63 protein-coding genes (1 of these 63 running past the window's edge) are annotated in these 54581 nt (G+C 67.9%); 25 read left to right on the top strand and 38 right to left on the bottom strand.

Features of this window, described 5'->3' with window-relative positions:
- The 4 genes in view from AC1DY7_RS10240 to AC1DY7_RS10225 are tightly spaced (at most 28 nt apart) and all read left to right on the top strand, a layout consistent with a single transcriptional unit that may run on beyond the window.
- Positions 1 to 258, top strand: partial view of an amino acid ABC transporter ATP-binding protein gene (locus AC1DY7_RS10240; protein ID WP_477493803.1) — the 3' portion only. The gene continues 471 nt to the left of window position 1, outside the view; the window shows 258 of its 729 coding nt (coding positions 472–729); its start codon lies off the left edge, out of view; its stop codon occupies positions 256 to 258.
- 17 nt (positions 259 to 275) lie between these two features.
- On the top strand, positions 276 to 1082 hold the full coding sequence (locus AC1DY7_RS10235) for a glutamate ABC transporter substrate-binding protein (RefSeq protein WP_477493569.1): 807 nt from the start codon (positions 276 to 278) through the stop codon (positions 1080 to 1082).
- An 11-nt stretch (positions 1083 to 1093) separates the two neighbouring features.
- Positions 1094 to 1774 carry an amino acid ABC transporter permease gene (locus AC1DY7_RS10230; protein ID WP_477493568.1) on the top strand — a complete coding sequence of 227 codons (681 nt, stop codon included), beginning with the start codon at positions 1094 to 1096 and terminating at the stop codon, positions 1772 to 1774.
- A 28-nt stretch (positions 1775 to 1802) separates the two neighbouring features.
- Positions 1803 to 2672 (top strand): amino acid ABC transporter permease, encoded by an 870-nt coding sequence (locus tag AC1DY7_RS10225; RefSeq protein WP_477493567.1) that lies wholly within the window; start codon positions 1803 to 1805, stop codon positions 2670 to 2672.
- On the opposite strand, the gene AC1DY7_RS10220 is transcribed toward AC1DY7_RS10225, so the two are convergent.
- The gene (locus AC1DY7_RS10220; protein WP_477493566.1) at positions 2669 to 3250 is read right to left on the bottom strand and encodes a TetR/AcrR family transcriptional regulator; all 582 of its coding nucleotides are present in this window, start codon (positions 3248 to 3250) and stop codon (positions 2669 to 2671) included. The genes AC1DY7_RS10225 and AC1DY7_RS10220 overlap by 4 nt on opposite strands.
- Positions 3251 to 3369: 119 nt before the next feature.
- Here AC1DY7_RS10220 and AC1DY7_RS10215 point away from each other — a divergent pair, with 119 nt between their 5' ends.
- The gene (locus tag AC1DY7_RS10215) at positions 3370 to 4125 is read left to right on the top strand and encodes a 3-oxoacyl-ACP reductase family protein (RefSeq protein WP_477493565.1); all 756 of its coding nucleotides are present in this window, start codon (positions 3370 to 3372) and stop codon (positions 4123 to 4125) included.
- A 15-nt stretch (positions 4126 to 4140) separates the two neighbouring features.
- Here the strand turns inward: AC1DY7_RS10215 and recX are convergent, their stop codons facing one another.
- The 4 genes from recX to AC1DY7_RS10195 all read right to left on the bottom strand — a co-directional run bounded on the left by recX (position 4141) and on the right by AC1DY7_RS10195 (position 7244).
- Positions 4141 to 4674, bottom strand: coding sequence for a recombination regulator RecX (recX, locus tag AC1DY7_RS10210; protein ID WP_477493564.1), 534 nt, complete (start codon positions 4672 to 4674; stop codon positions 4141 to 4143).
- Entirely contained in the window at positions 4643 to 5689 is a 1047-nt protein-coding gene (gene recA / locus AC1DY7_RS10205; protein ID WP_477493563.1) for a recombinase RecA, read from the bottom strand. The genes recX and recA overlap by 32 nt, the downstream gene beginning before the upstream one ends.
- 178 nt (positions 5690 to 5867) lie before the next feature.
- Positions 5868 to 6062 (bottom strand): DUF3046 domain-containing protein, encoded by a 195-nt coding sequence (locus AC1DY7_RS10200; protein WP_477493562.1) that lies wholly within the window; start codon positions 6060 to 6062, stop codon positions 5868 to 5870.
- Positions 6063 to 6071: 9 nt separating this feature from the next.
- The gene (locus AC1DY7_RS10195; RefSeq protein WP_477493561.1) at positions 6072 to 7244 is read right to left on the bottom strand and encodes a glycosyltransferase; all 1173 of its coding nucleotides are present in this window, start codon (positions 7242 to 7244) and stop codon (positions 6072 to 6074) included.
- 41 nt (positions 7245 to 7285) lie between these two features.
- Between AC1DY7_RS10195 and AC1DY7_RS10190 the strand changes: the two genes are divergently transcribed.
- Positions 7286 to 7729 carry a limonene-1,2-epoxide hydrolase family protein gene (locus tag AC1DY7_RS10190; protein ID WP_477493560.1) on the top strand — a complete coding sequence of 148 codons (444 nt, stop codon included), beginning with the start codon at positions 7286 to 7288 and terminating at the stop codon, positions 7727 to 7729.
- A complete protein-coding gene (locus tag AC1DY7_RS10185) occupies positions 7726 to 8139 on the top strand; it encodes a DUF5313 domain-containing protein (protein WP_477493559.1) in 414 nt (137 codons plus the stop codon). Before AC1DY7_RS10190 ends, AC1DY7_RS10185 begins: the two co-directional genes overlap by 4 nt.
- Position 8140: 1 nt before the next feature.
- Here AC1DY7_RS10185 and pspM read toward each other — a convergent pair whose 3' ends face one another.
- The 4 genes from pspM to pgsA form a co-directional block, all read right to left on the bottom strand.
- Positions 8141 to 8941 (bottom strand): phage shock envelope stress response protein PspM, encoded by an 801-nt coding sequence (pspM, locus tag AC1DY7_RS10180; RefSeq protein WP_477493558.1) that lies wholly within the window; start codon positions 8939 to 8941, stop codon positions 8141 to 8143.
- An 8-nt stretch (positions 8942 to 8949) separates the two neighbouring features.
- Complete coding sequence (gene pspA / locus AC1DY7_RS10175) at positions 8950 to 9762, bottom strand: phage shock protein PspA (protein ID WP_477493557.1); 813 nt, start codon at positions 9760 to 9762, stop codon at positions 8950 to 8952.
- Between the two features lie 73 nt (positions 9763 to 9835).
- On the bottom strand, positions 9836 to 10171 hold the full coding sequence (gene clgR, locus AC1DY7_RS10170; protein WP_477493556.1) for a transcriptional regulator ClgR: 336 nt from the start codon (positions 10169 to 10171) through the stop codon (positions 9836 to 9838).
- Between the two features lie 40 nt (positions 10172 to 10211).
- Positions 10212 to 10805, bottom strand: a complete 594-nt coding sequence (gene pgsA, locus AC1DY7_RS10165; protein ID WP_477493555.1) for a CDP-diacylglycerol--glycerol-3-phosphate 3-phosphatidyltransferase — start codon at positions 10803 to 10805, stop codon at positions 10212 to 10214.
- A gap of 58 nt (positions 10806 to 10863) precedes the next feature.
- Between pgsA and AC1DY7_RS10160 the strand changes: the two genes are divergently transcribed.
- Positions 10864 to 11364, top strand: coding sequence for an amino-acid N-acetyltransferase (locus tag AC1DY7_RS10160; protein ID WP_477493802.1), 501 nt, complete (start codon positions 10864 to 10866; stop codon positions 11362 to 11364).
- Here the strand turns inward: AC1DY7_RS10160 and AC1DY7_RS10155 are convergent.
- Entirely contained in the window at positions 11361 to 13991 is a 2631-nt protein-coding gene (locus AC1DY7_RS10155) for an FtsK/SpoIIIE family DNA translocase (protein ID WP_477493554.1), read from the bottom strand. The two genes, AC1DY7_RS10160 and AC1DY7_RS10155, sit on opposite strands and share 4 nt — an antisense overlap.
- A gap of 97 nt (positions 13992 to 14088) precedes the next feature.
- Here AC1DY7_RS10155 and AC1DY7_RS10150 point away from each other — a divergent pair, with 97 nt between their 5' ends.
- The 4 genes from AC1DY7_RS10150 (at position 14089) to AC1DY7_RS10135 (ending at position 16598) form a co-directional block, all read left to right on the top strand.
- Positions 14089 to 14508, top strand: a complete 420-nt coding sequence (locus AC1DY7_RS10150) for a DUF2834 domain-containing protein (RefSeq protein WP_477493553.1) — start codon at positions 14089 to 14091, stop codon at positions 14506 to 14508.
- A gap of 61 nt (positions 14509 to 14569) precedes the next feature.
- Positions 14570 to 14881, top strand: a complete 312-nt coding sequence (locus AC1DY7_RS10145) for a putative quinol monooxygenase (protein WP_477493552.1) — start codon at positions 14570 to 14572, stop codon at positions 14879 to 14881.
- Positions 14882 to 14885: 4 nt separating this feature from the next.
- Positions 14886 to 15704: a mycofactocin-coupled SDR family oxidoreductase gene (locus AC1DY7_RS10140; protein WP_477493551.1), complete on the top strand. Its 819-nt coding sequence runs from the start codon at positions 14886 to 14888 to the stop codon at positions 15702 to 15704.
- A gap of 21 nt (positions 15705 to 15725) precedes the next feature.
- Positions 15726 to 16598 (top strand): SAM-dependent methyltransferase, encoded by an 873-nt coding sequence (locus tag AC1DY7_RS10135; RefSeq protein WP_477493550.1) that lies wholly within the window; start codon positions 15726 to 15728, stop codon positions 16596 to 16598.
- Here the strand turns inward: AC1DY7_RS10135 and AC1DY7_RS10130 are convergent, their stop codons facing one another.
- Together AC1DY7_RS10130 and dapA are read right to left on the bottom strand one after the other, a co-directional pair.
- Positions 16599 to 18275, bottom strand: a complete 1677-nt coding sequence (locus AC1DY7_RS10130) for a ribonuclease J (RefSeq protein ID WP_477493549.1) — start codon at positions 18273 to 18275, stop codon at positions 16599 to 16601. It lies immediately after the preceding gene.
- The gene (gene dapA / locus AC1DY7_RS10125; RefSeq protein WP_477493548.1) at positions 18272 to 19174 is read right to left on the bottom strand and encodes a 4-hydroxy-tetrahydrodipicolinate synthase; all 903 of its coding nucleotides are present in this window, start codon (positions 19172 to 19174) and stop codon (positions 18272 to 18274) included. Before dapA ends, AC1DY7_RS10130 begins: the two co-directional genes overlap by 4 nt.
- 104 nt (positions 19175 to 19278) lie before the next feature.
- Here dapA and AC1DY7_RS10120 point away from each other — a divergent pair, with 104 nt between their 5' ends.
- Positions 19279 to 19857 (top strand): tRNA-specific adenosine deaminase, encoded by a 579-nt coding sequence (locus AC1DY7_RS10120; RefSeq protein ID WP_477493547.1) that lies wholly within the window; start codon positions 19279 to 19281, stop codon positions 19855 to 19857.
- Positions 19858 to 20008: 151 nt separating this feature from the next.
- On the opposite strand, the gene AC1DY7_RS10115 is transcribed toward AC1DY7_RS10120, so the two are convergent.
- Genes AC1DY7_RS10115 through AC1DY7_RS10100 form a run of 4 tightly spaced genes read right to left on the bottom strand, consistent with a single transcriptional unit; the run spans position 20009 to position 23143 of the window.
- The gene (locus tag AC1DY7_RS10115) at positions 20009 to 21205 is read right to left on the bottom strand and encodes a winged helix-turn-helix domain-containing protein (RefSeq protein WP_477493546.1); all 1197 of its coding nucleotides are present in this window, start codon (positions 21203 to 21205) and stop codon (positions 20009 to 20011) included.
- Positions 21206 to 21219: 14 nt separating this feature from the next.
- Positions 21220 to 21891, bottom strand: a complete 672-nt coding sequence (locus tag AC1DY7_RS10110) for a dienelactone hydrolase family protein (protein WP_477493545.1) — start codon at positions 21889 to 21891, stop codon at positions 21220 to 21222.
- A complete protein-coding gene (locus AC1DY7_RS10105; protein WP_477493544.1) occupies positions 21888 to 22346 on the bottom strand; it encodes a dihydrofolate reductase in 459 nt (152 codons plus the stop codon). Before AC1DY7_RS10105 ends, AC1DY7_RS10110 begins: the two co-directional genes overlap by 4 nt.
- Positions 22343 to 23143 carry a thymidylate synthase gene (locus AC1DY7_RS10100; protein ID WP_477493543.1) on the bottom strand — a complete coding sequence of 267 codons (801 nt, stop codon included), beginning with the start codon at positions 23141 to 23143 and terminating at the stop codon, positions 22343 to 22345. The genes AC1DY7_RS10105 and AC1DY7_RS10100 overlap by 4 nt, the downstream gene beginning before the upstream one ends.
- A 42-nt stretch (positions 23144 to 23185) precedes the next feature.
- On the opposite strand from AC1DY7_RS10100, the gene AC1DY7_RS10095 reads away from it, so the two are divergent.
- The gene (locus AC1DY7_RS10095) at positions 23186 to 23935 is read left to right on the top strand and encodes a dienelactone hydrolase family protein (protein WP_477493542.1); all 750 of its coding nucleotides are present in this window, start codon (positions 23186 to 23188) and stop codon (positions 23933 to 23935) included.
- Between the two features lie 22 nt (positions 23936 to 23957).
- Positions 23958 to 24875: an HpcH/HpaI aldolase/citrate lyase family protein gene (locus tag AC1DY7_RS10090; RefSeq protein ID WP_477493541.1), complete on the top strand. Its 918-nt coding sequence runs from the start codon at positions 23958 to 23960 to the stop codon at positions 24873 to 24875.
- Here AC1DY7_RS10090 and AC1DY7_RS10085 read toward each other — a convergent pair.
- Together AC1DY7_RS10085 and AC1DY7_RS10080 are read right to left on the bottom strand one after the other, a co-directional pair.
- The gene (locus AC1DY7_RS10085; protein WP_477493540.1) at positions 24869 to 25327 is read right to left on the bottom strand and encodes a hypothetical protein; all 459 of its coding nucleotides are present in this window, start codon (positions 25325 to 25327) and stop codon (positions 24869 to 24871) included. The two genes, AC1DY7_RS10090 and AC1DY7_RS10085, sit on opposite strands and share 7 nt — an antisense overlap.
- Before the next feature lie 22 nt (positions 25328 to 25349).
- Entirely contained in the window at positions 25350 to 25910 is a 561-nt protein-coding gene (locus tag AC1DY7_RS10080; RefSeq protein WP_477493801.1) for a TetR/AcrR family transcriptional regulator, read from the bottom strand.
- Between the two features lie 108 nt (positions 25911 to 26018).
- Between AC1DY7_RS10080 and AC1DY7_RS10075 the strand changes: the two genes are divergently transcribed.
- Genes AC1DY7_RS10075 through AC1DY7_RS10065 form a run of 3 tightly spaced genes read left to right on the top strand, consistent with a single transcriptional unit; the run spans position 26019 to position 29510 of the window.
- Positions 26019 to 27437 carry an ABC1 kinase family protein gene (locus AC1DY7_RS10075; protein ID WP_477493539.1) on the top strand — a complete coding sequence of 473 codons (1419 nt, stop codon included), beginning with the start codon at positions 26019 to 26021 and terminating at the stop codon, positions 27435 to 27437.
- Positions 27424 to 28605, top strand: coding sequence for a cytochrome P450 (locus AC1DY7_RS10070; protein WP_477493538.1), 1182 nt, complete (start codon positions 27424 to 27426; stop codon positions 28603 to 28605). Before AC1DY7_RS10075 ends, AC1DY7_RS10070 begins: the two co-directional genes overlap by 14 nt.
- Positions 28605 to 29510: an NAD-dependent epimerase/dehydratase family protein gene (locus tag AC1DY7_RS10065; RefSeq protein WP_477493537.1), complete on the top strand. Its 906-nt coding sequence runs from the start codon at positions 28605 to 28607 to the stop codon at positions 29508 to 29510. Before AC1DY7_RS10070 ends, AC1DY7_RS10065 begins: the two co-directional genes overlap by 1 nt.
- Here the strand turns inward: AC1DY7_RS10065 and AC1DY7_RS10060 are convergent.
- The 3 genes from AC1DY7_RS10060 to dapB are packed head-to-tail and all read right to left on the bottom strand — an operon-like array spanning position 29495 to position 31139.
- The gene (locus AC1DY7_RS10060; RefSeq protein ID WP_477493800.1) at positions 29495 to 29896 is read right to left on the bottom strand and encodes a flavodoxin family protein; all 402 of its coding nucleotides are present in this window, start codon (positions 29894 to 29896) and stop codon (positions 29495 to 29497) included. The two genes, AC1DY7_RS10065 and AC1DY7_RS10060, sit on opposite strands and share 16 nt — an antisense overlap.
- Positions 29897 to 29940: 44 nt before the next feature.
- Positions 29941 to 30405, bottom strand: a complete 465-nt coding sequence (locus AC1DY7_RS10055) for a hypothetical protein (protein WP_477493536.1) — start codon at positions 30403 to 30405, stop codon at positions 29941 to 29943.
- Positions 30405 to 31139, bottom strand: a complete 735-nt coding sequence (gene dapB / locus AC1DY7_RS10050; RefSeq protein WP_477493535.1) for a 4-hydroxy-tetrahydrodipicolinate reductase — start codon at positions 31137 to 31139, stop codon at positions 30405 to 30407. Before dapB ends, AC1DY7_RS10055 begins: the two co-directional genes overlap by 1 nt.
- Before the next feature lie 37 nt (positions 31140 to 31176).
- On the opposite strand from dapB, the gene AC1DY7_RS10045 reads away from it, so the two are divergent.
- Together AC1DY7_RS10045 and AC1DY7_RS10040 are read left to right on the top strand one after the other, a co-directional pair.
- On the top strand, positions 31177 to 31935 hold the full coding sequence (locus AC1DY7_RS10045; protein WP_477493534.1) for an META domain-containing protein: 759 nt from the start codon (positions 31177 to 31179) through the stop codon (positions 31933 to 31935).
- A gap of 9 nt (positions 31936 to 31944) precedes the next feature.
- The gene (locus AC1DY7_RS10040) at positions 31945 to 32847 is read left to right on the top strand and encodes an NAD-dependent epimerase/dehydratase family protein (protein ID WP_477493533.1); all 903 of its coding nucleotides are present in this window, start codon (positions 31945 to 31947) and stop codon (positions 32845 to 32847) included.
- Here AC1DY7_RS10040 and aldR read toward each other — a convergent pair.
- Positions 32844 to 33359, bottom strand: coding sequence for an HTH-type transcriptional regulator AldR (gene aldR / locus AC1DY7_RS10035; protein WP_477493532.1), 516 nt, complete (start codon positions 33357 to 33359; stop codon positions 32844 to 32846). The two genes, AC1DY7_RS10040 and aldR, sit on opposite strands and share 4 nt — an antisense overlap.
- 95 nt (positions 33360 to 33454) lie before the next feature.
- Between aldR and ald the strand changes: the two genes are divergently transcribed.
- Positions 33455 to 34570, top strand: a complete 1116-nt coding sequence (ald, locus tag AC1DY7_RS10030; protein WP_477493531.1) for an alanine dehydrogenase — start codon at positions 33455 to 33457, stop codon at positions 34568 to 34570.
- Positions 34571 to 34624: 54 nt separating this feature from the next.
- On the opposite strand, the gene bla is transcribed toward ald, so the two are convergent.
- From bla to AC1DY7_RS10000, 6 genes are all read right to left on the bottom strand, one after another.
- Positions 34625 to 35518 carry a class A beta-lactamase gene (gene bla / locus AC1DY7_RS10025; RefSeq protein ID WP_477493530.1) on the bottom strand — a complete coding sequence of 298 codons (894 nt, stop codon included), beginning with the start codon at positions 35516 to 35518 and terminating at the stop codon, positions 34625 to 34627.
- 22 nt (positions 35519 to 35540) lie between these two features.
- Positions 35541 to 36878, bottom strand: a complete 1338-nt coding sequence (locus tag AC1DY7_RS10020; protein WP_477493529.1) for a M16 family metallopeptidase — start codon at positions 36876 to 36878, stop codon at positions 35541 to 35543.
- Positions 36856 to 39114: a polyribonucleotide nucleotidyltransferase gene (locus tag AC1DY7_RS10015; RefSeq protein WP_477493528.1), complete on the bottom strand. Its 2259-nt coding sequence runs from the start codon at positions 39112 to 39114 to the stop codon at positions 36856 to 36858. The genes AC1DY7_RS10020 and AC1DY7_RS10015 overlap by 23 nt, the downstream gene beginning before the upstream one ends.
- 264 nt (positions 39115 to 39378) lie before the next feature.
- Positions 39379 to 39864, bottom strand: a complete 486-nt coding sequence (gene lppU / locus AC1DY7_RS10010) for an LppU family putative lipoprotein (RefSeq protein ID WP_477493799.1) — start codon at positions 39862 to 39864, stop codon at positions 39379 to 39381.
- A gap of 8 nt (positions 39865 to 39872) precedes the next feature.
- A complete protein-coding gene (gene rpsO / locus AC1DY7_RS10005; protein ID WP_477493527.1) occupies positions 39873 to 40142 on the bottom strand; it encodes a 30S ribosomal protein S15 in 270 nt (89 codons plus the stop codon).
- A gap of 97 nt (positions 40143 to 40239) precedes the next feature.
- Positions 40240 to 41232 carry a bifunctional riboflavin kinase/FAD synthetase gene (locus AC1DY7_RS10000; protein ID WP_477493526.1) on the bottom strand — a complete coding sequence of 331 codons (993 nt, stop codon included), beginning with the start codon at positions 41230 to 41232 and terminating at the stop codon, positions 40240 to 40242.
- A gap of 91 nt (positions 41233 to 41323) precedes the next feature.
- On the opposite strand from AC1DY7_RS10000, the gene mntR reads away from it, so the two are divergent.
- Complete coding sequence (gene mntR, locus AC1DY7_RS09995; protein ID WP_477493525.1) at positions 41324 to 42022, top strand: manganese-binding transcriptional regulator MntR; 699 nt, start codon at positions 41324 to 41326, stop codon at positions 42020 to 42022.
- On the opposite strand, the gene AC1DY7_RS09990 is transcribed toward mntR, so the two are convergent.
- The 4 genes from AC1DY7_RS09990 to AC1DY7_RS09975 form a co-directional block, all read right to left on the bottom strand.
- Positions 42019 to 42558 carry a type II toxin-antitoxin system Rv0910 family toxin gene (locus tag AC1DY7_RS09990; RefSeq protein ID WP_477493524.1) on the bottom strand — a complete coding sequence of 180 codons (540 nt, stop codon included), beginning with the start codon at positions 42556 to 42558 and terminating at the stop codon, positions 42019 to 42021. The genes mntR and AC1DY7_RS09990 overlap by 4 nt on opposite strands.
- Before the next feature lie 175 nt (positions 42559 to 42733).
- Positions 42734 to 43633: a tRNA pseudouridine(55) synthase TruB gene (gene truB / locus AC1DY7_RS09985; protein ID WP_477493523.1), complete on the bottom strand. Its 900-nt coding sequence runs from the start codon at positions 43631 to 43633 to the stop codon at positions 42734 to 42736.
- Complete coding sequence (gene pptT / locus AC1DY7_RS09980; RefSeq protein ID WP_477493798.1) at positions 43630 to 44253, bottom strand: 4'-phosphopantetheinyl transferase PptT; 624 nt, start codon at positions 44251 to 44253, stop codon at positions 43630 to 43632. The genes truB and pptT overlap by 4 nt, the downstream gene beginning before the upstream one ends.
- Positions 44254 to 44291: 38 nt before the next feature.
- Positions 44292 to 45263, bottom strand: coding sequence for a metallophosphoesterase family protein (locus AC1DY7_RS09975; protein ID WP_477493522.1), 972 nt, complete (start codon positions 45261 to 45263; stop codon positions 44292 to 44294).
- A 126-nt stretch (positions 45264 to 45389) separates the two neighbouring features.
- On the opposite strand from AC1DY7_RS09975, the gene AC1DY7_RS09970 reads away from it, so the two are divergent.
- Both AC1DY7_RS09970 and AC1DY7_RS09965 read left to right on the top strand, forming a co-directional pair.
- Entirely contained in the window at positions 45390 to 45962 is a 573-nt protein-coding gene (locus tag AC1DY7_RS09970; RefSeq protein ID WP_477493521.1) for a DUF3558 domain-containing protein, read from the top strand.
- 17 nt (positions 45963 to 45979) lie between these two features.
- Entirely contained in the window at positions 45980 to 47626 is a 1647-nt protein-coding gene (locus tag AC1DY7_RS09965) for a CocE/NonD family hydrolase (RefSeq protein WP_477493520.1), read from the top strand.
- Here the strand turns inward: AC1DY7_RS09965 and AC1DY7_RS09960 are convergent.
- On the bottom strand, positions 47615 to 48181 hold the full coding sequence (locus AC1DY7_RS09960) for a DUF1802 family protein (protein ID WP_477493519.1): 567 nt from the start codon (positions 48179 to 48181) through the stop codon (positions 47615 to 47617). The genes AC1DY7_RS09965 and AC1DY7_RS09960 overlap by 12 nt on opposite strands.
- Positions 48178 to 48444 carry a DUF2277 domain-containing protein gene (locus tag AC1DY7_RS09955; protein WP_477493518.1) on the bottom strand — a complete coding sequence of 89 codons (267 nt, stop codon included), beginning with the start codon at positions 48442 to 48444 and terminating at the stop codon, positions 48178 to 48180. The genes AC1DY7_RS09960 and AC1DY7_RS09955 overlap by 4 nt, the downstream gene beginning before the upstream one ends.
- Before the next feature lie 22 nt (positions 48445 to 48466).
- On the opposite strand from AC1DY7_RS09955, the gene AC1DY7_RS09950 reads away from it, so the two are divergent.
- Positions 48467 to 49225 (top strand): enoyl-CoA hydratase, encoded by a 759-nt coding sequence (locus tag AC1DY7_RS09950; protein WP_477493517.1) that lies wholly within the window; start codon positions 48467 to 48469, stop codon positions 49223 to 49225.
- A gap of 22 nt (positions 49226 to 49247) precedes the next feature.
- Here the strand turns inward: AC1DY7_RS09950 and AC1DY7_RS09945 are convergent, their stop codons facing one another.
- From AC1DY7_RS09945 to infB, 4 genes are all read right to left on the bottom strand, one after another.
- On the bottom strand, positions 49248 to 50567 hold the full coding sequence (locus tag AC1DY7_RS09945; RefSeq protein WP_477493516.1) for an MATE family efflux transporter: 1320 nt from the start codon (positions 50565 to 50567) through the stop codon (positions 49248 to 49250).
- A complete protein-coding gene (locus AC1DY7_RS09940; RefSeq protein WP_477493515.1) occupies positions 50554 to 51552 on the bottom strand; it encodes a DHH family phosphoesterase in 999 nt (332 codons plus the stop codon). Before AC1DY7_RS09940 ends, AC1DY7_RS09945 begins: the two co-directional genes overlap by 14 nt.
- A complete protein-coding gene (rbfA, locus tag AC1DY7_RS09935) occupies positions 51527 to 52021 on the bottom strand; it encodes a 30S ribosome-binding factor RbfA (RefSeq protein ID WP_477493514.1) in 495 nt (164 codons plus the stop codon). Before rbfA ends, AC1DY7_RS09940 begins: the two co-directional genes overlap by 26 nt.
- Positions 52022 to 54581: translation initiation factor IF-2 (gene infB, locus AC1DY7_RS09930; RefSeq protein WP_477493513.1), on the bottom strand; the 2560-nt coding region annotated here is incomplete at its 5' end.

Genomic DNA, 54581 nt, shown 5'->3' with positions numbered 1-54581 from the left:
ATGCTGTTCGACGAGCCCACCAGCGCCCTGGATCCGGAGATGATCAAAGAGGTGCTGGCGGTGATGAGCGACCTCGCCACCGAGGGTATGACGATGCTGGTGGTCACCCATGAGATGGGCTTCGCCAGGCGGGCGTCCCAGCGGGTGATCTTCATGGCCGACGGCGCGGTGGTCGAAGACGCCGAACCCGAGCAGTTCTTCACCAACCCGCAGTCCAACCGCGCCAAAGACTTTCTCGGCAAGATCCTGAACCACTGATGAACAAAGGAGCGCTCATGACGTCGCGATTCCGGATGGCCGCCGCTGTGCTGGTCGCCGCCGCCCTGCCGTTGTCCCTGGCCGCGTGCGGAGGTGGCGACGACAGCAAGAAGGTGACCGTCGGCGTCAAGATCGACCAGCCCGGGCTCGGGGTGAAGAACCCGGACGGCACCTTCAGCGGTTTCGACGTGGATGTCGCCACCTATGTCGCCGGTCAGCTCGGGTACAAGCCGGAGGACATCGAGTTCAAGGAGTCCCCGTCGGGGCAGCGCGAGAACCTGATCCAGAACGGTCAGGTGGACTACATCGTGGCCACCTACTCGATCACCGACGCGCGCAAGGAGAAGGTCGACTTCGCCGGGCCGTACCTGATCACCGGGCAGAGCCTGCTGGTCAAGGCCGACAACTCCGACATCACCGGCCCGGAGTCGCTGCAGAACAACAAGAAGCTGTGCTCGGTCAGCGGCTCCACGCCCGCCCAGCGCATCAAGGACAAGTACCCGGGTGTGCAGCTGCAGCAGTACGACACCTATTCGGCGTGTGTCGAGGCGCTCAAGACCGGCGCGATCGACGCGGTGACCACCGATGAGGTGATCCTGGCCGGTTACGCCGCGCAGAGCCCCGGCGCGTTCAAGATCGTCGGCAAGCCGTTCTCCGAGGAGCGCTACGGCATCGGCCTGAAGAAGGGCGACACCGAACTGCGCACCAAGATCAACGACGCCATCACCAAGATGGAAGCCGACGGCGCCTGGAAGGCTGCGTTCGACAAGAACCTCGGGCCGGCCGGTATCCCCACGCCGACACCGCCGACCGTCGACAAGTAGGCGGGCAGCCGATGCTGCATTTCGGCGGACGCGACTACAACCTGCTCGGCGCGTTCTTGACCACCATCGAGCTGACGGTCTACGCCGCGGTCGGCGCCCTGGTCCTGGGCACCGTGCTCGCCGCCATGCGGCTCTCGCCGGTTCCGGTGATGCGGGCGCTGGGCACCACGTACGTCAACGTGGTGCGCAACACCCCGTTGACGCTGATCCTGGTGTTCTGCTCATTGGGCCTGGCGAACACCCTGCACATCACGCTGACCGATCCGACGTCACCGACGTCCATCATCGACAGCAACTTCCGGCTGGCGGTGCTCGGCCTGACGGTCTACACGGCGGCTTTCGTGTGTGAGGCGATCCGCTCCGGGGTGAACACCGTGCCGGTCGGGCAGGCCGAGGCGGCCCGCTCGTTGGGGCTGACGTTCGGCCAGAACCTGCGGATCATCTTGTTACCGCAGGCTTTTCGTGCGGTGATCATCCCGCTGGGCTCGGTGCTGATCGCGCTGACCAAGAACACCACCATCGCCTCGGCGATCGGGGTGGCCGAGGCCGCCCTGCTGATGAAGGAGATGATCGAGAACTCCTCGGCCCTGCTGGTGGTCGGCGGGATCTTCGCGGCCGGGTTCGTGATCCTGACCCTGCCGATGGGGCTGTTGTTCGGGTGGCTTGGCAAGCGTTGGGCGGTTTTGCGATGAGCGCTTGCGCAAAGAGAAGAGTGCACAGATGACTCAGGCATCCGTTCTCTACGACGCACCGGGGCCGCGCGCGCGGGCCCGCAATCGGATCACCGCTGTCGTGGCGGTGCTGTTGTTCGCCGCGATCATCGGCTGGGTGCTGTGGAAGTTCGCCGCGGCGGGTCAGTTCACCGCGGCGAAGTGGGAGCCGTTTTTCACCGGCAACCTCTGGAAGACCTACCTGGTGGAAGGTATCCAGGGCACCTTGACCGCCGCTGCCATCTCGATCGTGCTGGCGCTGGCACTCGGGTGTGTGCTCGGGATCGGCCGGTTGGCCCCGGCAGCGTGGGCGCGGTGGCTGTGCGCGACGTTCGTGGAGTTCTTCCGCGCGGTACCGGTGCTGATCATGATGCTGTTCTCGTATTCGTTGTACGCGATGTACGACGTCTTCCCCTCCGAGTACCTGGCGCTGGCCGGCGTGGTCACGGGGCTGACGCTGTACAACGGCGCCGTCATCGCCGAGATCGTGCGCACCGGTGTGCACGCCCTGCCGCGGGGTCAGGCCGAAGCCTCCTCGGCGCTCGGTCTGACCTGGTTGCAGACGATGCGGTCCATCCTGCTGCCCCAGGCCATCACGTCGATGCTGCCGGTGCTGGTGTCTCAGATGGTGGTGGTGCTCAAGGACACCGCCATCGGCTACCAGATCACCTTCATCGAAATGGTGCGGCAGGGCCAGACGATCGGATCGTCCTACGGCAACTACATCCCCGCGCTCATGGTGGTCGCTGCGCTGATGATCGGATTGAACTTCGCGCTCTCGTCCTTCGCGACGCGACTGGAAGCCCGGTTGCGCCGATCCAAGAAGGGCCCCGATCCCGTGGCGGCCCGCACCGTCGTCCAGGATGGTCCGGGCATCTAGGGCCACGCTCGCAGCGCACGGTCGGCGATGGCGTGCAAGTCTTCGCACGTGGTACCGCCGGCGGCCTGCACTGCGATGCCCTGACACACCGAGGCGACCCAGCGAGCCAGCGCGACGGGATCTTCACCCTGGATCTCCCCGGACGCCTGCGCCTCGCGGAATCGCGCGGCGAGCACGTCGACTCCGGCCACGCGCATCTCGGCCAGATCGGCCTGCAACGAGGTGGCGTCCGTTCCCGTCGCCAACGCACCCTGGACCAGCAGGCAGCCATGCGGTCGGTCGGGTGCGGCCGTGGCGTCCGCGGCACCGTGCACCATCGCGGCAGCCACCTCTCGCGCGGTCGGTTGCGCCAGCGCGGCGGCCGCGTAGCTTCCGGGGCCGGCGACGTACTTCTGCACCGCCTCGCGGAACAACCGTTCCTTGGACCCGAATTGCGCATAGAGGCTGCGGCGGTTGACGCCGGTGGCGTCGGTCAGATCGGTGATGGACACCCCGTCGTAGCCGTGCTGCCAGAACAACCGCATGGCGGTGTTCAGAACGGTCTGCGGATCGTATTCTCGGGGCCGTCCGATGGCCATGCTCACTCCCGTTGTGACACCCGCCACAGTTCGGAATGATCGCGAATTTCGGCGGTTTTAACTGATCGTAGTTAGTAACCGACCGGTTCGAAAGAACCATCCCGAGCATTGGAGAACCCATGACCGCCACCTCGACAGCACCGCTCGCCGGACGGCGTGCCCTGGTCACGGGCGGCTCGCGCGGTATCGGAGCCGAGATCGTGCGCCGACTGGCCACCGACGGGGCCGCCGTGGCGTTCACGTACAACTCCTCGCCGGCGCCCGCCGAAGCCCTGGCCGCCGAACTCACCGCGGCCGGCGCGAAGGTGGTGGCCATCCAGGCCGACAGCGCCGACGCGGCGGCCACCGTGACCGCCGTCGAGGCGACGGTGTCCGAACTGGGCGGCCTCGACATTCTGGTCAACAACGCAGGCGTCGCGTCCGGCGCGATCATCGAGGAGTTCCCGCTCGACGAGTTCGACCGGTTGATGAACATCAACGTCCGTGGTCTGTTCGCCACCACTCAGGCCGCGGTGCCACACCTCGGCAAGGGCGGGCGCATCATCAACATCGGCAGCGTGAACGCCGAACGTGTTCCGGTGCCCGGATTCACGGTGTACGCCTTGTCGAAGGCCGCCGTGGCCGGCTTCACCCGCGGCCTGGCCCAGGAACTGGGCCCGCGCGGTATCACCGTGAACAACGTGCAGCCGGGACCGATCGCCACGGACATGAATCCCGCCGACGGACCGCTCGCCGAACAGATGACTCCGTTCCTCGCGGTGGGCCACTACGGCCACACGCGTGACATCGCCAGTGCCGTCGCCTATTTGGCCTCACCCGAGGCCGGTTACATCACAGGCACCGCGTTGAACGTCGACGGCGGCTTCCTGATCTGACCTCAGCGGGATGGCCTAGACGATGCGACGCTCGCGCTCCTGAGCGAGTTGCGTGCTGACCACGTCGAAGGCCATCCCCTGGTTGTAGCCGCGCCGCGCGAGCATGCCGACCAGTCGCCGAGTCACCTTGACCTCATCCTCCAGCTTGTCTCGGCGTAGTTTGGCCGCGACCAACTGCTCAGCCTGCACCCGCCACTCCCCCGCATCGACGCTGTCGAGCGTCTCGGCGATCACCTCGGCATCCACACCTTTGGTGCGGAGCTCAGAGGCCAAGGCGCGCTTGCCTTTTCCGGAGTTGGTCCGCCGGGAGCGGACCCACTCCTGCGCGAACGCGGTGTCGTCGATCAGGCCGACCTCCGCGAGCCGGTCCAGCACCGTCGCGCTGACGTCATCGGGGAAGCCGCGTTTGGTCAGCTGCCCTTCGAGTTCGGCGCGGGTGCGGGCTCGCACGGTGAGCAGGCGCAGACACACATCCCGCGCCTGCTCCTCGCGCTTAGGCCCCTCGGCCGGCCCGGTCTCAGAAGTCGACCGGGGCGGGGAGAACGTCATCTTCAGCCGTCACCACGGCACCGATGCCGAGCTTTTCCTTGATCTTCTTCTCGACCTCGTTGCCGACATCGGGGTTCTCCAGCAGGAATTTCCGGGCGTTCTCCTTGCCCTGCCCGAGCTGCTCACCCTCGTAGGTGAACCACGAGCCGGACTTACGGATGAAGCCGTGCTCAACACCCATGTCGATGAGCGAGCCCTCCCGGCTGATGCCGTGACCGTAGAGGATGTCGAATTCGGCCTGCTTGAACGGCGGGGACACCTTGTTCTTGACGACCTTCACGCGGGTGCGGTTACCCACGGCGTCGGTGCCGTCCTTGAGCGTCTCGATCCGGCGGACGTCCAGGCGCACGGAGGCGTAGAACTTCAGCGCCTTACCGCCGGTGGTGGTCTCCGGCGAACCGAACATCACCCCGATCTTCTCGCGCAGCTGGTTGATGAAGATCGCGGTGGTACCCGAATTGCTCAGCGCACCAGTCATCTTCCGCAGTGCCTGGCTCATCAGACGAGCCTGCAGGCCGACGTGGCTGTCGCCCATCTCGCCCTCGATCTCCGCGCGCGGCACCAGTGCGGCCACCGAGTCGATGACGAGGATGTCCAGCGCGCCGGAGCGCACCAGCATGTCGGCGATCTCCAGGGCCTGCTCACCGGTGTCCGGCTGGGACACCAGCAGCGCGTCGGTGTCCACGCCGAGCTTCTGGGCGTATTCGGGGTCCAGCGCATGCTCGGCGTCGATGAAGGCGGCGATACCACCGGCGGCCTGGGCGTTGGCGACCGCGTGCAAGGCCACCGTGGTCTTACCCGAGGATTCCGGACCGTAGATCTCGACGACCCGGCCGCGCGGCAGGCCACCGATGCCCAGCGCCACGTCCAGGGCGATCGATCCGGTCGGAATGACCGAAATCGGCTGGCGCACCTCTTCACCGAGGCGCATCACCGAGCCTTTGCCGTAATTCTTCTCGATCTGGGCCATCGCCAGTTCGAGTGCCTTTTCGCGATCAGGAGCCTGGGGCGCCATGGTGATACCTCTCCGGTAGTCGTGCGGTTGACCGGTGTTCCGGTCGGTTGGGCGTGACACTAAGACAAGCCACCGACAAGTCAGCTGGGGTCGAACTTCACCCAGATTAACGAACAGATGTTCGAGTGCAAGCAGGCGCGCCGTGCCGGGGCGAGCGAAGCGACGGGGGAAGTTCCAATCACCACTCGTCGCGAGGCACGTCGAAATCCGCGCAGAGCGCACGCCACACTTCCCGCGGGTCGACACCGGCCTCGATGGCCTGCGCGGCGGTACGCCCACCCCAACCGTTCAGGGCGTGGTCGACGAGCACCGAGGCACCATAGGCAGCACCGAATCGCCCGGTGACGCGATCGTTGAATTCGGTGAGTCGCACGCCACCAACCTACCCAGCCACCGACAGCGCGGCATGGCACACCCGTACCGGATCGGCCACCGTTCCGGCACTCGCCGCAGCCCGCTGCGCGGCGGCGCGATAGGACGGATCCGCGAGCACGTCGGACACCGCCGTCACCAACGCCTCCGCAGTCAACGGCCTGATGAGCGGGCCACTGCCCTGTCGCACAACACGATTGGCGATCTCCCACTGATCCCCGCCGCCGGGCACCGTCACCAGCGGCACACCGTGCATCATGGTCTTGGACACGATGCCGTGCCCGCCGCCGCACACCATGACATCGGCGTGCGCCAGCAGTTCGTCCTGCCGGCCCAGCCCCACCACTGCCCATGGCGGGATCTCCACGGCGGCACCGGCCAACCGGGACACCGCCACCCGCAACCCGTCCGGCAGGCCGCGCCCGGGTCGGAGCGCCGACAGCGCGAGTTCGGTCAGACCGGTGGTGCCGGTGGTCGCCGTGGACGGTGCGACCACGACCAGTGGCCCGTTCCCCGCCGGAGGTGCCAGCACGTCGGCGGTCGGCTCGAAATGCAGCGGTCCGACGACCACGGCCTCGTCCGGCCAGTCCGGTCTGGGCAGCTCGAGGGCCGGGATGGTCGCGATGAGGCGACGCAGCGGGCCCGGATCCGGGCCCGGCAACCCGATCCCGGCGCGGGCTTGCTCGCGCTGCCGGTCTCCGTCTTTGACCGATCGCGCCGTCATCGCCCGCATCAGCCCGTCGCGGGCCCGACCGCGCAACCCGACCCCGGGGGCCAGGCCACTGCCGAGCGGCGGCAGACCCTTGGACGGCAGATACAGCGGATGCGGATTGAGCTCGACCCACGGCAACCCGAGCAGTTCGGCGGCCATCCCACCGCACACCGTGATGACATCGGAGACCACCAGATCCGGTGCCAGGGAACGTAATCCGGGAATGTTGAGTTGGGCCATCCGAGCCGCCCGGTGATGGATCTTCGCACCGGCGTCGCCGTCGTCGTCGCCGTCCTGCGGATCCAGTCCGGCCAACAGCACCGCATCGACGCCGGCGGCCATGGCGGTGGCCAGCCACTGGGCGCCGGTCAGCAGCGTCGGGACGTCGCCGGCGGCGAGGAAGCGCAGGCACAGCGCGATCGCCGGGAACGCATGTCCGGGATCAGGCCCGGCGACCACCGCGACACGCACGCGCCCACCCTGCCATACGCCGAACCATCTACCCTGAGGGCATGACCGAGCAGCAGGTGACCCCTGTGGGCGCCGCCAACATCGCCACCGTCGAGGCATTCCTGAACTCACTGCGCGCACCCGACCTGGATGCCGCCGCCGAGCTCCTGGACGAGAACCTCGTCTACCAGAACGTCGGTTTCCCGACCATTCACGGCAGTAGGCGGGCGATCAAGCTGTTCCGGGCCATGGAGCGGCCCAGCCTCGGCTTCGACGTCAAGATCCACCGTTCGGCAGCCGACGGCGCGTCGGTGCTCAACGAGCGCACCGACGTCCTGGTATTCGGCCCGGTGCGGCTGCAGTTCTGGGTGTGTGGCGTCTTCGAGGTGCACGACGGCCGTATCACCCTGTGGCGCGACTACTTCGATCAGTTCGATTTCGCCAAGGCCATCGTGCGCGGCGTGCTCGGCGCGGTGATCCCCGCGCTGCGCCCCCAGCTGTCATGAGCGAACGCACCACACCCAATCTGTTTCAGCTGATCGGCTACTGCATGAACCGGCGCTTGCCGGATTCGATGCTGGAGTGGGTCAAGAACGACCTCACCGGACCGGGTGCCACCCGGCGGGTGATGCTGCGGGTGCTGATCCCCGCGGTGCTGATCCTCATCCCGTTCTGGTTCATCCCCACCGACATCGTGACGCGGGCCAGCATGACGATCCCGATCCTGATCCCGTTCATCTACTTCTCGCACGCGCTGAACAAGATCTGGCGCAAGCACATGCTGCGGGCCCACGGCCTGGATCCGCACCTGATCGACAAGATCCAGCGCGAGAAGGATGCCGACAAGCACCAGTCCTACATCGAGCGGTTCGGCCCGCGCCCCGATGGCGTCGAGACGGGCACACACGACATCTGAGCTAGGCGCCGCGCAGCTGGCCCAACTCGTGGTAGGCCTGCGCCCAGCCCTGCAGTCGATCGGTCGCGCCGGTGAGCTCGTCGCGGTGCCGCTGGGCCGTCATCGGAGAATTCACCGACGACACCAATTGCGCTGCCGCGGTGACTATTTCACCGTATTGCCGGGCACCGGAGTGCAACTGGGCAGAGAACGCGTTGATGGTCGGCGCCAGGTGCGCCCGCGATTGCGGTGACGACGCGGCGGCCCGCTCCATGGCCGTCACCTCGACCGCTGTCGCGGCCATGGTGGACGCCGTCTGCGCCGCCACCAGGGAGATCTCCCGCAGTTCCTCGGCGGGCAACAACCGCGACCGTCCCAAGACGCCCAGCAGTGACAACAGTCCGCGTTCCGAGGTCGCCAGCGCCGCCATGGGCGCGCGGGCCGCCGACCCGCGCGGCGGCAACCGGCGGGGCCCGCCGGTTTCGGGCAGCGGCTCGCGCCGCAGCCAGCGGTAGCGCAGGAACAGCAGGGTGGTCGGGAACGCGGCGGCGGCCGCGATGGACCCGGTCACGATGAGTGCCCATACCGGCGTGCTCCACGACGCCAGAACGCCCGTCAGCACCACCCAGAACCCGGTGGTGACGGCGAAGAACCAGCCCAGACGCCGGGCCCACCGCCGTTTACGCAGCAGCTTCGCCCGCGGGTCGGCGGCGGCCGCCAATTTCTGGGCGAGCACGTCGGAGAACTCCGCCGCGGTGTCGACACCGCGTTGAATCAGCCCGGAAACAGCTTCCCGGCGCCCCGACTGTGCACTCCCTGCCATATCGAAACCTACTGGGAGAGACGATCTTCGGGCGCGGCGGCCGGCGGGTTGACGGCCGGCGTGGCCGGCGCGGCGGCACTACCACCGGCGGGCAACTGGTCACCACGCATCGACGCCCTGATCTGCTCCAGCCGGGAGTGACCGGCCATCTGCACGCTGGCCTGCTGGACCTCCATCATGCGGCCCTGCACCGAGTTCTGCGCCAGCTCGGCCGCACCCATGGCGTTCGCGTAGCGGCGCTCGATCTTCTCCCGCACCTCCTCGAGGTTCGGGGTGGTGCCGGGCGCGGCGATCTCGCTCATCGACTGCAGCGACTTGCTGACCTGCTCTTGCATCTTGGCCTGCTCCAGCTGCGAGAGCAGCTTGGTGCGCTCGCCGATCTTCTGTTGCAGCACCATCGCGTTCTGCTCGACGGCCTTCTTGGCCGACCCCGCGGCCTGCAGCGACTGATCGTGCAGGGACTTGAGGTCCTCGACGCTCTGCTCACCGGTCACGAGCTGGGCGGCGAACGCCTCGGCAGCGTTGGTGTACTCGGTGGCCTTGGCGGCATCACCCGAGGCGGCTGCCTGGTCGGCCAGGGTCAGGGCCTGGCGCACGTTGGCCTGCAGCTTCTCGATGTCGGCGAGCTGGCGGTTGAGGCGCATCTCCAGCTGGCGCTGGTTGCCGATCACCTGGGCGGCCTGCTGTGTCAGTGCCTGGTGCTGCCGCTGCGCGTCCTCGATGGCCTGCTGAATCTGCACCTTCGGGTCCGCGTACTCGTCGATCTTCGAGTTGAACAGCGCTGCGATGTACTTCCAAGCCTTGACGAACGGATTGGCCATGGGAACGTTTCCGCCTTCGAGTCTGTCGGGATTGCGCTTTTGCTTGGTGCCAACCTATCGGTTCACGCACATGTCAGGCCACCGCCATCGACGTAATCTGGGCCGGAACCTGAGGTATGACGACCTTCGTGGTCACGTCGATACGAGCCACCCCGGTGGCCGAGCCGGCTTCCTGGCGTGCCATCTGCTCGCCGGCATCGAACAGGACTCGGGACAGCGGCACCTGAAGGGCGTCGCAGATGGAGGAGAGCAGCTCACTCGACGGTTCCTTACGGCCCCGTTCGACCTCGGAGAGATAGCCAAGGCTGACCCGGGCGGCGTCGGACACGTCACGCAGGGTCCTGCCCTGGGTGGTCCGCGCATGCCGCAGCACGTCGCCGATCACTTCGCGCAGCAATGTCGTCGTCATACCTGGATCAACGCGACCTGTGCGCCGTCGGTTCCCGATCTCAGGATCGGGTCCGGGAATCCTTGACGGCGGACACCACGTAGTCGATGCCCGTGAGCACCGTCAGCACCACCGCGCCCCACATGATGACCATCGCGGTGGTCAGCCACAGACCCGACAGCGGCAGGATGTACAGGCCGATCGCGACCGCCTGGACCAGCGTTTTCAGCTTGCCGCCCCGGCTGGCCGGGATGACGCCGTGCCGCAGCACCGCCAGCCGCAGCACCGTCACGCCGACCTCGCGGACCAGAATGACCACCGTGATCCACCACGGCAGATCGCCGAGCATCGACAGACCGATGAGCGCCGCGCCGATCAGCAGCTTGTCGGCGATCGGATCGGCCAGCTTTCCGAACTCGGTGACCATCCCGTAGCTGCGGGCCAGCGCCCCGTCGAAGTGATCGGTGATGACCGCCACCGCGAAGATGACGAATGCAATTGTCCGCCAGACCGTTTCGTGCCCATCACCGACGAACAGGGCGTAGACGAACACCGGCACCAGCACCAACCGCACGCCCGTCAGCAGATTCGCGACGTTGGCGACGGACGCGCGGGGCACCGTGGGATCAGTATCTGGTTGGCCCGGCACGGGCATCACAATATCGGTTGCGCTTGCCGATACTCTCGCTGCTGTGAATGAGGCGCCTGATCAGCTGGTCGATCCCCTGATTGTGCGCAGGGCCCGCACGTCCGATGTGCCGGCCATCAAGGCGCTTGTCGACATCTACGCAGGCAAGATCCTGCTGGAGAAGAACCTGGTCAACCTGTATGAGGCCGTCCAGGAGTTCTGGGTCGGTGAGCTCGGTGGCGAGATCGTCGGATGCGGCGCCCTGCACGTCCTATGGGCGGACCTGGGTGAGGTGCGCACGGTCGCCGTGCACCCGAAGGTGCGTGGCCACGGCGTCGGGCACCGGGTAGTGGCCACCCTGCTGGACGTGGCACGCGAACTGCACCTGCGACGCATCTTCGTACTGACCTTCGAGACCGAGTTCTTCGGCGGCCACGGCTTCGCCGAGATCGAGGGCACACCGGTGACCGCCGAGGTGTACGAGGAGATGTGCCGCTCGTATGACACCGGTGTGGCCGAGTTCCTCGACCTGTCCTATGTGAAGCCGAACATCCTCGGCAACACCAGGATGCTGCTCGCCCTCTAGAAGTCGTCCTCGTCGTCGGCATCGGCACCGTTGGCGTCGGCCCCACCACGGATCAGCGCCAGCGTCCCCGCCAGCTCATCGGGCTTGACCAGCACCTCACGGGCCTTGGACCCTTCGGACGGCCCGACGATCTGGCGGGTCTCCATCAGGTCCATCAGGCGGCCGGCCTTGGCGAAACCGACCCGCAACTTGCGCTGCAGCATCGAGGTCGAGCCGAACTGGCTGGAGACGACGAGTTCCACGGCCTGCAGGAAGACATCCATGTCGTCGCCGATATCGGGGTCGACATCGGTGCGTTCCCCGGCCGGCTTGGCCTTGGTGACACCGTCGACGAATTCCGGTTCGGCCTGCGCCTTGGTGGCCTCGACGACGGCGTGGATCTCTTCGTCGGTGATGAACGCGCCCTGCATACGGGTCGGCTTGTTGGCGCCCATCGGGAGGAACAGACCGTCACCCATACCGATCAGCTTCTCGGCGCCCGGCTGGTCCAGGATGACGCGAGAGTCGGTCAGCGAGGACGTGGCGAACGCCAGCCGCGACGGCACGTTGGTCTTGATCAGACCGGTGACGACGTCCACCGACGGCCGCTGGGTGGCCAGCACAAGGTGGATGCCCGCCGCACGTGCCTTCTGGGTGATACGCACGATCGCTTCCTCGACGTCACGTGGCGCAGTCATCATCAGGTCGGCGAGCTCGTCGACGATCGCCAGGATGTACGGGTAGGGCTTGTAGACGCGCTCACTGCCCAGCGGCGCGCTGATCTCCCCCGACCGCACCTTCTCGTTGAACACGTCGATGTGACGCACCCGGGAGGCCTGCATGTCCTGGTAGCGCTGTTCCATCTCCTCGACCAACCACGCGAGCGCCGCCGCGGCCTTCTTGGGCTGGGTGATGATCGGGGTGATCAGGTGTGGGATGCCCTCATACGGTGTGAGCTCCACCATCTTCGGGTCGATCAGGATCATCCTGACCTCTTCGGGGGTGGCGCGAGCCAGCAGTGACACCAGCATCGAGTTGACAAAGCTGGACTTACCCGAGCCGGTGGATCCCGCGACCAGGAGGTGCGGCATCTTCGCGAGGTTGCACGAGATGAAGTCGCCCTCGATGTCCTTGCCCAGCCCGATCACCAGCGGGTGGTGATCACGGCGGGTACTCGGCGCGGTGAGCACATCGGCCAGGCGCACCATCTCGCGGTCGGTGTTGGGCACCTCGATGCCGACGGCGGACTTGCCGGGGATGGGCGCCAGCATGCGCACGCTCTCGGTAGCCACCGCGTAGGCGATGTTGCGGTGCAGCGCGGTGATCTTCTCGACCTTCACGCCGGGGCCCAGTTCCACCTCGTAGCGGGTGACGGTCGGCCCGCGGGTGCAGCCGGTGACCGCGGCATCGATCTTGAACTGCTCCAGCACCGAGGTGATGGCGTCCTTCATGTGCTCGTTGGCGGCGGTGAGCTTCTTGGGCGGCTCGCCCGCGACCAACAGGTCCAGTGGCGGCAGGACGTAAGGACCTTCGACGACGCGGTCCAGCACCAGGGTGTCGTCCTGCGGCTTCTTCTTCGGCGCTTCGAGCTTCTTGCGGGGCGGCTTGGGCGCCTCGATCGCGCGGGGCTCCGGCAGCGTCGGCTCGTCGTCATATCCCGTCGCTACGCTCGCCCCATCCTCGGCGATCGGCTCGGCCAGCGGGTAGTTCTCCATGGGAGTGCCTGCCGTGCGGGGCAATTCGGCGGTCGGCCAGGTCTGCACGTCGCCCTCGCCATAGCCGGCGGGATCGTCGTAGTAGCCGTCAGCAAAATCGTCGTCGAACTCCTCGGCGAAGTCCTGCGCCTGCGCGGCCTCGTCGTCGTCGTACTCGTCGTCGTAGTCGTCGTCAAAACCTCTGGTTCGGAACATGTCCCGCAAGGTGTCCGGCAGTTCCCGGATCGTCGTCCCGGTGACCAGCAGCAGACCGAACAGCACGCCGATCACCAGCAGCGGGGTGGCGATCCATACCGTGAGTCCGTCGGACAGCGGTCCGCCGATCGCGAAGCCGATGAAACCGGCGGCCTGACGGCGGGCCTCGGGGTCCGCGGGCGCGCCCGACCAGATGTGCCACAGCCCGAGCACCGGGAGCGCGATCATCACCGAACCGAGGATCAGCCGCGGGCGCGCTTCCAGATCGGGTTCGGTGCGCATCAAGACCACCGCTGCCGCCCCGAGGATCAGCGGCACGAGCACCACCGCTCCCCCGATGACGGTGCGCACTGCGATGTCGACCCAGCCTCCGACGGGCCTGGCCGCATCGAACCAGGAACTCGCGGCGACGATCACCGCGACACCGAGCAGCGCCAGCGCGATGCCGTCCCGACGGTGCCCGGGCTCGAGCTCCCGCGCGCGCCCGACCGATCGGGCCGTGGAACCGGCGCCCTTGGCCAGCATCAACCAGCCTGCCCGGGTGCCGCGCCCCATCGCCGCGCCCGCGGTGGCCAGCGGCGACGGGTTGCGGCGCGGGGCCGGCCGGCTCGGCTTTGCGGGCTTCTTGCGCGGGGCGGCTGGGCGCGCGGGTTTGGCGCTCCCGCGTGCGGTGCTCGCCGAACCAGCCTTTGACCTGGTGGAACGGGTCGAGGACCTGGCTGCGGTCTTGTTGGCCATGGCCTCAAGACTAGTCGCAATAGCCCCAGATTCAACATCTGCCACACCCGTCACAAAATGGTCTCGATTGCCTACCGATACGTCATAACGTGCGGAAATGCCCTTCGCCGCCAAACTTCGCTGCATCGCCTACGCGGTCATCGCCGGTGTCGCACTGATCGCCACCTGGAGTCAGAACGTCGCCTACCTCGGTGGCGCGGCCCTGAGCAGCTTTCCTACCGACCTCAAGGCCAACCCCGCGACCCGGTCGTTCACCGTGGATCTGCTGTTGCTGTTCCTGGCCGCGGCGATCCTGATGGTGATCGAGGCGCGACGCCACCGGATCCGCTATGTGTGGGCGTACCTCGCCGGCGGCGCGCTGATCGCCATCAGCGTGACGTTTCCGCTGTTCCTCATCGCCCGTGAGTGGCGCACCGCGGGCACCGACACCGCCAGGCTGACGGTGGTCGACACCGTCCTGCTCACGGTCATCGGCATTCTCACCGTCGCGATGGTCATCTGGGTCGACTGGCTGTGACCGCCGCCACGTCGCCTAGGTAGGCTAGACAACTGTCCGGTCACACTCACCGAGGAGCCCCATGCCCGTCACCGTCATCGCCACCCTGCCCGTCAAGCCCGAATCCGTCGATCTCGTCCGCGAGGCCGCCAAGACGGCGATCGAGGCGGTGCACTCCGAACCCGGCTGCGACCTGTACTCGCTGCACGAGGCCGACGGCACCTTCATCTTCGTCGAGCAGTGGGCCGACGAGGATGCGCTGAAGACCCACAGCACCGCCCCCGCTGTCGGCGCCTTCTTCGCCACCATCGGCGAGCACCTGGCCGGTGCCCCGGACATCAAGATGCTGGCGCCCGTCGTCGCCGGTGACCCCGCCAAGGGCAAGTTGCGGTAGAGCCGTGGGTTCCCTGACCGGCAAGGTCGCCTTCATCACCGGCGCCGCGCGCGGCCAGGGCCGCGCTCACGCGGTGAAACTGGCTTCCGAAGGCGCCGACATCATCGCCGTCGACCTGTGCAATCAGATCGCGTCGGTGCCCTATCCCCTGGCCACGGCCGACGACATGGCGGCCACGGTCAAACTGGTGGAAGAGGCCGGGGCGCGCATCGTCGCCGCCGAAGCCGATGTCCGGGATCGCGATTCACTCAAGACCGCGCTGCGGGCCGGCACCGAGGCACTCGGTGACCGGCTCGACATCGTGATCGCCAATGCGGGTATCGCGCCGATGGCCGACGAGAACGCCTGGCAGGACGTGCTCGACGTGAACCTCACCGGCGTCTATCACACCGTCGACGTCGCGATGAAGCCGATGATCAAGTTCGGCAACGGCGGGGCCATCGTGCTGACCAGCTCGGTGGCCGGGCTGGTCGGACTCGGTTCGCCGGTCGGCGGGTCGGTCGGATATGCCGCTGCCAAGCACGGCATCGTCGGCTTGATGCGGGTGTATGCGAATTTCCTGGCGCAGTTCAATATCCGGGTGAATTCGGTACATCCCGCCGGGGTGAACACGCCGATGATCGACAACGAGTTCACCCGGTCCTGGCTGGAGGGCATGGCCAAGGAGTCACTGCAGGGCCCGGATATGCGAAACGCGCTGCCCGTACAGACGCTGGAACCCGAAGACATCGCCAATGCGGTGTACTGGTTGGTGTCGGATTCGGCGCGATACGTCACGGGGGTGGCGCTTCCGGTGGATGCGGGGTACGTCAACAAGCGGTAACGGCGAGCATGGGGGCAGTTGATGGCGGGGAATCCAGAGGCGCAGACGGCCTTCGGGCCGATGGTGCTGGCAGCCGTCGAACAACATGAGCCGCCGGAGCGCCGACTTGTCGACGACGACCTCGCCGAATCCTTCCTTCCGGGCGGCTTGCGCGCCCTGGTGAAGATGGCGCGCATCGGAATGGTGCGACGCGCGCTGATGGCCTCCTCGGACCGGTCCGCGCCCGGGACGTGGACCAGCATCGTGTGCCGCAAACGCTATATCGACGAACGTGTCTCCGATCCCGTCACCGAATTCGATGCCATCGTCATCCTCGGATCAGGATTGGATACCCGCCCGTACCGGATCGCCCGCTACAGCGATCTGCCGGTGTTCGAGGTCGATCAACAGATCAACATCGAGCGTAAAACCGCGACGGTGCAACGGGTTCTCGGTGCGGTGCCCGCGTCCGTGCGCCTGGTGACCGTGGATTTCGAACGCGAAAACGTGATGGCGGCCCTGGCCGACAATGGATTTCACGACACCGGACACAGCTTGTTCATCTGGGAGGGCGTCACTCAGTACCTCACCCGAGAAGCACTGCACGCCACGTTCGAGCAGCTGCGCGCTGTCGCACCCGGCAGCCGGTTGATCTTCACCTATGTGCGGCAGGATTTCATCGACGGCACGAACCTCTACGGTGCGCGTTCGCTGTACCGCCGATTCCGGCAACGCAGCGAAGTATGGAAGTCCGGCTTCGTGCCCGAGCAGGTCGAGGAGATCGTCGCGGGCTACGGATGGCGGCTCATCGAGCAGGCCGGTCCGAGTTACTACCGGGACACCTATATCCGGCCGACGGGCCGGAAACTGACCGCGTCCCCGATCGAGTGGGCCGTGGTCGCCGTGCGGGTGTGACTAGATCTCGATGACCGTCGGCACGATCATGGGCTGCCGGCGGTACACCTCGCCGACCCACTTGCCGACGGCGCGGCGTGCGGCCTGGGCGATGCGGGTCGCATCGGTGACCTTCTCCGCTGCCAGGGATTCCAGCGCCTGCTGCACCTTCAACGCTGCGGCATCGAGCGCCTTGGGATCCTCGGAGAAACCGCGCGAATGCAAATGGGCGGGGCCGGCCAGCTTGCCCGTCCCCCGATGCACGACCACCGTCACGGCGATGAAACCGGAAGCGAGCGTGAGCCGTTCGCCGACCACGGATTCGCCGACGTCACCAGTGATCAGTCCGTCGACGAACATCTTGCCGACGGGTACGGCGCCCGCGATGGAGGCCACACCGTTGACCAGGTCCACACTGACACCGTTCTCGGCCAGCATGACATTTTCCTCGGGGACACCGCTGAGGACGGCGAGCTTGGAGTTCGCCCGCAGGTGCCGCCAGGTGCCGTGCACCGGCATCACGTTGCGCGGACGCACCCCGTTGTAGAGGAACATCAGCTCACCGGCGTAGGCGTGGCCCGTAACATGCACGCGCGCTTGTGCATTCGTGACCACGCGGGCCCCGATCTTGGCCAGCGAGTCGATGACGCCGTACACCGCCTCCTCGTTGCCGGGGATCAGTGAGGACGACAGGATGATCAGATCGCCATCGGTGAGCGTGATGCTGCGGTGCTCGCCGCGCGACATCCGCGACAGCGCCGCCATCGGCTCACCCTGGGTACCGGTGGTGATCAACACCACCCGGTCGGCCGGCAGCAGTTCCGCTGCGCCGATGTCGATGACGTTGGAGTCGTCGACCGTCAGGTAGCCGAGATCGCGGGCGATACCCATGTTGCGCACCATGGACCGGCCGACGAAGGACACGCTGCGCCCCAACGCGACTGCGGCGTCGATGATCTGTTGCACGCGGTCGACGTTCGAGGCGAAGCACGCCACGATCACCCGACCGTCGGCACCGCGGATCAGCCGGTGCAACGTCGGCCCGATCTCGCTCTCCGACGGGCTGACCCCGGGATGCTCCGAGTTCGTCGAGTCACACAGGAACAGGTCGACACCCGCGTCGCCGAGACGCGACATGCCGGGCAGGTCGGTGGGCCGGCCGTCGAGGGGCATCTGGTCGAGTTTGATGTCGCCCGTGGCCAGCACGGTGCCCGCTCCGGTGTGCAGCGCGATGGCCAGGCACCCGGGAATCGAGTGGTTCACGGCGAAGTACTGGCACTCGAAGACGCCGTGCGTGGTGCGCTGACCCTCCGCGACCTCGACGAACACCGGCTTGATGCGATGCTCACGGCATTTCTCGGCGACCAACGCCAACGTGAACTTCGAGCCGACGATCGGAATGTCGCGCCGCAGCTTCAGCAGATGCGGGATGGCCCCGATGTGATCCTCGTGCCCATGAGTGATGACGACGGCATCGATCTCGTCGAGGCGGTTCTCGACGTGCCGGATGTCCGGCAGGATCAGGTCGACACCGGGCTCGTCGTGATTCGGGAACAGCACGCCGCAGTCGATGATCAACAATCTGCCGAGGTGCTCGAAAACGGTCATGTTGCGGCCGATTTCGCCGATGCCACCCAGCGCCGTCACGCGCAGGGCACCCGGAGCCAGCGGTCCCGGCGGAGCCAATTCGGCCGTCATCGCAGCACGCCGGCCGCGCGCAGGTCGGCCGCCAGCGCCTCGACCTCGGCAGGTTCGGCGGGCACCTGGGGCAGCCGCGGGTTGCCCGCCTCGATACCGTTCAGCCGCAGCGCTTCCTTGGACATCGTCACTCCGCCCAGCCGGGACTGTGCCTCACCGAGCGGCCAGAGCGCGGCGTTGATCTTGCGTGCGGTGGCGGTATCGCCGGAGTTGAAGGCCGACAGCATCTCTCGCAGTTGTCCGGCGGCCACGTGACCCCAGACGCTGATGAAGCCGACCGCGCCAACCGCCAGCCACGGCAGGTTCAGCGCGTCGTCACCGGAGTAATAGGTGATACCGGTCTCGGCGATGATCTGACCGCCGCCATACAGGTCGCCCTTGGCGTCCTTCACCGCGACGATGTTGGGGTGCACGGCCAACGTCCGGATGGTCTCCCACTCGATGGGGACCACCGATCGCGGCGGAATGTCGTAGAGGATGACCGGCAATTCGGTGGCGTCGGCGACGGTGGTGAAGTGCGCCACCAGACCGCGCTGCGACGGCCGCGAGTAGTACGGCGTCACCACCAGCAGACCGTGCGCGCCTGCGGCGGCACTGGCCTTGGCCAGGTGCACGCTGTGCGCGGTGTCGTAGCTGCCGGCGCCCGCGATGATCCGCGCACGATCGCCGACTTCCTCCAGCACGGCTTCGAGCAGCGCGATCTTCTCGTCGTCGGTGGTGGTGGGCGACTCGCCGGTGGTGCCGGAAATCACCAGGCCATCGCATCCCGAGTCGACCAGATGCTTGGCTACCTTCTTCGCACCAGCCAGATCAAGCGAGCCGTCCGGGCCGAACGGCGTCACCATGGCAGTCAGCACGGTGCCCAAGCGTGCGCTGACGTCGATTCCGGTGGTGCTCACGGGCACCAAGATTACCCGGTGGTACACCCGATTTATGCACCCCGGGGTGCCACGGAGCCCGGCAACCACGGTGCGAGCCCGCCCGGGCGGCGTTAGAGTCGCGCATGAGCCTCACCCGCCGCCTGCTCGACGTCATCGATCTCGAGGTTCTCCCGCTCACCGAGGACGGCGTCGGCGCGGGAAACAAGGTGTTCGGTGCGGCGATCCTGCGCAAGTCCGACCATTCGCTGGTGCTCGCCGGAACCAACGACGAGACCGACAACCCCCTGTGGCACGGCGAGGTGCACACTCTCAAACAGTTCTACGAGCTTCCCCAGCATCCGCCGACCTCGGAGCTGCTGTTTCTCTCCACTCACGAACCGTGCACGATGTGCATGTCGGCGATCACGTGGGCCGGTTTCGACAATTTCTACTACTTCTTTAGCCACGAGGACTCTCGCGACGCCTTCGCGATCCCGCACGATCTGAAGATCCTGAAAGAAGTGTTCGGCCTGGAGCCGGGCGGCTATCGGCGCACCAATGCGTTCTGGACGGCCTATTCCATTCCGGCGATGGTGGAGGCCGAAGACGAACCGCTGCGCACCGAACTGCGCGCCCAGCGACAGCGGATCACCGACCGCTACACCGTGTTGTCGGAGCGGTATCAGGAAACCAAGGGCGACAACGATATTCCGTTGAGTTGAGCAGCTGGCCGCTTCACTGTGGGGCCTGTGCACACGTTTTCGGCCGAATCTGTGCACAGGGCTCGCAGTCGTCGGTGTCGACGCGCACGATGGGGTGGTTCGACCGCGGAGACCGATATCGCCCGCGATATCGCTTTCCGCACTCGAGTGCCTACACCCAGCGCCGCAGATCGCCCACCAGATCCCCGCGATCCCCTACGCTCACCGCACCGACACCCAGCCACGACGCCATCGACTGCAACTCGACGGCCAGTGCCGGGGCCACCCGGGACCGGTCCTGGCCGTCCTCGGTGAAGGCGCCGACCACATGCAACGCTCCCTCGGTGCGTTTGAGATCCACCCGGCCCACCAGTTCACCGTCGAGCAGGAAAGGCCAGACGTAGTAACCGAATTGGCGCTTCGGTGCCGGCACGTAGATCTCGATGCGATACCGGAAATTGAACAGCCGCTCCACCCGGGGCCGGAAGAAGATCAGCGGATCGAACGGGCACAGCAGCGCCGTACCCCGGTCGACACGCGGGATCCGGACACCGGCACGCAGATAAGCAGGCGCACCATCGATATCCACCTCTTCGAGGAGACCCTCGGCGACCAACGCCGCCACGGTGGGTTTGCTCTGCTTCGGGTTCAGCCGAAAGTAGTCCCGCAGATCCGTCTCGGTCGCCACCCCGAGCGCACCGGCCGCACGCAAGATCAACTCCCGCAACGCTTCCTGATCGTCCACGTTGCGGGCCAGCACCTCCGGCGGCAGCACCTTCTCGGTGAGGTCGTAGTGCCGCGCAAAGCCCACCCGCGTCGCCGTCGTCAACCGACCCGACGCGAACAGGGCCTCGGCCACCCACTTGGTGTCGCTGCGGTCCCACCACGGACCTTTGCGCCCGCGAGGCTCGGATTCCAGATGCGCCTCGATCTGTCCGGCCGTCGAGGGCCCCAAGGTGTCGACGGCGGCGATCACGTCCTCGGCCAGCCGCTTGTTATTGCGCACGATCTCGGTGCCCCAGCGGCCGTGGGTGTACTCCCGCATCCGCCACCGCAGCAGCGGCCAGTCCTCCACGGCCATCAGCGCGGCCTCGTGGGCCCAGTACTCGACCAGCAGCCGCGGCGCCCGCGCGCTGTGACTCCACGCGGCCCTGTCCAACACGTCGCGGTCGTAGGCGCCGAGCCTGCTGAACACCGGCGCATAATGGGCGCGCACGCACACAGACACCGAATCCAGTTGCAACACCTGGATTCTGGAGATCAGGCGTTTCAGGTGCGCGCGGGTGACCGCACCCGCGGGCCGCGGTTCATGGAAGCCTTGCGCGGCGGCGGCGACGCGACGGGCCTGTGCAAGCGTCAGAGAGGGCACCGGGCCATCGTTCCCTATGCCACCGACAACACGGACACGTCGAGGAAGACCACGGCTTGCGCCCAGGACAACCGGTCCAGCACCGGGTCATACCCGGTTCCCGGGATGTCGCCGGTCGCCGGGTCGGTGAACGCGTGTCGGCCCTCGCTGTACACGGTGGTCTGCCATCGCGCCCCGGACGCGGTCATCTCGTGTTGGAAATCCGCGACGTCGGCCGCCGGAATGTAGGGGTCCAGCGCCCCGGAGATCGACAACACCTCGGCGTGCACGGCGCCGGCGGAGGCGGGCGACGAGGTGCGCAGCAGCCCGTGGAAGCTCACCACCGCCCGCACCTGCGCTCCGCTGCGTGCGAGCTCCAGAGCGCACTGACCGCCGAAGCAGTACCCGATCGCTCCGATGCGTGCCGCGTCGACGTCGTCTCGGGCGGCCAGGGCGTCGAAGGCCGCTCGCACCCGGACCCGGAGCTCGGCCGGGTCGTTCTGCAGCGCCAGGAAGTGCGGTCCGCTCTCCTCGCGGCTCAGCTCGCGGCCGACGCCGTACATGTCGGGTGCCAGCGCCACGTAACCGAGTGCGGCCAGGTCATCGGCGCGCCGGCGCACCAGGTCCCCGAGCCCCAGCGCGGAATGCATCACGAGCACCCCGGGATGCGGACCGGGGCCGGCGGGGACGGAGACATACGCCGTCATGCGCGGTGGTAGCTGCAGAACCGGTAGCACAGCCCGGAGCTGCTGGTCAGCCACTCACCGCGATCGACCGTCCAGGTGTCGTCGAGGACCGGTGCGAACGCGTCGCCGTCCACGTCCACGTCGATCTCGGTGACCTCGAGGCGATCCGCCGACGGCAGCGCCAGGGCGTACAGCTGGGCGCCGCCGATCACCCAGCCGTCCAGGTCGGCGGGCAGCGCGCTGATCACTTCGGCCCCGTCGGGGGCATAGCTCGCGTCACGGGTCACCACGACGTTCCGACGTCCGGGCAGCGGGCGCACTTTGGCCGGCAGCGACTCCCAGGTGAGCCTGCCCATGATCACGGGCTGACCCATGGTCAGTTCCTTGAACCGGGCCTGGTCCTCGGGCAGGCGCCACGGGATGCCGTTGTCCCGGCCGATCACACCCGAGGTGGACTGGGCCCAGATCAACCTCATACCGCGACGGGTGCCTTGATCCCCGGATGCGGGTCGTAGTTCTTGAATTCGACGTCGTCGTAGGTGTAGTCGAAGATCGAATCACGCTGAGCAAGAACCAGTTCCGGATACGGTCGCGGATCGCGGGAGAGCTGCAGGGTGACCTGCTCGACGTGATTGTCGTAGATGTGGCAGTCCCCGCCCGTCCAGACGAACTCCCCCACCGCCAAGCCGGCCTGGGCCGCCATCATGTGGGTGAGCAGCGCGTAGCTGGCGATATTGAACGGCACGCCGAGAAAAAGGTCGGCACTGCGCTGATACAGCTGGCAGCTCAGCCGGCCGTCAGCCACGTAGAACTGGAAGAACGCGTGGCACGGGGGCAGCGCCATCTGCGGGATCTCCCCGACGTTCCACGCCGAGACGATGTTGCGCCGCGAGTCCGGGTCGGCCCGCAGCAGCTCGAGCGCCGCGCTGATCTGGTCGATGTGTTCACCCGACGGTGTCGGCCAGGACCGCCACTGAACACCGTAAACCGGACCCAGATCGCCTGTCGCGGAAGCCCATTCGTCCCAGATGGTGACACCGCGCTCCTGGAGCCAGCGCACGTTGGAGTCGCCGCGCAGGAACCACAGCAGTTCGTAGACGATGGACTTGGTGTGCACCTTCTTGGTGGTGAGCAGCGGGAAACCGGCGGTCAGGTCGTAGCGCATCTGATGACCGAACAGGCTGCGGGTACCGGTACCTGTGCGATCGGATTTCGGCGTGCCCCGCTCCAGCACCAGGCGCAGCAGATCCTCGTAAGGGGTCTCGATGGGCACGCCCACAGTTTACGTCTGGAGCACTGGAGTACAACGGACACCATGCCGATCACCCAAGACACGATCACCACCGCCGACGGCACCTGCCCCGTCGCTGTCGCCACCCCGGACGGAACGGGCCCGTGGCCCGGGGTCGTCCTGTTTCCCGATGCCGGCGGCCTGCGCCCCGCCATGCAGGAGATGGCCGCCAAGTTGGCCGGTTTCGGCTATGTCGTGCTGGTGCCCGATGTCTACTACCGCAGCCCGGGCTGGGGGCCCTTCGACCTCGCCACCGTGTTCACCGACCAGCAACAGCGCAAAGAGCTCTTCGAACTGATGGGCACGCTCACCCCCGAGATCTTCGCAGCCGACGCCGAGGCGTTCTTCGACTACCTCGAGGCTCGGCCCGACGTGACCGGTGAGAAGTTCGGCACCACCGGTTACTGCATGGGCGGACGGGCGTCGCTGATCGTCGCGACCCGCGTGCCCGAGCGGGTCGCGGCAGCGCTGTCGTTCCATGGCGGCCGGATCGCCGTCGCGGACGATCCGGACAGCCCGCATCTGCTGGCCGACAAGATTCAGGCCGTGGTGTACGTCGGCGCGGCCGAGAACGATGCTTCCTTCACCGAGGAGGACGGCAAACGGCTCGAGGACGCCCTGAGCGGTGCGGCCGTCGAGCACACCATCGAGTTCTATTCCGCCGCGCACGGATTCGCTGTGCCCGATCATGCCGCGGTGTACGACGAAGCTGCCGCGCAGCGGCATTGGGACAACACCGAGCGGGTATTTGGGGCCGCTTTGGCCTCGGCCTAGCCGGTAAGCGACGATTGACGGCGTGTACGACCAGCCCAGCACGTCCGAACCCGATCCCGGCGAGTCGGGATTCCGTATCGACCCGGTACTCGCCCGCAGCTGGCTGCTGGTCAACGGCGCCCAGTACGACCGTTTCGCCCCAGCCGCGCGGTCCCGGGCCGACGTGGTGATCCTCGACATCGAAGACGCCGTCGCGCCCAAGGACAAGGATTCCGCGCGGGCCAATGTGGTGCGCTGGCTGAGTGAGGGCAACACCGACTGGGTCAGGATCAACGGATTCGGCACGCCGTGGTGGGCCGATGACCTGGAGATGCTGAGCGGCACCGCGGTCGGTGGCGTCATGCTCGCGATGGTCGAGTCCGTAGACCATGTCACCGAGACTGCCCGCCGGCTGCCGGATGTGCCGATCGTGGCACTGGTCGAGACGGCCCGCGGACTGGAGCGCATCACCGAGATCGCCGCGGCCAAGGGCACCTTCCGGCTGGCGTTCGGCATCGGCGATTTCCGCCGGGACACCGGCTTCGGGGACAACCCCGCCACGCTGGCCTACGCGCGGTCCCGCTTCACCATCGCCGCCAAGGCTGCTCAGCTACCCAGCGCCATCGACGGGCCGACGGTCGGATCCAGTGCCCGCAAACTCAGCGAGGCCACCGCCGTGTCGGCCGAGTTCGGCATGACGGGGAAGATCTGCCTGACCCCGGAACAGTGCGCGACCGTGAACGAGGGTTTGTCGCCCTCGCAGGAGGAAATCAGCTGGGCGCGCGAGTTTTTCGCCGAGTTCCAGCGCGACGGGGGCGAGATCCGCAACGGTTCGGACCTACCGCGCATCGCGCGTGCCGACAAGATCCTGGACCTGGCCAAGGCCTACGGGATCCACGAGTCCGAGTTCGGCGACGATCCGGATCATGTGCCCGCACCGTCGGACACGTTCCACTACTGATTGCCGTCGTGGCGGTGCAGGAACGACCGCACGGCGCGCATGATTCCGCGCCCGGCGTAGATCCCTGCCGCCACCGACACCACAATCATCGCGATGAACATCACCAGCCAGTTGGCGCGGCTGTGGTTGACGTTCCACCACACGATCGTGAACAGCACCGCACAGAGGAACACGACGATGTCGCGCCAGTTCCCGCGATAGGACATCGCCGCCTCGCGGAGCTCCCGGCTTCGTTCGCCCGCGGTGATCAACTCGTCGATGCGCTGATCGATGCTGGCCTGCAGCCGTTCCCGCCGCTCCACCTGCTCCGGCGGAATGCGGTCGAGCAGATCGAGATCCTTGGCAATCAGCCCTCGTACGTCCGGCGGCTTGAGGTTGCCCGCAATGACCCCCAGCATGGCGCCGCCGGCGATGGGCGCGGCTCCGAGGGCTAGTTCAGCGATGCCAGGCATAGCGGCGAGCCTACCGTCCGCGTCAGTTTTGACGCAGGGACTCGATCCGCTGGGCCAGCATGGCCGTCCATTCGGCGACGTACTCCTCGTCCGGGGTGTCGACCTGCGCGGTGCGGAACACGATGTGGCTGACCCGCTTTCCCAGCAGGGCGTTCACGCCGAAGGCGGCGACCCGGCGGGCATCGGCCGACGCCAGATCCGGCGCGCATGCCGCGAGCCAGTCGGCGAGTTCGGAGTACAACCCCTCGACCAGGGCGGCGTAGGCGTCCTGCACCCGGGTGGAATCCTCGGCCGGAGTCCGCGCGGCGACCTGCAGGAACTCGCTCTCCCTATCCAGAACGTTGAACAGGTAGCGACACAGCAAGGTCAGCTCGGTGCGCAGGTCCCCCAGACCGGCGAACAGTGCGCTGATATCGCGCATGGCCCGGCGCCGGTCCAGTTGACGGTCGATGCCCGCGGCGAGCAGGGCTTCCTTGGACTTGAAGTGGTTGTAGAGCGCGCCACAGCCAGGAACCAGACCGGCGGCCTTCTCGATCTGATTGATGCTGGTCGCCCGGTAGCCCTGCGCGCCGAACAGCCGCATGCCCTCGTTGACCAGTCGTTCCTTCGTCGAGATGTCCACCCTTGACCATCCATAAGTGAGTACATATATTCGGTAGGACCACACTATACAACGGGCGGGAGCAGCACGATGGCAGGTGACGTGCCGCGCGGCCGGATACGCCGCACGATGCCCGTGGCGGGATTCACCGCCCGCGCCGCCGGTGGACGGGTGGTGGCCGGTCTGCGCGAGAAAACAGGCGACGCCGGCGCGGTCGAACGCTTCCATGAGCGCACTGCCGAGCGGTACGCGGACCTGCTCGGCCACTCCAAGGGTGTGCTGATGAAAGCCGGCCAGCTGGTGTCCATGGTGGATCCCGCGGCCGTCGGCGTCGGCGAGCTCACGCCCTATCAGAAAGCGCTGACCCGGCTTCAGGCCGACGCCCCTCCGATGGATCCCGCGCTGGCCCGCCGCGTCCTGGAGGACGAGCTCGGCCGCCCCGTCGGCGACGTGTTCGCCGACTTCGGCAGCGAACCGATGGCCGCGGCGTCGATAGGGCAGGTGCATCGCGCGACGCTGCACGACGGCCGTCGGGTCGCGGTGAAGATCCAATATCCCGGTGTGGCACAGGCCATCCGCGACGATCTGTCCAACACCGAGTTGCTGTCGACCGTCTTCCGGTTCGCCGCGGGCGCAGCAGGCACCTTGGGAGCGGCGCTGCCCGATATCGGCGAGGCCGCAGCCGAGATTTCGGCGCGTATCTCCGAAGAGCTCGACTACCGGCAAGAGGCGGCCCACATCACTGCCTTCGCCGACCTGTACCGCGGGCACCCGTTCATCCGGGTGCCCGACGTCGTTGCCGAAGCCTCGGCCGATCGCGTTCTGACCATGACGTACCTCGACGGATGGGATTGGGCCGCAGCCCAAGACGCCGACCAGCAGCTCAAGGACGCCTGGGCCGAGGTGCTCACGCGGTTCATCACCGGCTCCTATCGCCACGGGAACCTGTTCCACGCCGATCCGCACCCCGGCAACTACCGGTTCGGCGAGGACGGCTCCGTGGGTTTCCTCGACTTCGGTTGTGTGAAGGTCCTGACCGAAACCCAACGCCGCCGCATCGTGACCATGATGCACACCGCGGTCAATCGGCGCAAAGACGACCTACGCAGGCTGATGGTCGAAAGTGGATTCCTGACAATGGATTCCACCCTCACCGCCGATGAGACCTTCCAGTGGTACGCGGGCATCATCCATGAAGTCCTCGGCCCCCAACCGGCGACCTATGGCGAGGAATCGTCCGCCCGTGCCATCGAATACCTCATCGACGTGCGATCCGCCGATCACCCCATGCGCAGGATGACAGTGCCACCGGACTTCGTGTTCTTCTCCCGACTCAACCTGTCGATGAATGCGATCCTGTCGACACTGCATGCCACCTACGACGCCCGGGCCATGCTCGACGACATGGACGGCGCCGCAGAGCCGGTCAGCGATCTCGGACGGCAGCACGTCGCCTGGGTCAGGGAGCGCGGCCTGCCATTCGGACTGGAGCAGCATGACCAGCGCTGAGGCCACCGGGGCACGTCTGCCCTGGGATGCCGAAAACCCTTACGAGTTCTACGCGGCCCGGCGCCGCGAGGGAAACGTGGTGTGGGACGAGGCCGCCCAGGCCTGGCTGGTGCTGAGTTATGACGCCGCTCGCGAGGTGCTCGGCGGCACCGGCTGGACCAGCGATCCGTTCGCGAACGCCCTCGCGCTGGCATCCGCGGATGCCGTCACTCGCGAATTCTCCCGCGGATCCATGCTTTTCGCCGACGGCGCCGAGCATCAGCGGCTGCGTGGCTCGGTCCGTGACGTGTTCACCCGCAACTTCGTTGCCGACCTCGGAACAGGTGTGCAGTCGGTCGCCGACGACCTGATCTGCCACTCCGCCACGGGACGTGAGTTCGACTTCATGGCCGACATTGCGCTACCCCTGCCCGTCGCCGTCATCAGTGCGTGGCTCGACCTCGACGCCGCTGCCGCCCATCTGCTGCGCGAGGTCTCCCCCGTCATCATCCGCATGCTGGGGACCCTGGCCGAGCCGGACGAGATGATCGCAGGCACCACGGCGTCGGCCATGCTGATGGCCGCGTTCCTGCCGATTGCCGCCGACCGGCGTGCCCACCCCGGCGATGACCTGTTCAGTTTCATCGCCGGTGACCCCGACCTGGCGCTCGAAGAAGTGGTGATGACGGCCATCCTCATCGCGGTCGCGGGCCACGAGACCACCGCGAATCTGCTTGGCGCGGCGATGGACACGTTGCTCACGCCGGACGCCGACGGTGCCCGCATCGCGGACCGGATCGATCCGGCGGACCCGGCGGTGGCCGCCGAACTGATCCGGCTCGATGCGCCGGTGCAGTCCACCGTCCGCACCGCCACCGCGGATCATGTACTCGACGGCGTCAAGATCGCGGCCGGCCAGAGCACCCTGGTGGCGATCGCCGCAGCCAACCGCGACCCCGCCGTCTTCGACGAACCCGACCGGTTCCGGCTGGACCGCGGCGGACCGGCTGCGCTGTCGTTCGGGTACGGCGCCCACTACTGCCTGGGCGCGGCGCTGGCACAGCTCGAGCTCGCCATCGCGCTGCCGAGAATCCTGGCCCGCCGCCCGGTGCTCATCGGTCAGGCGAGCTGGCGGGACACCCCCGCCATCCGTGGGCCGGTGTCGATGCCGATGACGTTCGGCGGCTGATGCGCGTCTTCGTGACCGGAGGCACCGGCGCCATCGGCGGATACACGGTGCCTGCACTCATCGCCGACGGGCACACCGTCTCGGCGCTGGCGCGGAGCCCCGCGACGGCGGCGGTCCTGCGCCGCCAGGGTGCCACTCCGGTGCCGGTGTCGCTGTTCGACCGCGACGCACTCGCGTCGGCATTCGCAGGCCACGACGCGGTGCTGAACCTGGCCTCCGCGCTGCCGCCGACGCACCGGTTCCTGCTCAGATCGGCGTGGACGGACTGTCATCGCATCCGCAGCGACGGATCTGCCGCGGTGGTCGACGCGGCGGCCGCGGCGGGGGTCCGGCGCCTGGTGCAGGAGTCGGTGGTGATGATCTACCGCGCCGGCGCGGATCGCTGGATCGACGAAAGCTGGCCCACCGAAACCTATTTCATTGCGACGGGCAATCACGCCGCGGAGGCCAACGCGCAGCGCTTCGGCGGCACCGCAGTGATCCTGCGCTTCGGCATGTTCTACGGTCGCGGTGCCGCGCACAGCGAGCAGCTCATGGCGATGGCGCGCCGTCACGTCGGGTTCACGGCGGGCAGGCCCGACAGTTATGTATCGTCGATCCACCTCGCCGACGGCGCCGACGCCGTGGTGGCCGCGCTGGACTGCCCCGGTGGGACCTACAACATCGTGGACGACGAGCCTGTCACCGCGCGTGCGAATGTGGAAGCGATGGCCGCGGCGGTCGGGGCGTCCGCCTGGCTGCGCGGTCCCGGCCCGGCTGCCCTGCTGCTCGGTGACCGGTCCACCTCGATGACCCGGTCATTGCGAGTGAGCAACGCCCGCTTCCGGGAGGTGACTGGGTGGATACCGCGGTACCCCAGTGTGCGCGAAGGCTATTCGGCGATGGCGGCTCAGCCCATCAGCTGAGCCGCGACGGTGGCCCCGAGATTCCAGCACGCCTCCAGGTCGGCCTGACTGGGTTTACCCGAAACCACCACGTAGTCAGCGGCCTTCACCCAGCCCAGACCCCCGGTGATCCCGGTGATCGCGCGCTCGGCGCCCTCGGTCCCCTCGTTGCCGTGCAACCACAATCCGAACGGACGGCCCCGGGTGGAATCCAGGATCTGATAGTAGGACTGGTCGAAGGCGTGCTTGAGTGCGCCGCTGAGGTACCCGAGATTGACGGGGCTGCCGAGCAGGTAGCCGTCGGCTTCCAGCATGTCCACCGGCGACACCGTCAGCGCCGGGCGGCGCACCACCTCGACACCCTCGATGTCGGGATCGCTCGCGCCCGAGAGCACCGCCTCGAACATCTCCTGACAGTGCGGCGAGGGCGTGTGGTGCACGACGAGCAACCTCACGCGCGCTCCATATCGACCGCAGTGCGCATCGTCTCGCGGGCCCGCGACCGGTCACCGGCGTAGTCGTAGGCGCGGGCCAACCGGTACCACCGCACCCAGTTGTCCCGGTCGGCATCCAACTCCTCGCGCACCGTCGCGAAGAGCGCGTCGGCCGCGTCGCGGTCGATCCGGCCCGACGGCATCCGCGGCAGGTCGCTGACGTCGAGTTCCATCCCGCTCTCGCGGGCCAGCCGGGCCAGCCGCTGATGGGCGAAGCCGGCCCGCAGCGTGCTCACCATGGCCCACAACCCGACGATCGGCAGCAGCAGCAGAGCCACCCCCAGCCCGATGGGCGCCCACTCACCGGAGGCCAGGAACGCGAACGCGATGCGGCCGATCATGATGAAGTAGGCGACCATCGCCACGCACATCAGGCCGATCAGCAGCTGGATGCGCAGGCTGCGGGCACCGTCACCGGCCATTACAGGTCCAGCAGCGGTTCGATGCCGATGGTCAGGCCGGGGTGTTGCGCCACCTTGCGGACACCGAGCAGCACGCCCGGGACGAACGAGGTGCGGTCCAAGCTGTCGTGCCGGATGGTCAGCGTCTCCCCCGTGGTGCCGAACAGCACCTCCTGGTGCGCGATCAGCCCGGCCAGCCGGATCGAGTGCACCGGGATTCCGTCGACATCGGCACCGCGTGCACCGTCGATGCCGGTGCTGGTGGCATCGGGGTTGGGCGGCAAGCCTTTCCGCGCTTCCGCGATGAGCTTGGCGGTCCGTGCCGCGGTACCCGACGGCGCATCGGCCTTGTGCGGGTGATGGAGCTCGATGACCTCGACGGACTCGAAATGGCGCGCGGCCTGCTTGGCGAAGTGCATGGTGAGCACCGCGCCGATGGCGAAGTTCGGGGCGATCAGCACCGAGACACCCGGTGCGGCGTCGAGCCACGCCTGCACCTGCGCGACGCGGTCATCGGTGAAGCCCGTGGTCCCGACGACCGCGTGAATGCCGTTGTCGATCAGGAACTTCAGGTTGTCCATCACCACGTCAGGGTGGGTGAAGTCGATGACCACCTCGGTGTTGCTGTCGGTCAGCGCGCTCAGCGCGTCGCCCGCGTCGACCTCGGCCGACAACTCCAGATCGGCGGCGTCCGCAACGGCCGCGACCATGGTCGCGCCCACCTTGCCCTTGGCACCCAGAACTGCAACTCGCATGGGTGGCAGCCTACTGCGGTACCCGTACCGTGAACCCATGCGCCTTGTCCCGTTCGTGCTTGCCACGCTGGCGATGGCCGGCTGCGCCCCGACCGCCGCCGCCGACGACGACCCCACACCGCAGGACCGCACCTTCGTGTCGGTGGACGTGGCGGGCGAGCGCATCCCCGGCGGCGGGCCACTGACGCTCAGCTTCGCCGACGGTCGGCTCTCGGCGTTTGCCGGCTGCAACCACGGATCGGGACCGGCCGATCTGCGCGACGGGCACCTGAGCACCCGGCTGGCGACCACCATGATGGCCTGTCCGCCGCCCCTCGGCGACGCCGATTCCTGGATGGCGCGACTCCTGGAGGGCCGCCCGGCGTGGACGCTGAATGCCGACACCCTCACGCTGCGTACCGATACCACCGCCGTCACGCTGCGCGACAAGTCGGTGGTGGACCCCGACAGGCCGCTCGTCGGCACCAGTTGGCGGGTGGCCACACTGGTCAGCAAGCAGGCCGCCATGACCTCGGTGGCACTGGAGCAGGCAAAGCCCGGACTGACCATCCGCGCCGATCAGACCGTCACCGGATGGACGGGATGCAACACGTTCTACGGTCGCGCCGAGATCACCGGCAGCACCGTGACGTTCGGTCCGCTCAACACCAGCGGGCCGGCGTGCGACGGCGAACTCGGTGACATCGAACGATCGATCGTGCGGGTGCTCGACGGACCGGTCACGACCGTGATCGACGCCGACCGCTTGACGATGACCGGCGCCGAAGGCAACGGACTGGTGCTGCGCGCCGAGTAGCATCTGGCCATGCGTGGCGCGAAGATTCTCATCACCGGCCCGACCGGACAGGTCGCCGCACCGCTGGCCTTGTCGCTGGCGGCCGACAACGAGGTGTGGGGCATCGCCCGCTTCACCGACACCACGGCCCGAGAGAACTTGGAGCGCGCCGGAATTCGCTGCGAGAAGGTGAACCTGGCCGCGGGTGACTTCAGCGGGATCCCGTCCGATTTCGAATACGTCCTGAATCTAGCGGTCGCCAAGAGCGGGCGCTGGGACAAGGACCTGGCGGCCAACGCCGAGTCCGTCGGCCTGCTGATGGCGCACTGCGCCGACGCTAAGGCCTTCCTGCACTGTTCGTCTGCCGCGGTGTACGACCCGCCGGACGACGAGCCCCGCACCGAGACGACGGCGCTCGGTGACAACCACAAGTCACTGCTTCCGACGTACTCGATCTCGAAGATCGCGGGTGAGGCGGTGGCGCGGACCATGTCCCGCGCACTCGGCGTACCGACGGTCATCGCGCGGCTCAACGTGCCGTATGGCGACAACGGCGGCTGGCCGTTCTATCAGATGGAGATGATGCGCTCCGGTGTGCCGATCCCGGTCCCGCCCGGCGGACCGGCTCGCTACAACCCCATTCACGAGGACGACATCATCGCGACGCTGCCCAAGATGCTCGCGGCGGCATCGGTGCCCGCGACGACGGTCAACTGGTGCGGTGATCAGACGGTGAGCCTGCAGGAGTGGTGCGCCTACATCGGCGAACTGGTCGGTGTCGAGCCGGTGTTCGAAGTGAGCGAGCAGGCGTTGCGTGGCGGTCCGACCGATACGACGCGGATGCACGAACTCGTCGGCGGCACCGCGGTGGACTGGCGTGACGGGATCCGCCGGATGGTCACGACGTTCCACCCCGAGCTGGTGTCGCACTAGAGCGGTGACGCGCCGCGCAGATGCTCGAAGATCAGCGACGTCTGCGTGCCTGCGACGTCGGCGTCCGCATTGAGGTTCTCCACGACGAAGGAGCGCAGGTCGTCGGTGTCCCGTGCGGCGACGTGCAGGATGAAATCCTCGCCGCCGGCCAGGAAGTAGACGTCCATCACCTGGGGTCGTTTACGGATGTTGGCGATGAAGTCCCGGATCCGGCCGCGCGCATGGGATTGCAGACTCACCGAGATCATGGCCTGCAGGGCCAGGCCCACCGCCGCGGGGTCGATGTCGGTGTAGAAGCCGCGGATCACGCCGATGTCTTGCAGCCGCCGCAACCGGCCGTGACACGTCGACGGGGCGATGCCGACGGTCTCGGCCAGCGCACTGTTGGAGACACGGGCATCGGCATGCAGGGCCAGCAGCATGCGCCGGTCGATGTCGTCGAGCTCGGCCGGCCGAACATCCTTCGGTGCAGGGGCCAGACGCGCCCTCGGTGGCGTTGATTGTTCACGCATGGCGGTATCTTAGCGAATCTTTATCGTAGTTATTGCCGTCCATTCGAAGGTTATTCACACTAGACGCAGCATCCCAACGCTTACAGGAGCACGAAATGCGCGTCGGCATCCCGACCGAGATCAAGAACAACGAATTCCGCGTCGCCATCACCCCGGCCGGCGTGGCCGAACTGACCCGCCGTGGCCACGATGTGGTCATCCAGGCCGGCGCCGGTGAGGGTTCGGCCGTCGCCGACAACGACTTCAAGGCCGTCGGCGCCGAGATCGTGGCGACCGCCGATCAGGTGTGGGCCGAGGCCGACCTGCTGTTGAAGGTCAAGGAGCCCATCGAGGCCGAGTACAGCCGCCTGCGCAAGGGCCAGACGCTGTTCACCTACCTGCACCTGGCCGCGTCCCGGCCGTGCACCGACGCCCTGCTGGCCTCTGGCACCACCTCGATCGCGTACGAAACCGTGCAGACCACTGACGGCGCTCTTCCCCTGCTCGCCCCGATGAGTGAGGTCGCGGGCCGGTTGGCGGCCCAGGTCGGGGCCTACCACCTGATGCGCACGCAGGGTGGTCGCGGCGTGCTCATGGGCGGCGTCCCCGGCGTCGCTCCGGCCAAGGTCGTCGTCATCGGCGGCGGCATGGCCGGCGACAACGCAGCGGCCGTGGCCTGGGGCATGGGCGCGCATGTCACCGTGTTCGACCTCAACGTCAACACCCTGCGCAAGATCGACGCCGAATACGGCGGCGCCATCGAGACCCGCTATTCGTCGAGCCTCGATCTGGAAGAAGCCGTAAAGCAGGCCGACCTGGTGATCGGTGCCGTGCTGGTGCCCGGTGCCAAGGCCCCCAAGCTGGTCACCAATGCGACTGTGGCACACATGAAGTCCGGCGCGGTGCTGGTCGACATCGCGATCGACCAGGGCGGCTGCTTCGAGGATTCCCGCCCCACCACCCACGACGACCCGACGTTCGCCGTGCACGACACCGTGTTCTACTGCGTGGCCAACATGCCGGGCGCCGTCCCGCGGACGTCGACCTACGCGCTCACCAACGCGACGATGCCCTACGTGCTCCGGCTCGCCGACAAGGGTTGGCAGGCCGCGTGTGCCGCCGACGCCGCGCTGGCCAAGGGCCTCTCGACGCACGAGGGCGCGCTGCTCAACGAGCACGTGGCCGCCGACCTGGGATTGGCGTTCACCGATCCCTCGGCCGTCCTGATCTGACGCTTCACCCCCACCGTCGCCCGGCTGGATTCATCCGGCCGGGCGATGTGTATCTCAGGGGTGATCGGGGTCCAGCAGGTAGGGCAGCACCAGAGTGGTGAGCTCCCCGATCAGCGGGCGCAGCGCGTCCGCCTTCGGGTTGTCGGTCGCCGACCGGGTCATGATGGCCAGCAGGATCCGCTGCCCCGCAGGTCCGAAGGCGATCCCCACATCGTTGGTGCTGCCGTAATCGCCACTGCCCGTCTTGTCCGCCGTCGTCCACCCGGCGGGCAGACCGGCACGCGCACTGGAAGTTTCGTTGGCCCGCATCCAGTCCTCCAGCAACTGCCGCTGCGGCGCAGCCAGCGCAGCCCCGGTCAGCAGCTCGCGGTATCCCCCGCCGAGTGCCGCCGGCGTGCTGGTGTCCCGCGGGTCGCCGGGGATCGCCGAGTTCAGCTCCGTCTCCCACCGGTCCAGGCGGGTGCGGTCGTCACCGATGCTGCGCGCGAAGGCGGTGACGGCCTGCGGGCCGCCGATACGCTTCAGCAACAGGTTGCCCGCCGTGTTGTCGCTGACCTGCAGGGCCGCCTGACACAATTCGGCCAATGTCATCTCGGTGCCCGCCCGGGGTCCGGTGCGCGGCGAGTTCGCGACCACTGCCGCGGGATCGACGAATTCGGTGTCTTCCAGCGTGAATTCGCCCCGTCCCACCTGCTGTAGCACCCGACCGGCGGCGTACGCCTTGAAGGTCGAGCACATCGCGAACGCCTGGTCGGCCCGGTGCGACACGGCGCCCGGGGAATCCAGGTTGACCGCCGCCAGCCCCACCACGGCATTGTGCCGGCGCTCCAGCGCACCGATGCGTTCATCCAGTGGCGACACCGGTTCGGCGGACGCCCGCTGACCTGCGGACATCACCGCCGCGAAAGTCAGGCCGCCAATGATCACGTTTCGTCGGGACATTCGCATGCCCCAACCCTACCGACCAACCCTAGATTTGCCGAAGACGTTGCGGTAGTGAGCGTTTCGTCTTGTGCGGCCCCAGCACCGCAGCACCCAATGGTTTCGAGAGCAGGGCGCGGGCCACGCCGTTCACCTCATCGAGGGTGACGGCGTCGATCTGCGCCAACGTCTGCGCGATGGTGCGGTGCGCGCCATAGTTGAGCTCACTGCGGCCCATCCGGTGCATCCGCGATCCGGAGTCCTCCAGGCCCAGCACCAGACCACCGCGCAACGAGCCCTTGGCAATCCGGCATTCGGCTTCGGTGATCCCGTCGACGGCCACGTCGGCGAGCACGTCGGTGGCCAGCCGGACCACCTCGTCGAACCGCTCCGGCAGGCACGCCGCGTACACCGAGAACGCACCGGCGTCGGAGAACATGTCCACGCTCGAATACACCGAATAGGCCAGGCCGCGCGACTCCCGGATCTGTTGGAACAGACGGGAACTCAGGCCGCCACCGAGTGCGGTGTTGAGCACCGACAACGCCCAGCGATGCTCCCAGTAGCGTCCCGGTGTCCGCACCCCGGCCAGCACATGACTCTGCTCGGAGTCACGGTTGACCACCAGCAGACCCGGCTGTCCGGGCACCCGGCCCGCACCCTTACGGTGCGCCACCGGGGTGCGCCCGTCGGTCAGATGCGCTCCGAAATACCGGCGGGCGAGAGCGACGACCCGTTTGTGGTCGATATTGCCGGCCACCGCCAGCACCATGCGCTCCGGCGTGTACCGGCGGACGTGGAACGAGTGCAACTGCGCGCGGGTCATCGACTCGATGGACTCGACGCTGCCGATCACCGGGCGTCCGACGGGGTGATCGCCGAACATCGCCGTCAGGAAGACGTCCCCGAGGGTGTCCTCCGGGTCGTCGTCGCGCATGGCGATCTCTTCCAGCACGACGTCGCGTTCGACCTCGACATCCGCTGCGGCACAACGGCCGCGCAGGACGACGTCGGCCACCAGGTCCACCGCGAGTTCCAGATCGGTGTCCAGCACGTGCGCGTAGTAGCAGGTGTGCTCACGCGCGGTGAACGCGTTGAGCTCACCGCCCACCGCGTCCACCGCCTGCGCGATGTCGACGGCAGACCGGGTCGGCGTCGACTTGAACAACAGGTGCTCGAGGAAATGCGCCGCACCGGCCACCGATGGACCCTCGTCGCGGGAACCGACACCGACCCACACCCCGACCGATGCGGAATGCACGGACGGGATGTACTCGGTGACCACCCGCAACCCTCCGGGCAGTACGGAGATCCGCACTGCCTCGGAGGTGTCTTCGCCGCTGTTGACGCGGCGTAATGCTGGTTTAGGCGTCAGCGGTCGCGGCATCAGCGTCGGCGGGAGCGTCAGCAGGCGCCGAAGGAGCTTCCCCGGAGGTCTCGCCCTCTTCGGCGACCAGGACCAGCGAGATCTTGCCACGGTTGTCGATATCGGCGATCTCCACCCGGAGCTTGTCACCGAGCTTCACGACATCCTCGACCTTGGCGATGCGCTTGCCACGGCCCAGCTTGCTGATGTGCACCAGCCCGTCACGACCCGGCAGCAGCGACACGAACGCACCGAAGTCGGTGGTCTTGACGACCGTGCCCAGGAACCGCTCGCCGACCTTGGGCAGCTGCGGGTTGGCGATCGCGTTGATCATGTCGATCGCGGCCTGCGCGGCCTCGCCATTGCTGGCACCCACGAACACCGTGCCGTCGTCCTCGATGGAGATCGAGGCGCCGGTCTGCTCGGTGATCGAGTTGATCATCTTGCCCTTGGGCCCGATCACCTCGCCGATCTTGTCTACCGGCACCTTGATGGTGGTGATCCGCGGCGCGTACGGGCTCATCTCGTCGGGCTCGTCGATGGCCTCGGCCATCACGTCGAGGATGGTCAGACGCGCGTCCTTGGCCTGGGCCAGCGCACCGGCCAGCACCTTGGACGGGATGCCGTCGAGCTTGGTGTCCAACTGCAGGGCGGTGACGAAGTCCTTGGTGCCTGCGCACTTGAAGTCCATGTCGCCGAACGCATCCTCGGCACCGAGGATGTCGGTGAGGGTGACGTAACGGGTTTCACCGTCGACATCGTCGGACACCAGACCCATGGCGATACCGGCGACCGGGGCCTTGAGCGGCACACCGGCGTTCAGCAGCGACAGGGTCGAGGCGCAGACCGAGCCCATCGAGGTGGAACCGTTGGAGCTCAACGCTTCTGACACCTGGCGGATGGCGTACGGGAACTCTTCGACGCTCGGCAGCACCGGCATCAGGGCGCGCTCGGCGAGTGCACCGTGGCCGATCTCGCGGCGCTTGGGCGAACCGACGCGGCCGGTCTCACCGGTCGAGAACGGCGGGAAGTTGTAGTGGTGCATGTAGCGCTTGGAGGTCTCAGGTCCCAGCGAGTCGATCTGCTGGGCCATCTTGACCATGTCCAGCGTGGTGACACCCATGATCTGGGTCTCGCCGCGCTCGAACAACGCGCTGCCGTGCGCCCGCGGGATGATCGCGACCTCGGCGCTCAGGGCGCGGATGTCGGTGACGCCACGGCCGTCGATGCGGAAGTGATCGGTGATGATGCGCTGGCGCACAAGCTTCTTGGTCAGCGACCGGTAGGCGGCGCCGATCTCCTTCTCGCGTCCGGCGAAGGTGTCGGCGAGACGCTCCAGCACCTCACCCTTGATCTCGTCGGTGCGTGCATCACGCTCGGCCTTGCCGCCGATCGTGAGGGCCTGCGACAGCGCCTCGGTGGCCACCCCGGATACCTGGGCGTAGACGTCGTCCTGGTAGTCGGGGAACAGCGGGTACACCGCGGTCTCCTTGCCGGCGGCCTCGTGCAGCGCCTGCTGCGCATCGCACAGGGCGGCGATGAACGGCTTGGCGGCTTCCAGACCCTCGGCCACGACGGACTCCGTCGGGGCACCGGCACCGCCGGCGATGAGGTCGATGACGTTGTCGGTGGCCTCGGCCTCGACCATCATGATCGCGACGTCGTCACCGGCCTTGCGGCCCGCGACGACCATGTCGAACACGGCGGTCTCGAGCTGCTCGACGGTCGGGAATGCGACCCACTGACCGGAGATCAGCGCGACGCGGACGCCGCCGACCGGACCGGAGAACGGCAGGCCGGAGATCTGGGTGGACGCCGACGCGGCGTTGATGGCCAGCACGTCGTACAGATCCTTGGGATCCAGGCTCAGCACCGTGACCACGACCTGGATCTCGTTACGCAGGCCGGACACGAAGGTCGGGCGCAGCGGCCGGTCGATCAGACGACAGGTCAGGATCGCGTCGGTGGAGGGACGGCCCTCGCGGCGGAAGAACGAGCCGGGGATGCGACCCGCGGCGTACATCCGCTCCTCGACGTCGATGGTCAGCGGGAAGAAGTCGAAATGGTCTTTCGGGGACTTGCTGGCGGTGGTGGCGCTCAGCAGCATGGTCTCGTCGTCGAGGTAGGCGACGACCGAACCGGCGGCCTGCCGGGCCAGGCGGCCCGTCTCGAAGCGGATGGTGCGGGTGCCGAAGCTCCCGTTGTCGATGACGGCGGTGGATTCAAACACGCCTTCGTCGGTTTCAACTGCAGACATATGTGTCCGTACAGCCTCTCTTGCTCGGGTATTCAACTGTTTCGCGCGTCAGCGAACTCAGATCCCGTTCCGGATGCGGCTACGGCCGTCGATCGAAGCTGCCGGGGATCTTCTCCCGGCAGCCACTACCGAAGACCGCCCGATCCCTCGAACGGTGCGGTGACGCACAGGAACGGTGCGCGCGGAAACACGCGAACCGCACCAAGTGCCAAGGCCCAGTGGCCTAAAACACCCCTATGTTACACCGGGGCATCATGACCCCGGTCATGCCACGTCTTCGACGCACACGGTGAAGTCACGCTGGTCGTACGGGTAGCCGACGCCGCTGCTGCACTGATCGACATTGGCCACCCCCTGCAGGATCTGGGTCGCACGCTGGCGGTGTGGCTGGGCGGCGTCGGCACAATTCACCCGGCTGGGGTCGCGGTCGTGCTCCGGGTCGATGCTCATGCAGTCACCGGCCACCCAGTCGATATCCATGCAGATGGTGCTGCCGCCGTCGCCGAAGGTGCTGCGCATCGAGTAGTACGAGTCGGCATCGGTGGGGCACTCGTCGCCGGTGGCAACGGTGGCGACGACCTTGTAGTTCGACTCGGGGCTACCGCACTGCGCCTTGATGGCTTCCGGCCGGTCCGGCGGACCGCCCACTTTCAGGCAGTCCCCGGCCCGCAGATCCGCGGCAGCAGCCGACGAACAACCGGTGGTGAGTCCCCCCACGAGAAAACAGAACGCGGCCGCGACAGCCGCGATTCTGGGCGTCAGCGACGCAGACCGAGGCGCTCGATCAGCGAGCGGTAACGCTCGACGTCGACCTGAGCGACGTACTTGAGCAGCCGGCGACGACGGCCCACCAGCAGCAGCAGTCCGCGGCGCGAGTGGTGATCGTGCTTGTGCAGCTTCAGATGCTCGGTCAGATCGGAGATCCGCTTGGTCAGCATGGCGACCTGGGCCTCCGGCGAACCGGTGTCGGTGTCATGAAGGCCGTACTGGCCGAGAATTTCTTTTTTCTGTTCGACGGTGAGCGCCACGAAACAACTCCATCAATAGGTATCGCGAGGATTGAACTAAGGCGCGGCCGCCGCGAACTGCAGCACGCGCTGGGTCGCGGGGAAGTCTAGCAGTCCTCTACTGCGCAGCGAGAATCGTGCGGGCCCGGGCGGTATCACCCTGCATGGCCACCACCAGGTCATCGACCGAGTCGAACTTCTCCTGGCCACGGATGCGGGCCACGAAGTCGACGGCGACGTGCTGGCCGTACAGGTCGGCCTCGGTGTCGAGGACGAACGCCTCGACCGTGCGGGTCCGTCCGGAGAAGGTCGGGTTGGTGCCCACCGAGACCGCCGCCTGATAGCGCTGCCCCGGCGTGACGGTCCCGACGACCGGGCCGTGCCCCAGGACGGTGAACCAGGCCGCGTAGACACCGTCGGCCGGGATGGCCGAATGCATGGGCGGCGCGACGTTGGCGGTCGGGAATCCGAGCACGCGACCGCGCCCGTCCCCGCGCACCACCACGCCCTCGACCCGGTGCGGCCGGCCCAGCGCCTCGGCGGCGGCCACCACGTCACCCGCGTCGACGCAGGAGCGGATGTAAGTCGAGGAGAACGTCACCGATTCGTCGCGATTGGTGGCAGCCGCCGCGGAAACCTCGGACACCAGGGACATTCCTTCGACCGCGAAGCCGAACCGATCACCCGCCCTGCGCAGCAGGTTGACGTTGCCCGCGGCTTTCTTGCCGAAGGTGAAGTTCTCCCCCACCACGACCTCGACGACGTGCAGGCTTTCCACCAGCAACTCGTGGATGTAGCGCTCGGGGGTCAGCTTCATGAAGTCCGCGGTGAACGGCATCACCAGGAAGACGTCGATACCCGTTTCCTCGACCAGTTCGGCCCGCCGGGTCAGCGTGGTCAGCTGCGCCGGATGACTACCGGGGAAGACCACTTCCATCGGATGCGGATCGAAGGTCATCAGCACGGTGGGCACTCCGCGCGAGCGGCCGGATTTGACCGCGTGATTGATCAGTTCGGCGTGGCCGCGGTGAACACCGTCGAACACGCCGATGGTGACGACGCATCGCCCCCAGTCCGTGGGGATGTCCTCCCGGCCCCGCCACCGTTGCACGACGCCAGCCTACGGCGCGCGCGCCAGGCCGTCTGCGCTGGATCCCCGGTTCAGGTGATGATTGCCTAAACTCTCTGGTTGTGAGGTCCACGTGAGTCCCAACGGCAACCCGCAAGACCTGACGACGGTGGCGCAGGACTATCTGAAAGTCATCTGGACCGCCCAGGAGTGGTCCAGGGAGAAGGTGAGCACCAAGCTGCTCGCCGAACGGATCGGCGTTTCGGCGAGCACCGCGTCCGAATCGATCCGAAAACTCGCCGATCAAGGCCTCGTCGATCACGAGAAGTACGGGGCCGTGACGCTGACCGAGGCGGGGCGCAGCGCCGCGCTGGCGATGGTGCGCCGGCACCGGCTGATGGAGACGTTCCTGGTACGCGAGCTCGGCTACGGCTGGGACGAGGTGCACGACGAGGCCGAGATCCTCGAACACGCGGTGTCGGACCGGATGTTGGACCGCATCGACGCGAAGCTGGGTTACCCGACCCGCGATCCGCACGGCGACCCGATTCCGGCGGCCGACGGCAGGGTGCCCACACCCCCCGCCCGCCAGCTGTCGGCGTGCAACGACGGCGACACCGGGACGGTCGCGCGCATCTCCGACGCCGACCCCGAAATGCTGCGCTACTTCGACAGTGTGGGAATCAGCCTGGACTCGCGGCTACGCGTGCTGGCCCGGCGCGACTTCGCGGGCATGATCTCGGTGGGCATCGAATCCGAGGATACCGACGAGGACCACACCGTGATCGACCTGGGAAGCCCTGCGGCACAAGCCATCTGGGTTGTGCCTTAACGCACCAGGCGCAGTTGCGGCCGAGCCGGTGTCTCGCGGGCCTGCAGCTCGCGTGCCCGCCTGTCCAGGGCGGTCAGGCTCTCCACCAGTTTGGCCACACCGTCGGCCTCGACCGCATCCAGCAGCGCCGGGCTGAGCACCGCACCGCTGAACTGCCCGCTCGCAGTGATCCACGAGCCGGATCCGGCCGGGGAGACCCTGAACATCAACCGCACCGACAGTCCACCGAGGCCGGTCGCGGCCAGTTCGATCCGGGTATCGTCCTCGATCGATTCGACCACCCAGTCCAGGGTGTTGGTGACGCCGAGCATGCTCAACGTCGCACTCAGCCGGGTTCCGGCCGCAAGGGCGGACGGCGCCGGGGCAACCCAGCTGTCGTGGACCGCGAACCACTGATCCCAGGTACGGGGATCGGTGAGGACCTGCCAGACCGACGCCGGCGAGGCGGCCAGGTGCTGGGAGGCGTCGATGTAGCCGATGGGGACTTCGCGTTCGCGGTGGTGGAAGATCCGCGCGCCGTCACGCCTGGGCGCCACGCGCCGTCCGTCCGTGCGATCGGGGAGGTACCCGAACCACTCGGAGGGATGAGCGGGCAACTGCATCGTCATATACGTAACAACGCAACCCGGACGACCCCGGTTCCCATGAATTCTTGTGGGCCTGGTCTCGAATTGGTCACGACGCCGGGATGACCACACCGGGCCGCGCGTCCTACAACGTGGCCGGCCGCAGCACGACGACGGAGGTGGTGCGCGCCGAACCGTCCTGCAGCAGCGCGATCACCCGGCCGTCCGGCGCGGTGGCGGCGTACACGCCGTCGATCCCCCCGGGCTCCAGCGCCCGGCCGTGCCGGGCGTCCTCGGTCTGCGCGTCGGTGAGGTCGCGGCGCGGGAATCCCAGAAGGCACGCCTCATCCAGGCTGTAGGACAACCGAGCCGCATCACTCAACTCATCCAGGGTGCGGGCCTCGTCGAGTCCGTAGCGACCGACCTTGGTGCGCCGCAACGCGGTCAGATGTCCACCGACCCCCAAGGTGGCGCCGACATCGCGTGCCAGCGCCCGGATGTAGGTGCCCGACGAGCAGTCCACCTCGACGTCCACGTCGATGAAGGGTTCGGAACCCGGTCGCCGGACCTCCAGCACGTCGAATCGGCCGATGCGCACCGGGCGGGCAGCCAGTTCGACGGTCTGACCTTCGCGGACCAACTTGTAGGCCCGCTGACCCCCGATCTTGATGGCGCTGACCGCCGACGGCACCTGCTCGATGTCACCGCGCAGCGCGGCGACGGCGGCCTCGATCTGCGCGTCGGTGACATGTGTTGCCGAAATATCTTGCAGCACTTCCCCTTCGGCGTCCTCGGTGGACGTCGTGCGGCCCAGCCGGATGGTGGCGGCATAAGACTTGTCGGTCGCCGTGAGCAAACCGAGGATCTTGGTGGCCCGTTCGATGCCGACGACCAGGACCCCGGTGGCCATCGGGTCCAGGGTGCCCGCGTGGCCCACCTTTCGGGTGCCGAAGAACCGCCGGCACCGCCCGACCACGTCGTGACTGGTGAGACCGGCAGGCTTGTCGACGATCACCAGGCCGGGGGCCGGCGGCTGGGGGGTCACAGCGTGATCGCCGTCAGCGCAATCCCGTCGACGACCGACCAGCGACCGGCCAACACCGTCAGTGGCGGTCCGGACTCGGCGGCGGGATCGATCAGGATCCTGGACTCGAAGGTGCCCGCCGATCCCGACGGACCGGGGGTGAACCGGATGTGGGCGTCCTCGAACCCCAGCCAGCGGTGCGTCAACGGGAACCACGCCTTATAGGTGGCCTCCTTGGCGCAGAACAGGATTCGGTCCCAATGCAGCCCACCCGGCAGGCCGCCGAGTTCGACCCGCTCGGCCGGCAGGCTGATCGCGTCGAGCACCCCCTTGGGCAGGACATCGTGGGGTTCGGCGTCGATCCCCAGCGAACGCACGTCGGCGTTGCGGCCCACGACTGCACCGCGGAACCCGTCGCAGTGGGTCAGGCTGCCGACCACGCCGTCGGGCCAGCACGGTTCGCCCTTGTCCCCCTTGAGGATCGGGACCGGCGCCACGCCCAGCTCGCCGAGCGCCTGCCGGGCGCAGTGCCGCACGGTGACGAACTCGTTGCGCCGCTTGGCCACCGACCGCGCGACCAACGGCTCTTCCTCCGGCAACGGCATCAGACCCGGTGGGTCGGCGTAGGCCTCGGCCGACATCACGGCCGCGGGCACCAGTGCGCGCAACAGGCTCACCCTCAGTACCCCCGCCGGGTCTTGATGCGTTCCTGCATCTTCTGCGCGTTCTCGCGCATCTCGTCGGTGATCTCGAAATGGCCGCCGAACTCGTTGAGGTAGCCGGGCACGTACCTCGGGTCCGGCAGGATCTGGCGCAGCCAGCGATATGGCTTGCGGCGGCGCCACTCCCGCGGATAGCCGACGGACACCTCTTCGAACCGCACCCCGTCATACCAGGTGGTCCTGGGGATGTGCAGGTGCCCGTACACCGAGCAGATGGCGTTGTAGCGGGTGTGCCAATCCTTCGTCGCGGTGGTGCCGCACCACAGTGCGAACTCGGGGTAGAACATCGCGTCGCAGGGTTCACGCACCAGTGGGAAATGGTTCACCAGCACCGTCGGGTTCATCCAGTCCAGGTCTTCGAGTCGCTTGCGGGTCTGGGCGACCCGGTCCCGGCACCAGGCGTCGCGGGTGGCGAACGGCTCGGAGGACAGCAGGAATTCGTCGGTGCCCACCACATTGCGCTCGCGGGCCACCGCCAGACCTTCGGCCTTGGTCGCGGTGCCCTCGGGCAGGAACGAATAGTCGTAGAGCAGGAACATCGGGACGATGGTCGCCGGACCGCCCTCCTCGTTCCACACCGGGAACGGGTGCTCCGGGGTCACGATGCCCATCTCGTCGCACATGGTGACCAGGTAGTCGTACCGGGACTGCCCGAAGATCTGCATGGGGTCTTTGTTGGTGGTCCACAGCTCGTGATTGCCCGGCACCCAGATCACCTTGGCGAATCTCCTGCGCAGCAGATCCAGCGCCCACCGGATCTCGTCGGTGCGCTCACCGACATCACCGGCAACGATCAACCAGTCCTCCGGAGAGGACGGGTAGAGCGATTCGGTGACCGGCTTGTTTCCCGTGTGACCGGTGTGCAGGTCGCTGATGGCCCACAGCACAGGCCGGCGTTGATCTCGTGACGTCGCGGACACAACGGTCAAGCCTACTTGCGTCGCTCGGCGGCCCGCGAGATGACCGAAGCGGGGCAACTAGAACTTGTTCTCGTTTAGACTCCCGGCAGGGTTCAGCTCGGACTCTCGGGTCGGAAGACGATGTATGGGGGTGTGATGGCTGCCAAACTGCGAATGCTGTCGGCGTTGTGTGCGCTCGTCGCGGCGGTGATCGTGGTGTGGCAGGCGAACCCTGCCGGCGCTCCGGCGCAGGTCCGCGCCGCCGACATGCCGCTGACCAACGTGTCCACGACCATCAAGTGGCCGGTCGTCGAAACCACCGACCCGTCGCCGTTCGATCCGTGCCGCGACATCCCGTTGGACGTGGTGCAGCGCATCGGGCTGGCCTTCACGCCGCCCACCCCGGAGGACAGCCTGCGCTGCCATTACGACGCCGGCAACTATCAGATGGCCATCGAGGCGTTCGTCTGGCGGACCTACGAGCAGACCCTGCCCGCCGATGCGGTCGAGCTGAACATCGGCGGCCACCGCGCGGCCCAGTACTGGATCATGAAGCCCACCGACTGGAACGACCGCTGGTGGATCACCTGCATGATCGCGTTCAAGACCAGCTACGGCGTCATCCAGCAATCGCTGTTCTACTCGCCGATCCATTCGCCGGACGGACCGGACTGCCTGCAGACCAACCTGCAACGCGCCAACGAGTTGGCCCCGTTCTACAAATTCTGATCGGTAGCCTTTATTAGGTGAGCTCTAGAATTTCGCAGCTGTCCCGGCGCGCACTCGGGCGCGCCCTGCACCTGCCGCCTCCGACGTGTGACTACGTCGTGCACCGGGCGGTGCCGGTGCCCATGCGCGACGGTGTGGAGCTGCTCGCCGACCACTACGCGCCGCTGACGGCCACCCCGGCGGGGACGCTGCTGGTCCGCGCGCCGTACGGGCGCCGTTTCCCCTTCACCATCCTGTTCGGCAGCATCTACGCCAGCCGCGGGTACCACGTCGTATTCCAAAGCGTACGAGGAACATTCGGCTCCGGCGGCGACTTCGTCCCGATGGTCAACGAGGTGCCCGACGGTGCCGACACCGCGGCCTGGTTGCGCGAACAGCCGTGGTTCACCGGCACCTTCGCCACCATCGGGCTGTCCTACCTGGGCTTCACCCAGTGGGCGCTGCTCACCGACCCACCCCCGGAACTGGTCGCCGCCGTGATCAGCGTCGGTCCGCACGACTTCGCGCAATCCTCCTGGGGCACAGGGTCATTCTCACTCAACGACTTCCTCGGCTGGAGTCACATGATGTCCCACCAGGAGGATCCGAACCTGGCCCGGGCGATCGTGCGCCAGGCCCAGGCCGGCCGGCGGGTCGACGCCGCGACGATGGACCTGCCCGTCGGCGCGGCCGGGCGCCAACTGCTGGGCGAGGGAGCCACCTGGTATGAGTCCTGGTTGCAGCCGCCCGACGAGGATCCCGAGCAGTGGGCCCGGCTGGCCGCTAACGAGGCGCTGGACCGGGTCGACGTCCCGGTGCTGTTGATCAGCGGCTGGCAGGACCTGTTCCTGGACCAGACCCTGCACCAGTACTCGCACCTGCGCGGGCGTGGCGTCGACACGGCACTGACCGTCGGATCCTGGACGCACACCCAGCTGATGCAGCGGGGCGCGTCCGTCGTCCTGCGCGAGACACTGGACTGGCTGGGCACCCACCTGGCGGGCAGGCCCAGCACGCCGCGCAGTCCTGTTCGGATCCACATCAACGATCACGGCTGGGTCGATCTGCCGGACTGGCCGCCCGCGGTGCAGCAGCGGTCGTTCTACCTGCAGGCCGCGGGACAACTCACCGACGCGCCGGGCGACGGCATCGCGGGACTGGCCTCCAGCTTCACCTATGAGCCCGCCGATCCCACCCCCACCGTCGGCGGCCGGCTGCTGTCCGGGCAGGGCGGCTACCGCGACGACACCGCACTGGCCGCCCGTGCCGACGTCCTGAGCTTCACCGGCCCGCCGCTGCCCGACGAGCTCTACGCGGTGGGCGTTCCGGTGATCGAGCTGGCCCACCGCACCGACAACCCGCATCACGACCTTTTCGTGCGGGTCAGTGAGGTCGGCGCCGACGGGCGGTCGCGCAACGTCACCGACGGCTTCCGCCGGTACACGTCATTCGCCGAGGACGTGGTGCGGATCGAGCTGGACGCGATGGCGCACCGTTTCGCGGCCGGTAGCCGGATCCGGGTGCTGGTCGCCGGTGGTTCTCATCCGCGGTTCGCCCGCAATCTCGGCACCGGCGAGCCCACCGAGACCGGGCAGACGTTGCGGTCGGCCACCCACACCATCGCCCACGACGGCCGGTCCCGGCTGCTCCTGCCGGCGAGCCGCACCGCTCCGTCAGCCGACTGAGCCGCGCACCCGTTCCACGACCCCGGCCAGGGTGTCCGCGTCGTGCACCGGTGCGCCGAGGTCCCCGCGGGCGTCGACCTGCAGCCAGCTGGCGCAGCCCGCGTATTCGGGCACTCGCGGCAGTCGGATCGGCGCCGACAGCGGATACGCCTGCACCACCAGCACGGTCAGCAGGTGCCGGGGCCGGAAGTCCAGCCGGTCGGCCTGCACCGACTCGGCGGTCCAGATGTGCAGGTCGGCGATCTCATCGATGGCCTCGGGCCGGTTCACCTGGACCGCGGCAATCACCTTCGCGCCGGCCCGCAGCACCACGGCCTCCTCGGTGCTGTCGGCCTCCCGGCCGTCGTGGGCCAGCAGATCTCGGTGCTCCGGCCGTACCCGGTGCGCGTGACTGTGCGCGACCGTCGGGAACAGCAGGAACGATGCCGCGGTCTCCGCTGGATCAAGGGAAAAGCGCTTCTCGTGGATGCCGCCCTTGCGCAGCAGTACCGTCTGGCGGCCGTCGAGCAGCGCCCGGACCGCTGCACTCCACTCTTTGAGAGCGGGTGAATTCACTTGGCCGCCAAGCGCGCCCGCACCTCGGGGCGGCGCAGCGGCGGGACGGTCTTGGGCGGCTGGCGGCGGGCGGGCAGCTGTTCCAACAGTCGGGTGGTGATCTCGGTGACGTCGGCGACGGCCGCCTCGAACGCCTCGACGTTGGCGGCGGTGGGCCGGGTGATCCCGCTGATCTTGCGGATGAACTGGCGCGAGGCGGCGTCGATCTCCTCGGTGGTGGCGGCCGGTTCCAGGCCGCGCAACTCGGTGATGTTTCGGCACATGCCTCCACGATATGTTCATCGGATGACTGCCGCTGAAGTGCTCCTCGTCGACACCACCGACCGCGTCCGCACCTTGACCCTGAACCGGCCGCAGGCGCGCAACGCGCTCTCCGCGCAGCTGCGCACCACGTTCTATGCCGCGCTGCGGACCGCGCAGGCCGATGACGACGTCGACGTGGTGATCCTGACCGGAGCCGACCCGGTGTTCTGCGCGGGCCTGGACCTCAAGGAGCTCGGCGACACCACGGAGCTGCCCGACATCTCCCCCAAGTGGCCGCCGATGACCAAGCCGGTGATCGGCGCGATCAACGGCTCCGCCGTCACCGGCGGCCTGGAACTCGCGCTGTACTGCGACATCCTGATCGCCTCGGAGCACGCCCGGTTCGCCGACACCCACGCCAGGGTCGGCCTGCTGCCCACGTGGGGCCTGTCGGTGCGGCTGCCCCAGAAGGTCGGCGTCGGGCTGGCCCGCCGGATGAGCCTGACCGGTGACTACCTGTCAGCCCCCGACGCCCTGCGGGCCGGACTGGTCACCGAGGTGGTACCGCATGACGAGCTGCTGCCCGCGGCACGCAAGGTGGCCGCGTCGATCGTCGGTAACAACCAGAAAGCCGTTCGGGCCCTTCTCGATTCGTACCACCGGATCGATGCCGAGCAGACCCAGGCGGGGCTGTGGGTCGAAGCCGAGTCGGCGCGGGCCTGGATGGCCGACACCTCCGGCGACGACATCGCCGCCAGCCGGGCATCGGTGTTCGAGCGGGGCCGCTCGCAGGTGCGGTAGGGCGGGGCGGTGATCGCCGCCGCTAGCCCGTGCCGGCCACCAGCCAGCGGCCCGAGAACACCCGCCAGCCGACGAACACCAGGCGCAGCACCATGAAAGTGCTCAGCCCGGACCAGATTCCGACCAGGCCCCAGCCGAATGCCAGCGACAGCCAGATCAACGGCAAGAACCCGAGCAGCGCGCTGAGCAGCGTCGCGTTGCGCATGAACTTCGCATCGCCCGCGCCGAGCAGCACCCCGTCGATCGCGAATACCACACCGGCGACGGGGATCTGCGCGACCAGGAACCACCACGGCACGTCGATGGCATCCAGCACCGATCTGTCGTCGGTGAACAGCGCCGGCATCACCGGCGCGCCCGCGGCGAACAGGAGCGCCAGGACCACCGCGGCGACGGCGGAGAACACCGTCACGCGCCACGCCACCGACTTCGCCAACGTCAGGTGACCGGCGCCGAGCGCGGCGCCCACCAGGGACTGCGCCGCGATGGCCAGCGAGTCCAGCACCAGGGCAAGGAAACTCCACAGCTGCAGCACGACCTGGTGCGCTGCGACGGCGGCCGCGCCGAAACGGGCCGCCACCGCGGCAGCGGAAACGAAGCACACCTGAAAGGCCAACGAGCGCAACAACAGATCGCGACCCATCAACAGCTGGGAGGCCAGCACCGCGCCGTCGGCCCGCAAGGGCACCCGCTCGGCCAGCAGGGCGCGGCAGAACAACAGTGCCGCCAGCCACTGACCGATGAGGTTCGCCACCGCCGAGCCTTCGAGCTCCAGCCGGGGCAACCCCAGCCAGCCGTACACCAGCAACGGACACAACACCGCCGACACGACGAACCCGGACACCACGTAGCGCAGCGGACGTGCGGTGTCCTGCACGCCACGCATCCAGCCGTTGCCCGCCAACGAGATCAGGATCGCGGGTGCGCCGAAGATCGCGATGCGCAACCAGGGCAACGTCGCCGCGGCGATGGCACCACCGTCGGCGAGGACCGCGAGCATCGGCACCGCGGCGGCCTGCACCACCGCGACGATGAGCACGCCGAGGCCCACCGCCAGCCAGGTGGCCTGCACGCCCTCACGAACGGCGGCGGCCCGGTCGCCCACACCGAAATACCGGGCAGACCGTGCGGTGGTGCCGTACGACAGGAACGTGCCCTGCGAGGACACCAACGACAACACCAGTCCGCCGATGGCCAGCCCGGCGAGGCTCAGCGCGCCGAGGCGCCCGACGACCGCGATATCGAACAGCAGGTAAAGCGGTTCGGCCGCAAGCACTCCCAGGGCGGGCAGTGCCAGACCGGCGATCCGCCGCGCAGTGACGGGTTGGTCAGCCGAGGACATCGAGCAGGGCCGCGGCCACCTCATCGGCGGTGCCGGTGGCCGTGAAGCCCGACGCCTGCCGATGACCGCCGCCACCGAACTCGGCGGCCACCTGCGACACGTCCAGGGTCTTGGAACGCATGGAGATCGACCACTGCCCGGGCTGGGTCTCCTTGAAGACCGCAGCCACCTCGGCCTCGGCGGTGGTACGCACGATGTCGACGATGCTCTCCACCTCCTCCGACCGCGCCTTGGACCATTCCGCGTGCGGCACAACGGCATACACCAGACCGTCGCCGCCTGCGGCGTCGGTGATCAGCCGGGCCGAACCCAGCACCCGGGAAAGCATGGGCAGCCACTCGAAGGGATGGGTGTCCATCAGCGTGCGGCTGATCCCGGCATTGTCGACGCCCAGGTCCAGCAGCCGTTCGGCCAGCCGGTGCGCCCTGGCGCTGGCCCAGCGGAACGATCCGGTGTCGGTGGTCAACCCGGCGTACAGGCAGTGTGCGACCGGACCGTCGATCGGCTTGCTCCAGGCGTCCAGCAACTCGGCGACCATCATGGTCGTCGAATCGGCCGAGGAATCCACGTAGTTGGCGGTCCCGAACAGCGCGTTGGACGCGTGGTGATCGATGACGAGCACACCGCGCTTAGCGTCGACGAGTTCGGACAGGCTGCCGAGGCGGTTCACGCTGGGGATGTCGACGGTGACGATGAGGTCGGCGTCGCGGCGCAGCTGCTCCGGTGCGACCAGCAGGTCCACGCCGGGCAGGCTGTGCAGCGATTCCGGGAGCTCGGCGGGGGTGGCGAAGCCGACCTGGACGTCCTTGCCGGCTCCGGCCGCCACCTGTGCCAGCGCGAGGCCTGCCCCGATCGTGTCGGCGTCCGGGTAGACGTGGCAGACCACGACGATGGTGCGGGCCGCGGCGCACAGTTCTGCAGCGCCCAGCGCATCGACCCGCGCGCCAGTCAGCCCTCGCTCAGTCCTCGAATCGGTCGTCGTCACTGGTGTCCTCAGCCGCGTAGTCAGAACGGTCGTCCTCCACCCCGCTCACACGGTACGGGTCCGCGTCACCTGCCGGCACGGCACCCTCCCTGACCTTGGCCAAGTCGGCGTCGGCCGCCTTCACCCGGGACAGCAGCTCCGACATCCGATTCGCGGCGTCGGGCACGGTGTCCCTGGTGAACGCCAGCGTCGGGGTGAAACGCACCCCGGTGCCGGCGCCCACCTTGGACCGCAATACACCCTTCGCGCTCTCCAGCGCCGCGGCGACGCCGGCATAATCCGGCTCGTCCTCCAGCGTCGACCCCAGCACCGTGTAGAACAGCGTGGCGTCGTGCAGGTCCGCGGTCACCTTCGCGTCCGTGATCGTCACACCCGCCAGTCGCGGATCCTTGATCTCGTACTCGATGGCCGAGGCGACGATCGTGGAGATCCGCTTGGCGAGCCGCTTGGCGCGTGCCGGATCAGCCATTTAGGTGCGAGCCTTTTCTACGAGCTCGTACGCCTCGATGACATCGCCTTCCTTGATGTCGGAGTACGTCAGCGTCAGACCACACTCGTACCCGTCGCGCACCTCGGTGGCGTCATCCTTCTCCCGCTTGAGCGAGGAGATGGTGACGGTCTCGGCGACCACGACGTTGTCGCGGAGCAACCGGGCCTTGGCGTTGCGGCGCATGATGCCCGAGGTGACGAGGCAACCGGCGATGTTGCCGACCTTCGACGACCGGAAGATCGCGCGGATCTCGGCGCGGCCGAGCTCCTTCTCCTCGTAGACCGGCTTGAGCATGCCCCGCAGCGCGGCCTGGATCTCATCGATGGCCTGGTAGATCACCGAGTAGTAGCGGATCTCCACACCTTCGCGGTTGGCCAGTTCGGTGGCCTTGCCCTCGGCGCGGACGTTGAACCCGATGATGATCGCGTCCGAGGCCGACGCCAGGTTGACGTTGGTCTCGGTGACGCCACCGACACCGCGGTCGATGACGCGCAGTTCCACCTCGTCGTCGATCTCGATGCCCAGCAGGGCTTCTTCCAGCGCCTCGACGGTGCCGGAGTTGTCGCCCTTGAGGATCAGGTTCAGCTGCGAAGTCTCCTTCAGTGCCGAATCCAGGTCCTCCAGGCTGATCCGCTTGCGGCTGCGTGCGGCCAGCGCATTGCGCTTGCGCGCGCTGCGGCGGTCGGCGATCTGGCGGGCGATCCGGTCCTCGTCGACCACGAGCAGGTTGTCGCCTGCGCCCGGCACCGAGGTGAAACCGATCACCTGGACCGGCCGCGACGGCAGCGCCTCCACGACGTCGTCGCCGTGCTCGTCGACCATCCGGCGGACACGTCCGTAGGCGTCGCCGGCGACCACCGAGTCGCCGACCCGCAGGGTGCCGCGCTGGATGAGCACCGTGGCGACCGGGCCGCGACCGCGGTCCAGGTGCGCTTCGATGGCCACACCCTGGGCCTCCATGTCGGGGTTGGCCCGCAGGTCCAGCGCCGCGTCGGCGGTCAGCAGGACCGCCTCCTCGAGCGCCTGGATGTTGGTGCCGTTCTTCGCCGAGATGTCGACGAACATGGTGTCGCCACCGAAGTCCTCGGCCACCAGGTTGTACTCGGTGAGCTGCGCCCGGATCTTCTGCGGGTCAGCACCTTCCTTGTCGATCTTGTTGACCGCCACCACGATCGGCACATCGGCCGCCTGGGCGTGGTTGATGGCCTCCACCGTCTGCGGCATCACGCCGTCGTCGGCGGCGACCACCAGGATCGCGATATCGGTGGCCTTGGCACCACGGGCACGCATGGCGGTGAACGCCTCGTGACCGGGGGTGTCGATGAAGGTGATGAGCCGCTCGGCACCTTCGTGCTCGACGGCGACCTGGTAGGCGCCGATGTGCTGGGTGATGCCACCGGCCTCGCCCTCACGGACGTTGGCCTTACGGATCGTGTCGAGCAGGCGGGTCTTGCCGTGGTCGACGTGACCCATGACGGTGACCACCGGCGGGCGCTGTTCGAGGTCCTCCTCGCCGCCCTCGTCCTCGCCGTAGGTGAGGTCGAACGACTGCAGCAGCTCGCGGTCCTCGTCCTCCGGGGACACCACCTGCACGACGTAGTTCATCTCGCTGCCGAGCAGCTCGAGGGTCTCGTCGCCGACCGACTGCGTGGCCGTGACCATCTCGCCGAGGTTGAACAGCGCCTGCACCAGCGAGGCCGGGTTGGCGTTGATCTTGTCCGCGAAGTCCACCAGGGACGCGCCGCGGGCCAGCCGGATGACCTCACCGTTGCCGTGCGGCAACCGCACGCCACCGACGACCGGGGCCTGCATGTTCTCGTACTCGGCGCGTTTTGCGCGCTTCGACTTGCGGCCACGACGGACCGCGCCGCCGGGACGACCGAAGGCACCCGCGGCACCGCCGCGCTGACCGGGACGGCCACCGCCGCCACCGCCACCGGGCGCACCGCCACCGGGGCGACCGCGGAATCCGCCGGCCGCGCCGCCGCCTGCACCGGCACCTGCACCGGCGCCTGCGCCACCGCCGCGGTAGTTACCGCCGCCGCCACCGGCACCGCCGGGACGACCACCGGGCGCCGGACGACCGCCGGGACCGGGACGCGGGCCACCGGGGCGACCCGTGGCGCCGGGACGGGCACCGGGCGRACGAGGAGGCATGTTGCCGGGCGACGCGCCACCCGGGCGGGGGGCACCCGGACGGGGGCCACCGGCGCCGGGACCGGGGCGCGGGCCACCGGGGCCGGCCTGCGGACGCGGAGCCGGACGCTCGACCGGCTGCTGGGAAGAGAAGGGGTTGTTGCCGACGCGGGGTGCCCGCGGTGCCGGCTTCGGGCCCGGACGCGGACCGGGACGGGTATCGGCCGGTCCTGCGGGCGCGGCGGGAGCCGCTGACTCGACAGGGGCGGCCGGGGCCGCAGCTGCCGGTGCCTCAGGGGCGGCCGGAGCCGGACCGGGACGGGGTCCCGGGCGCTGCGCGGGCTGCACCTCGACCGCGGCCGCGGGGGCCTCGACGACGGGGGCGGCGGGCGCAGCCGGGGGG

It is taken from the genome of Mycobacterium sp. P2_H7 (assembly GCF_056403275.1).
This window is presented reverse-complemented; position numbering and strand designations above follow the sequence as displayed.

Bases quoted from the DNA above. Each gene is read 5' to 3' on its own strand.
- AC1DY7_RS10120 (WP_477493547.1), top strand. From the start codon at position 19,279: ATGAGCCTCACCCGCCGCCTGCTCGACGTCATCGATCTCGAGGTTCTC.
- AC1DY7_RS10220 (WP_477493566.1), bottom strand. From the start codon at position 3,250: ATGGCCATCGGACGGCCCCGAGAATACGATCCGCAGACCGTTCTGAAC.
- pspM (WP_477493558.1), bottom strand. From the start codon at position 8,941: ATGGCAGGGAGTGCACAGTCGGGGCGCCGGGAAGCTGTTTCCGGGCTG.
- rbfA (WP_477493514.1), bottom strand. From the start codon at position 52,021: ATGGCTGATCCGGCACGCGCCAAGCGGCTCGCCAAGCGGATCTCCACG.
- AC1DY7_RS10230 (WP_477493568.1), top strand. From the start codon at position 1,094: ATGCTGCATTTCGGCGGACGCGACTACAACCTGCTCGGCGCGTTCTTG.
- AC1DY7_RS10150 (WP_477493553.1), top strand. From the start codon at position 14,089: ATGCCCTTCGCCGCCAAACTTCGCTGCATCGCCTACGCGGTCATCGCC.
- bla (WP_477493530.1), bottom strand. From the start codon at position 35,518: ATGCGAATGTCCCGACGAAACGTGATCATTGGCGGCCTGACTTTCGCG.
- AC1DY7_RS10080 (WP_477493801.1), bottom strand. From the start codon at position 25,910: ATGCGGCTGTTCGGCGCGCAGGGCTACCGGGCGACCAGCATCAATCAG.
- AC1DY7_RS10110 (WP_477493545.1), bottom strand. From the start codon at position 21,891: ATGACGGCGTATGTCTCCGTCCCCGCCGGCCCCGGTCCGCATCCCGGG.
- AC1DY7_RS10155 (WP_477493554.1), bottom strand. From the start codon at position 13,991: ATGGCCAACAAGACCGCAGCCAGGTCCTCGACCCGTTCCACCAGGTCA.
- ald (WP_477493531.1), top strand. From the start codon at position 33,455: ATGCGCGTCGGCATCCCGACCGAGATCAAGAACAACGAATTCCGCGTC.
- AC1DY7_RS10065 (WP_477493537.1), top strand. From the start codon at position 28,605: ATGCGCGTCTTCGTGACCGGAGGCACCGGCGCCATCGGCGGATACACG.
- AC1DY7_RS10040 (WP_477493533.1), top strand. From the start codon at position 31,945: ATGCGTGGCGCGAAGATTCTCATCACCGGCCCGACCGGACAGGTCGCC.
- AC1DY7_RS10015 (WP_477493528.1), bottom strand. From the start codon at position 39,114: ATGTCTGCAGTTGAAACCGACGAAGGCGTGTTTGAATCCACCGCCGTC.
- AC1DY7_RS10215 (WP_477493565.1), top strand. From the start codon at position 3,370: ATGACCGCCACCTCGACAGCACCGCTCGCCGGACGGCGTGCCCTGGTC.
- AC1DY7_RS10070 (WP_477493538.1), top strand. From the start codon at position 27,424: ATGACCAGCGCTGAGGCCACCGGGGCACGTCTGCCCTGGGATGCCGAA.
- recA (WP_477493563.1), bottom strand. From the start codon at position 5,689: ATGGCGCCCCAGGCTCCTGATCGCGAAAAGGCACTCGAACTGGCGATG.
- recX (WP_477493564.1), bottom strand. From the start codon at position 4,674: ATGACGTTCTCCCCGCCCCGGTCGACTTCTGAGACCGGGCCGGCCGAG.
- AC1DY7_RS10235 (WP_477493569.1), top strand. From the start codon at position 276: ATGACGTCGCGATTCCGGATGGCCGCCGCTGTGCTGGTCGCCGCCGCC.
- AC1DY7_RS10135 (WP_477493550.1), top strand. From the start codon at position 15,726: ATGGCGGGGAATCCAGAGGCGCAGACGGCCTTCGGGCCGATGGTGCTG.
- AC1DY7_RS10075 (WP_477493539.1), top strand. From the start codon at position 26,019: ATGGCAGGTGACGTGCCGCGCGGCCGGATACGCCGCACGATGCCCGTG.
- pgsA (WP_477493555.1), bottom strand. From the start codon at position 10,805: ATGCCCGTGCCGGGCCAACCAGATACTGATCCCACGGTGCCCCGCGCG.
- AC1DY7_RS10185 (WP_477493559.1), top strand. From the start codon at position 7,726: ATGAGCGAACGCACCACACCCAATCTGTTTCAGCTGATCGGCTACTGC.
- AC1DY7_RS10145 (WP_477493552.1), top strand. From the start codon at position 14,570: ATGCCCGTCACCGTCATCGCCACCCTGCCCGTCAAGCCCGAATCCGTC.
- pptT (WP_477493798.1), bottom strand. From the start codon at position 44,253: ATGTCGGCCGAGGCCTACGCCGACCCACCGGGTCTGATGCCGTTGCCG.
- AC1DY7_RS09950 (WP_477493517.1), top strand. From the start codon at position 48,467: ATGACTGCCGCTGAAGTGCTCCTCGTCGACACCACCGACCGCGTCCGC.
- AC1DY7_RS10190 (WP_477493560.1), top strand. From the start codon at position 7,286: ATGACCGAGCAGCAGGTGACCCCTGTGGGCGCCGCCAACATCGCCACC.
- pspA (WP_477493557.1), bottom strand. From the start codon at position 9,762: ATGGCCAATCCGTTCGTCAAGGCTTGGAAGTACATCGCAGCGCTGTTC.
- AC1DY7_RS10095 (WP_477493542.1), top strand. From the start codon at position 23,186: ATGCCGATCACCCAAGACACGATCACCACCGCCGACGGCACCTGCCCC.
- aldR (WP_477493532.1), bottom strand. From the start codon at position 33,359: ATGCGTGAACAATCAACGCCACCGAGGGCGCGTCTGGCCCCTGCACCG.
- AC1DY7_RS10055 (WP_477493536.1), bottom strand. From the start codon at position 30,405: ATGGCCGGTGACGGTGCCCGCAGCCTGCGCATCCAGCTGCTGATCGGC.
- AC1DY7_RS09955 (WP_477493518.1), bottom strand. From the start codon at position 48,444: ATGTGCCGAAACATCACCGAGTTGCGCGGCCTGGAACCGGCCGCCACC.
- AC1DY7_RS10060 (WP_477493800.1), bottom strand. From the start codon at position 29,896: ATGTTCGAGGCGGTGCTCTCGGGCGCGAGCGATCCCGACATCGAGGGT.
- AC1DY7_RS09945 (WP_477493516.1), bottom strand. From the start codon at position 50,567: ATGTCCTCGGCTGACCAACCCGTCACTGCGCGGCGGATCGCCGGTCTG.
- AC1DY7_RS10020 (WP_477493529.1), bottom strand. From the start codon at position 36,878: ATGCCGCGACCGCTGACGCCTAAACCAGCATTACGCCGCGTCAACAGC.
- clgR (WP_477493556.1), bottom strand. From the start codon at position 10,171: ATGACGACGACATTGCTGCGCGAAGTGATCGGCGACGTGCTGCGGCAT.
- AC1DY7_RS09970 (WP_477493521.1), top strand. From the start codon at position 45,390: ATGGCTGCCAAACTGCGAATGCTGTCGGCGTTGTGTGCGCTCGTCGCG.
- AC1DY7_RS10045 (WP_477493534.1), top strand. From the start codon at position 31,177: ATGCGCCTTGTCCCGTTCGTGCTTGCCACGCTGGCGATGGCCGGCTGC.
- AC1DY7_RS10085 (WP_477493540.1), bottom strand. From the start codon at position 25,327: ATGCCTGGCATCGCTGAACTAGCCCTCGGAGCCGCGCCCATCGCCGGC.
- dapB (WP_477493535.1), bottom strand. From the start codon at position 31,139: ATGCGAGTTGCAGTTCTGGGTGCCAAGGGCAAGGTGGGCGCGACCATG.
- AC1DY7_RS10105 (WP_477493544.1), bottom strand. From the start codon at position 22,346: ATGAGGTTGATCTGGGCCCAGTCCACCTCGGGTGTGATCGGCCGGGAC.
- AC1DY7_RS10130 (WP_477493549.1), bottom strand. From the start codon at position 18,275: ATGACGGCCGAATTGGCTCCGCCGGGACCGCTGGCTCCGGGTGCCCTG.
- AC1DY7_RS10225 (WP_477493567.1), top strand. From the start codon at position 1,803: ATGACTCAGGCATCCGTTCTCTACGACGCACCGGGGCCGCGCGCGCGG.